The organism is Synechococcus sp. CS-1326 (genome assembly GCF_025128115.1).
Classification (GTDB): domain Bacteria; phylum Cyanobacteriota; class Cyanobacteriia; order PCC-6307; family Cyanobiaceae; genus Regnicoccus.
The window spans coordinates 54,849-108,955 of record NZ_JAHLYV010000030.1 but is presented as its reverse complement, the minus strand read 5'-3'; the positions used below and the strand labels follow the sequence as shown (position 1 = coordinate 108,955).

58 protein-coding genes and 1 pseudogene (2 of these 59 cut by a window edge) are annotated in these 54,107 nt (G+C 66.5%); 32 read left to right on the top strand and 27 right to left on the bottom strand.

Annotated features, from left to right (window positions below):
• Positions 1 to 254 carry the end of a phosphoadenylyl-sulfate reductase gene (locus KQ307_RS12200; RefSeq protein WP_259728106.1) on the top strand. It extends 523 nt beyond the left edge of the window, so the window shows 254 of its 777 coding nt (coding positions 524-777); the start codon falls outside the window, past its left edge; the stop codon is at positions 252 to 254.
• On the top strand, positions 255 to 992 hold the full coding sequence (locus tag KQ307_RS12195) for a type III pantothenate kinase (RefSeq protein ID WP_259728105.1): 738 nt from the start codon (positions 255 to 257) through the stop codon (positions 990 to 992).
• Here KQ307_RS12195 and bcp read toward each other — a convergent pair.
• Complete coding sequence (gene bcp / locus KQ307_RS12190) at positions 970 to 1,437, bottom strand: thioredoxin-dependent thiol peroxidase (RefSeq protein WP_259728104.1); 468 nt, start codon at positions 1,435 to 1,437, stop codon at positions 970 to 972. The genes KQ307_RS12195 and bcp overlap by 23 nt on opposite strands.
• Positions 1,438 to 1,501: 64 nt before the next feature.
• Here bcp and KQ307_RS12185 point away from each other — a divergent pair, with 64 nt between their 5' ends.
• Both KQ307_RS12185 and KQ307_RS12180 read left to right on the top strand, forming a co-directional pair.
• Entirely contained in the window at positions 1,502 to 2,014 is a 513-nt protein-coding gene (locus tag KQ307_RS12185) for a hypothetical protein (RefSeq protein WP_259702779.1), read from the top strand.
• Between the two features lie 124 nt (positions 2,015 to 2,138).
• Entirely contained in the window at positions 2,139 to 2,822 is a 684-nt protein-coding gene (locus KQ307_RS12180) for an alpha/beta hydrolase (RefSeq protein ID WP_259702780.1), read from the top strand.
• 112 nt (positions 2,823 to 2,934) lie between these two features.
• On the opposite strand, the gene KQ307_RS12175 is transcribed toward KQ307_RS12180, so the two are convergent.
• Complete coding sequence (locus KQ307_RS12175) at positions 2,935 to 5,187, bottom strand: AAA family ATPase (RefSeq protein WP_259728103.1); 2,253 nt, start codon at positions 5,185 to 5,187, stop codon at positions 2,935 to 2,937.
• Positions 5,188 to 5,310: 123 nt separating this feature from the next.
• Here KQ307_RS12175 and KQ307_RS12170 point away from each other — a divergent pair, with 123 nt between their 5' ends.
• From KQ307_RS12170 to KQ307_RS12145, 6 genes are all read left to right on the top strand, one after another.
• Complete coding sequence (locus KQ307_RS12170) at positions 5,311 to 6,417, top strand: efflux RND transporter periplasmic adaptor subunit (RefSeq protein WP_259728102.1); 1,107 nt, start codon at positions 5,311 to 5,313, stop codon at positions 6,415 to 6,417.
• A 10-nt stretch (positions 6,418 to 6,427) separates the two neighbouring features.
• On the top strand, positions 6,428 to 9,736 hold the full coding sequence (locus KQ307_RS12165; RefSeq protein ID WP_259728101.1) for an efflux RND transporter permease subunit: 3,309 nt from the start codon (positions 6,428 to 6,430) through the stop codon (positions 9,734 to 9,736).
• Complete coding sequence (locus KQ307_RS12160) at positions 9,736 to 10,017, top strand: hypothetical protein (RefSeq protein WP_259728100.1); 282 nt, start codon at positions 9,736 to 9,738, stop codon at positions 10,015 to 10,017. Before KQ307_RS12165 ends, KQ307_RS12160 begins: the two co-directional genes overlap by 1 nt.
• 87 nt (positions 10,018 to 10,104) lie before the next feature.
• Positions 10,105 to 11,244, top strand: a complete 1,140-nt coding sequence (locus KQ307_RS12155) for an efflux RND transporter periplasmic adaptor subunit (protein WP_259728099.1) — start codon at positions 10,105 to 10,107, stop codon at positions 11,242 to 11,244.
• Positions 11,241 to 14,516 carry an efflux RND transporter permease subunit gene (locus KQ307_RS12150; protein ID WP_259728098.1) on the top strand — a complete coding sequence of 1,092 codons (3,276 nt, stop codon included), beginning with the start codon at positions 11,241 to 11,243 and terminating at the stop codon, positions 14,514 to 14,516. Before KQ307_RS12155 ends, KQ307_RS12150 begins: the two co-directional genes overlap by 4 nt.
• Before the next feature lies 1 nt (position 14,517).
• A complete protein-coding gene (locus KQ307_RS12145; protein ID WP_259728097.1) occupies positions 14,518 to 14,808 on the top strand; it encodes a hypothetical protein in 291 nt (96 codons plus the stop codon).
• 15 nt (positions 14,809 to 14,823) lie between these two features.
• Here KQ307_RS12145 and KQ307_RS12140 read toward each other — a convergent pair whose 3' ends face one another.
• Positions 14,824 to 16,491: an alpha-D-glucose phosphate-specific phosphoglucomutase gene (locus KQ307_RS12140; protein WP_259728096.1), complete on the bottom strand. Its 1,668-nt coding sequence runs from the start codon at positions 16,489 to 16,491 to the stop codon at positions 14,824 to 14,826.
• Between the two features lie 115 nt (positions 16,492 to 16,606).
• On the opposite strand from KQ307_RS12140, the gene KQ307_RS12135 reads away from it, so the two are divergent.
• The gene (locus KQ307_RS12135; protein WP_259702789.1) at positions 16,607 to 16,981 is read left to right on the top strand and encodes a hypothetical protein; all 375 of its coding nucleotides are present in this window, start codon (positions 16,607 to 16,609) and stop codon (positions 16,979 to 16,981) included.
• Between the two features lie 15 nt (positions 16,982 to 16,996).
• Here the strand turns inward: KQ307_RS12135 and KQ307_RS12130 are convergent, their stop codons facing one another.
• The 7 genes from KQ307_RS12130 to KQ307_RS12100 all read right to left on the bottom strand — a co-directional run bounded on the left by KQ307_RS12130 (position 16,997) and on the right by KQ307_RS12100 (position 23,172).
• Positions 16,997 to 17,449, bottom strand: a complete 453-nt coding sequence (locus tag KQ307_RS12130; protein WP_259702790.1) for a hypothetical protein — start codon at positions 17,447 to 17,449, stop codon at positions 16,997 to 16,999.
• 38 nt (positions 17,450 to 17,487) lie between these two features.
• Positions 17,488 to 18,690, bottom strand: a complete 1,203-nt coding sequence (locus KQ307_RS12125; RefSeq protein WP_259728095.1) for an FAD-dependent oxidoreductase — start codon at positions 18,688 to 18,690, stop codon at positions 17,488 to 17,490.
• An 8-nt stretch (positions 18,691 to 18,698) separates the two neighbouring features.
• Positions 18,699 to 20,153 carry a phosphatidylserine/phosphatidylglycerophosphate/cardiolipin synthase family protein gene (locus KQ307_RS12120; protein WP_399241702.1) on the bottom strand — a complete coding sequence of 485 codons (1,455 nt, stop codon included), beginning with the start codon at positions 20,151 to 20,153 and terminating at the stop codon, positions 18,699 to 18,701.
• Between the two features lie 69 nt (positions 20,154 to 20,222).
• On the bottom strand, positions 20,223 to 20,396 hold the full coding sequence (locus KQ307_RS12115) for a hypothetical protein (RefSeq protein WP_259728094.1): 174 nt from the start codon (positions 20,394 to 20,396) through the stop codon (positions 20,223 to 20,225).
• 4 nt (positions 20,397 to 20,400) lie between these two features.
• A complete protein-coding gene (locus tag KQ307_RS12110; protein ID WP_259728093.1) occupies positions 20,401 to 21,513 on the bottom strand; it encodes a DUF4912 domain-containing protein in 1,113 nt (370 codons plus the stop codon).
• Positions 21,514 to 21,711: 198 nt separating this feature from the next.
• Positions 21,712 to 22,473: a phycobilisome rod-core linker polypeptide gene (locus KQ307_RS12105; RefSeq protein ID WP_259728092.1), complete on the bottom strand. Its 762-nt coding sequence runs from the start codon at positions 22,471 to 22,473 to the stop codon at positions 21,712 to 21,714.
• 96 nt (positions 22,474 to 22,569) lie between these two features.
• Positions 22,570 to 23,172 (bottom strand): phycobiliprotein lyase, encoded by a 603-nt coding sequence (locus KQ307_RS12100; RefSeq protein WP_259702794.1) that lies wholly within the window; start codon positions 23,170 to 23,172, stop codon positions 22,570 to 22,572.
• A 21-nt stretch (positions 23,173 to 23,193) separates the two neighbouring features.
• On the opposite strand from KQ307_RS12100, the gene KQ307_RS12095 reads away from it, so the two are divergent.
• A complete protein-coding gene (locus KQ307_RS12095) occupies positions 23,194 to 24,090 on the top strand; it encodes a DMT family transporter (RefSeq protein ID WP_259728091.1) in 897 nt (298 codons plus the stop codon).
• Here KQ307_RS12095 and KQ307_RS12090 read toward each other — a convergent pair.
• Together KQ307_RS12090 and sufR are read right to left on the bottom strand one after the other, a co-directional pair.
• Positions 24,074 to 24,439 carry a hypothetical protein gene (locus KQ307_RS12090; RefSeq protein ID WP_259728090.1) on the bottom strand — a complete coding sequence of 122 codons (366 nt, stop codon included), beginning with the start codon at positions 24,437 to 24,439 and terminating at the stop codon, positions 24,074 to 24,076. The two genes, KQ307_RS12095 and KQ307_RS12090, sit on opposite strands and share 17 nt — an antisense overlap.
• Positions 24,432 to 25,106, bottom strand: a complete 675-nt coding sequence (sufR, locus tag KQ307_RS12085) for an iron-sulfur cluster biosynthesis transcriptional regulator SufR (protein WP_259702797.1) — start codon at positions 25,104 to 25,106, stop codon at positions 24,432 to 24,434. The genes KQ307_RS12090 and sufR overlap by 8 nt, the downstream gene beginning before the upstream one ends.
• A 238-nt stretch (positions 25,107 to 25,344) precedes the next feature.
• Here sufR and KQ307_RS12080 point away from each other — a divergent pair, with 238 nt between their 5' ends.
• The 6 genes from KQ307_RS12080 to KQ307_RS12055 all read left to right on the top strand — a co-directional run bounded on the left by KQ307_RS12080 (position 25,345) and on the right by KQ307_RS12055 (position 31,154).
• Entirely contained in the window at positions 25,345 to 25,716 is a 372-nt protein-coding gene (locus KQ307_RS12080; RefSeq protein WP_259728089.1) for a ferredoxin-thioredoxin reductase catalytic domain-containing protein, read from the top strand.
• A gap of 5 nt (positions 25,717 to 25,721) precedes the next feature.
• Positions 25,722 to 27,164, top strand: coding sequence for a Fe-S cluster assembly protein SufB (sufB, locus tag KQ307_RS12075; RefSeq protein WP_259702799.1), 1,443 nt, complete (start codon positions 25,722 to 25,724; stop codon positions 27,162 to 27,164).
• 61 nt (positions 27,165 to 27,225) lie between these two features.
• A complete protein-coding gene (sufC, locus tag KQ307_RS12070; protein ID WP_259702800.1) occupies positions 27,226 to 28,014 on the top strand; it encodes a Fe-S cluster assembly ATPase SufC in 789 nt (262 codons plus the stop codon).
• Between the two features lie 2 nt (positions 28,015 to 28,016).
• Complete coding sequence (sufD, locus tag KQ307_RS12065; protein ID WP_399241712.1) at positions 28,017 to 29,291, top strand: Fe-S cluster assembly protein SufD; 1,275 nt, start codon at positions 28,017 to 28,019, stop codon at positions 29,289 to 29,291.
• A 6-nt stretch (positions 29,292 to 29,297) separates the two neighbouring features.
• The gene (locus KQ307_RS12060) at positions 29,298 to 30,629 is read left to right on the top strand and encodes a SufS family cysteine desulfurase (protein WP_259728087.1); all 1,332 of its coding nucleotides are present in this window, start codon (positions 29,298 to 29,300) and stop codon (positions 30,627 to 30,629) included.
• A gap of 12 nt (positions 30,630 to 30,641) precedes the next feature.
• Positions 30,642 to 31,154 (top strand): DUF1543 domain-containing protein, encoded by a 513-nt coding sequence (locus KQ307_RS12055; protein WP_259728086.1) that lies wholly within the window; start codon positions 30,642 to 30,644, stop codon positions 31,152 to 31,154.
• A 74-nt stretch (positions 31,155 to 31,228) separates the two neighbouring features.
• On the opposite strand, the gene psbA is transcribed toward KQ307_RS12055, so the two are convergent.
• The 3 genes from psbA to KQ307_RS12040 form a co-directional block, all read right to left on the bottom strand.
• A complete protein-coding gene (gene psbA, locus KQ307_RS12050; RefSeq protein WP_259728085.1) occupies positions 31,229 to 32,308 on the bottom strand; it encodes a photosystem II q(b) protein in 1,080 nt (359 codons plus the stop codon).
• A 181-nt stretch (positions 32,309 to 32,489) separates the two neighbouring features.
• Positions 32,490 to 33,131 (bottom strand): pentapeptide repeat-containing protein, encoded by a 642-nt coding sequence (locus tag KQ307_RS12045; protein ID WP_259728084.1) that lies wholly within the window; start codon positions 33,129 to 33,131, stop codon positions 32,490 to 32,492.
• Positions 33,132 to 33,437: a helix-turn-helix transcriptional regulator gene (locus tag KQ307_RS12040; RefSeq protein WP_259702806.1), complete on the bottom strand. Its 306-nt coding sequence runs from the start codon at positions 33,435 to 33,437 to the stop codon at positions 33,132 to 33,134. It lies immediately after the preceding gene.
• 187 nt (positions 33,438 to 33,624) lie between these two features.
• Here KQ307_RS12040 and KQ307_RS12035 point away from each other — a divergent pair, with 187 nt between their 5' ends.
• The 5 genes from KQ307_RS12035 (at position 33,625) to KQ307_RS12015 (ending at position 37,075) form a co-directional block, all read left to right on the top strand.
• On the top strand, positions 33,625 to 33,762 hold the full coding sequence (locus KQ307_RS12035) for a hypothetical protein (protein WP_259728083.1): 138 nt from the start codon (positions 33,625 to 33,627) through the stop codon (positions 33,760 to 33,762).
• Positions 33,759 to 34,799 (top strand): magnesium-protoporphyrin IX monomethyl ester (oxidative) cyclase, encoded by a 1,041-nt coding sequence (gene acsF / locus KQ307_RS12030; protein ID WP_259728082.1) that lies wholly within the window; start codon positions 33,759 to 33,761, stop codon positions 34,797 to 34,799. Before KQ307_RS12035 ends, acsF begins: the two co-directional genes overlap by 4 nt.
• A gap of 86 nt (positions 34,800 to 34,885) precedes the next feature.
• The gene (locus KQ307_RS12025; RefSeq protein ID WP_399241711.1) at positions 34,886 to 35,680 is read left to right on the top strand and encodes an acyl-CoA desaturase; all 795 of its coding nucleotides are present in this window, start codon (positions 34,886 to 34,888) and stop codon (positions 35,678 to 35,680) included.
• Complete coding sequence (locus KQ307_RS12020) at positions 35,677 to 36,408, top strand: hypothetical protein (protein ID WP_259728081.1); 732 nt, start codon at positions 35,677 to 35,679, stop codon at positions 36,406 to 36,408. The genes KQ307_RS12025 and KQ307_RS12020 overlap by 4 nt, the downstream gene beginning before the upstream one ends.
• A complete protein-coding gene (locus tag KQ307_RS12015; protein ID WP_259728080.1) occupies positions 36,395 to 37,075 on the top strand; it encodes a long-chain fatty aldehyde decarbonylase in 681 nt (226 codons plus the stop codon). The genes KQ307_RS12020 and KQ307_RS12015 overlap by 14 nt, the downstream gene beginning before the upstream one ends.
• A gap of 12 nt (positions 37,076 to 37,087) precedes the next feature.
• Here KQ307_RS12015 and KQ307_RS12010 read toward each other — a convergent pair whose 3' ends face one another.
• Positions 37,088 to 37,387, bottom strand: a complete 300-nt coding sequence (locus KQ307_RS12010) for a Mo-dependent nitrogenase C-terminal domain-containing protein (protein ID WP_259702812.1) — start codon at positions 37,385 to 37,387, stop codon at positions 37,088 to 37,090.
• Positions 37,388 to 37,623: 236 nt separating this feature from the next.
• Complete coding sequence (locus tag KQ307_RS12005) at positions 37,624 to 38,004, bottom strand: hypothetical protein (protein ID WP_259728079.1); 381 nt, start codon at positions 38,002 to 38,004, stop codon at positions 37,624 to 37,626.
• An 80-nt stretch (positions 38,005 to 38,084) separates the two neighbouring features.
• On the opposite strand from KQ307_RS12005, the gene KQ307_RS12000 reads away from it, so the two are divergent.
• Both KQ307_RS12000 and hemN read left to right on the top strand, forming a co-directional pair.
• On the top strand, positions 38,085 to 38,867 hold the full coding sequence (locus tag KQ307_RS12000) for a biliverdin-producing heme oxygenase (protein WP_259728078.1): 783 nt from the start codon (positions 38,085 to 38,087) through the stop codon (positions 38,865 to 38,867).
• 97 nt (positions 38,868 to 38,964) lie between these two features.
• Positions 38,965 to 40,383, top strand: a complete 1,419-nt coding sequence (gene hemN / locus KQ307_RS11995) for an oxygen-independent coproporphyrinogen III oxidase (RefSeq protein WP_259728077.1) — start codon at positions 38,965 to 38,967, stop codon at positions 40,381 to 40,383.
• Positions 40,384 to 40,419: 36 nt separating this feature from the next.
• On the opposite strand, the gene KQ307_RS11990 is transcribed toward hemN, so the two are convergent.
• The 6 genes from KQ307_RS11990 to prfB all read right to left on the bottom strand — a co-directional run bounded on the left by KQ307_RS11990 (position 40,420) and on the right by prfB (position 44,330).
• Complete coding sequence (locus tag KQ307_RS11990) at positions 40,420 to 41,142, bottom strand: MBL fold metallo-hydrolase (protein WP_399241709.1); 723 nt, start codon at positions 41,140 to 41,142, stop codon at positions 40,420 to 40,422.
• Positions 41,143 to 41,228: 86 nt separating this feature from the next.
• Complete coding sequence (locus tag KQ307_RS11985; protein WP_259702817.1) at positions 41,229 to 41,825, bottom strand: aminodeoxychorismate/anthranilate synthase component II; 597 nt, start codon at positions 41,823 to 41,825, stop codon at positions 41,229 to 41,231.
• Positions 41,826 to 41,848: 23 nt separating this feature from the next.
• Positions 41,849 to 42,259 carry a diacylglycerol kinase family protein gene (locus tag KQ307_RS11980; RefSeq protein ID WP_259702955.1) on the bottom strand — a complete coding sequence of 137 codons (411 nt, stop codon included), beginning with the start codon at positions 42,257 to 42,259 and terminating at the stop codon, positions 41,849 to 41,851.
• 109 nt (positions 42,260 to 42,368) lie between these two features.
• The gene (ybeY, locus tag KQ307_RS11975) at positions 42,369 to 42,911 is read right to left on the bottom strand and encodes an rRNA maturation RNase YbeY (RefSeq protein ID WP_259728075.1); all 543 of its coding nucleotides are present in this window, start codon (positions 42,909 to 42,911) and stop codon (positions 42,369 to 42,371) included.
• Positions 42,912 to 42,935: 24 nt separating this feature from the next.
• The gene (locus KQ307_RS11970) at positions 42,936 to 43,085 is read right to left on the bottom strand and encodes a DUF3285 domain-containing protein (RefSeq protein WP_259728122.1); all 150 of its coding nucleotides are present in this window, start codon (positions 43,083 to 43,085) and stop codon (positions 42,936 to 42,938) included.
• A 119-nt stretch (positions 43,086 to 43,204) separates the two neighbouring features.
• Positions 43,205 to 44,330, bottom strand: a protein-coding gene (gene prfB, locus KQ307_RS11965) for a peptide chain release factor 2 (protein WP_259702819.1) whose coding sequence is annotated in 2 segments (ribosomal slippage) — positions 43,205 to 44,254 and positions 44,256 to 44,330 — 1,125 coding nt in all. Because the reading frame shifts where the segments join, the coding sequence is not laid out codon by codon here.
• A 103-nt stretch (positions 44,331 to 44,433) separates the two neighbouring features.
• Between prfB and grxC the strand changes: the two genes are divergently transcribed.
• Positions 44,434 to 44,697: a glutaredoxin 3 gene (gene grxC, locus KQ307_RS11960; protein WP_259702820.1), complete on the top strand. Its 264-nt coding sequence runs from the start codon at positions 44,434 to 44,436 to the stop codon at positions 44,695 to 44,697.
• Positions 44,698 to 44,699: 2 nt separating this feature from the next.
• The gene (gene gshB / locus KQ307_RS11955) at positions 44,700 to 45,686 is read left to right on the top strand and encodes a glutathione synthase (protein ID WP_259728074.1); all 987 of its coding nucleotides are present in this window, start codon (positions 44,700 to 44,702) and stop codon (positions 45,684 to 45,686) included.
• On the opposite strand, the gene KQ307_RS11950 is transcribed toward gshB, so the two are convergent.
• A complete protein-coding gene (locus tag KQ307_RS11950) occupies positions 45,658 to 47,085 on the bottom strand; it encodes an isochorismate synthase MenF (RefSeq protein WP_259702822.1) in 1,428 nt (475 codons plus the stop codon). The two genes, gshB and KQ307_RS11950, sit on opposite strands and share 29 nt — an antisense overlap.
• Positions 47,086 to 47,159: 74 nt before the next feature.
• Between KQ307_RS11950 and menA the strand changes: the two genes are divergently transcribed.
• From menA to KQ307_RS11935, 3 genes are read left to right on the top strand one after another with little or no spacing between them, the layout of a single operon-like run.
• Entirely contained in the window at positions 47,160 to 48,134 is a 975-nt protein-coding gene (gene menA / locus KQ307_RS11945) for a 2-carboxy-1,4-naphthoquinone phytyltransferase (RefSeq protein ID WP_259728073.1), read from the top strand.
• On the top strand, positions 48,116 to 49,177 hold the full coding sequence (locus KQ307_RS11940; protein WP_259728072.1) for an o-succinylbenzoate synthase: 1,062 nt from the start codon (positions 48,116 to 48,118) through the stop codon (positions 49,175 to 49,177). Before menA ends, KQ307_RS11940 begins: the two co-directional genes overlap by 19 nt.
• 1 nt (position 49,178) lies before the next feature.
• Positions 49,179 to 50,435, top strand: a complete 1,257-nt coding sequence (locus KQ307_RS11935) for an AMP-binding protein (RefSeq protein WP_259728071.1) — start codon at positions 49,179 to 49,181, stop codon at positions 50,433 to 50,435.
• A gap of 48 nt (positions 50,436 to 50,483) precedes the next feature.
• Here KQ307_RS11935 and KQ307_RS11930 read toward each other — a convergent pair whose 3' ends face one another.
• Positions 50,484 to 50,957 carry a thioesterase family protein gene (locus KQ307_RS11930; protein WP_259728070.1) on the bottom strand — a complete coding sequence of 158 codons (474 nt, stop codon included), beginning with the start codon at positions 50,955 to 50,957 and terminating at the stop codon, positions 50,484 to 50,486.
• 227 nt (positions 50,958 to 51,184) lie between these two features.
• Here KQ307_RS11930 and KQ307_RS11925 point away from each other — a divergent pair, with 227 nt between their 5' ends.
• The gene (locus tag KQ307_RS11925) at positions 51,185 to 51,901 is read left to right on the top strand and encodes a hypothetical protein (protein ID WP_259728069.1); all 717 of its coding nucleotides are present in this window, start codon (positions 51,185 to 51,187) and stop codon (positions 51,899 to 51,901) included.
• A 201-nt stretch (positions 51,902 to 52,102) separates the two neighbouring features.
• Here KQ307_RS11925 and KQ307_RS11920 read toward each other — a convergent pair.
• A pseudogene (locus KQ307_RS11920) lies at positions 52,103 to 52,249 on the bottom strand (DUF2752 domain-containing protein); the annotation flags it as partial.
• A gap of 110 nt (positions 52,250 to 52,359) precedes the next feature.
• Positions 52,360 to 53,544, bottom strand: coding sequence for an NAD(P)H-quinone oxidoreductase subunit H (locus KQ307_RS11915; RefSeq protein ID WP_259702830.1), 1,185 nt, complete (start codon positions 53,542 to 53,544; stop codon positions 52,360 to 52,362).
• Positions 53,545 to 53,606: 62 nt separating this feature from the next.
• Between KQ307_RS11915 and rsmH the strand changes: the two genes are divergently transcribed.
• Positions 53,607 to 54,107: the 5' portion of a 16S rRNA (cytosine(1402)-N(4))-methyltransferase RsmH gene (gene rsmH, locus KQ307_RS11910; RefSeq protein WP_259728068.1), read on the top strand. It continues 399 nt past the right edge of the window; the window shows 501 of its 900 coding nt (coding positions 1-501); its start codon is at positions 53,607 to 53,609; the stop codon falls past the right edge of the window.

Sequence of the window (54,107 nt, the reverse complement as noted above, 5' to 3'; positions counted from 1 at the left end):
GCCGCTGGTCGTTGCGCCCCCTTCTCGCCTGGACAGCTCGTGATGTCTTCTATTACATGGAAGATCATTCCATCCCCCAGCACCCCCTGTTCGCCGAGGGTTATTCGAGTGTCGGCGACTGGCACTCCAGCGGCCCTGATGGAGCTGGGGGCGACCAGAGTGAGGGTGAGGAAGGCAACCGCAGCAGCCGTTTCGGCGGCCTCAAACAGGAGTGCGGCATCCATCTCCCCGGGGTCATGGGCGAGGGTATCTAGGTGGATGGCACCGGAGAGGCTGCTGGCCCGTTCTCCGGCCGTTGGCTGCTGATCGGCAACAGCCGTTGGCACTGGGGTGAGCCCCAGCAGACGGCCAGCCTGCGTTGCTGGCATACGGCGATGCCCGCCGCCGCATCCGTCATCGACCTGGGCCGCCTACGCTCCTGGGCCTGTGTTGGATCCTTGCCGCCATCGATTCAGCTCCCCCCCGAGCGACGACTGAGCCTGGATCAGATTCCCCTGAAAGCGATGCCTGTCTGGCTGGGGGTGGACCGGGCCCTGGCCGGCTGGCAGGCCTGGCACCGGCAGCAGGCAGGGGCCGGAGGCGCCGTGCTGGTGGCCGACGCCGGCACGGCGCTCAGCCTGACTCTTGTGGACGGGAGCGGGGCCTTTGCCGGGGGCCGGCTGATGGCCGGGCTCCGGCTTCAGCTCTCGGCGCTGGCATCGGCCACCGCCCAGTTGCCCAGCCTGACGCCTCCCGCTGCTTCGGCTGATCTCCAATCCTGGCCGGTGGCCACCGATGCGGCGATGATGACGGGCTGCCTCTGGGGGCTGACCGCTGCGATCGCCCAGGCGGTGGCGGCCGTGCCCGCTGATGCCCCAACCAGGCTCTGGCTCACTGGTGGTGACGCTGACCACCTGGCACCACTTCTGAGCCAGCTGGGAGAGCGGTTTGAGCTGGCGCCCCACCTCTGCCTTGAGGCACTGGCGGCACTCAGGCCAGCTGAAGATCGCTGAGGATCTGCTCGGCCATCTCTTCGGCCTTGACCTTCAGGTAGATCTGCTCCAGCAGCCCCTCGGGATCCACCACGAAGGTGTGGCGAAACATCCCCATCGACTCGCGACCCATGAATTTCTTCAGCCCATAGCTGCCGTAGTAAGCCGCAACGGGACAGGGGTCCGGGTCGCTGAGCAGGGTGAAGGGCAGGGTGTACTTGCTGATGAATTTGCCGTGGCTGCTGGCGCCGTCCTTGCTGATGCCGAGAACCTGGATGCCGAGCTGGCTGTAGCGGTCCCACTGGTCGCGGAAACCGCAGGCCTCCTTGGTGCAGCCGGGCGTGTCGTCTTTTGGATAGAAATAGATCACGACCCGCTGGCCGCGAAGCGAAGACAGGCTCACTGGAGTTCCGCTCTGGTCAGGGAGAGTGAAGTCCGGGGCGGGATCACCGATGCTCAGGGCCATGGAGATTGAGACTTGGCTGGGGCGAGCCTAAGAGGCTTATGGTCGCTGCTCACCCGTGCCACCCATGCCTGTTTCAGCGCGTCTGAGTCTGCTTGGGGTGCTCAGCGTGATCGGCGTGGCCGGCTTGGTGCAGTGGCCGATCAGACCCCTGATGCTCAGCCGCACGGGTGGCGCCACGGCCGAGCTGCTGGTTGCCCTTGAAACCCAGGAAGTTCTGCAGCACCAACGCCAGGAGGCCTCGGTGCTGCTCAACCGCTTTGTCGGTGCCGAGATCACCCGCTTTTTCTGGGGTGGGTTCAGCGGCTATCTCGACGTGCTCGGGATTGAAGAGCCCGATGGGATGAAGGCCCGGGTGAGCTTGGAGGATCAGGCGGTGCAGCTGTTGCTGAGTTCCCGGGGCGCTGCTGAAACCTACGTGGGCCGGGTGGAGGCGATCGATGGGGTCCCCCGCGGGGTGGTCTGCCGAGGAACCGGGACCCCAGGGGCGTTCCCGCTGCGCGGCTCGCGCCTGCAATGCCCACAGGGTTGGCGCTCTCTGCCGAATCTGAACAACCAGGCCAAGGCTATCGCTGGTTGAGTTTCCTGAAGATTTTCTCAGGAAGCGAAGGGTTTTGATGCGCTCAGATCCGAACAAACAGCTCGAGTTATTGGCAAATGCAACTCAAACGTCTATGTTTAAAAAGTTGTTGTAATCGTCAGCTGTGCTCAAGCGTTTTGCCGCCAGTCTTCTTGTGGGAGCCGCCGTTGCGGCTTCCGCGCTGCCCGCTGCCGCCGCCGTCGACAACGATCTGCCCGTTCGCTGGAACACCGGTGGCGCCGTCTGGTCGACCGGCTTCGACAAGTTCGGCACCTTCCTGGAATCCGGCGCCGTGACCGACCGTGGTCTGGCTGATGGGATCTCCCGCTCCGGCTGGACCGCCGATGAAATCCGCTCGGGCCTTTCCAAGACCTACACCGTCGACCTGGTCGGGGTCTCCCGGTTCCTCTACTCCGATGCCGGGGTGAAGTTCCTCAAGGATCAGACCCGCAGCTACTTCCCCTACTGGAGCATGACCACCTACGCGGTGCCAGCACTGCGCAGCGCAATCATTGCCGATGCGGCTGATGGAACGATCTCTTCGGCCGGGATCATGGCGGCCCTGCCCACCGATTTCCGCCTGGCTGACACCTGCAACACCTACGACGGCAAGCAGAACATCTGTGCGGAAGGCAAGTGCCAGGAGGGAACGGCTCAGTGCACTTCCCTGCTGTCCTGGTATGTCTTCCTGCCTGCCTGCATCCAGGCCAACCAGATGACCGACCCGGTCGCCCAAGTGCGCACGGCTCCTGCTCCTGCTCCCGCTCCTCAGCCCTTCACCCCCGAGCCGATCCGCGGCCTCTGGTGATCCGCCCAGGCTCATTCTGATCGGTCCTCCCCGGACCTGATCCAGACCCAAGCCCCGGTTTTCCCGGGGCTTTTTCATGTCAACCCAGCCCAGCCATCGAGTCGCCGAAACGTCATCGCAACGAGCCTTTGCGTCTGGCGATCAGCAGGCAGTGCACGATGCGTTGGGGCAGCTTCGCGTCGAGGCTGGCTTCAAAGCAGGTCCGCAGAGCCGTGATCTCGTCGTCTGAGAATCCCTGGTTGATGATCTTTCGATAGCTGGCTTCGGCTGCGAACCAGCGTTCCACCAGGCCGGGGCTGAGGGCCAGGGGCAAGCACTCCTGCCAGCCCTCCTCACTCACCCGCCAGCCGAGGCGCTCCAGTTCGCCACGGACTGCCGCCAGGGTCGAGGTGGCCGCCTGCTGCAGCCATGGCTGCTCCAGCGGCAGGCAGGCCTCCAGCCGTTGCTGGTTCTGGCTGGGTTCGGCAGCAGCCCGGTTCTGACTGCCCAGCCAGGCGAGCAGGCTTTCGGCGGGGCCGATCGAGGGAGCACTGAACAGCAGACGCAGTTCAGCGCTGTCGCTGCTCAGGGCGGTCAGGGTCTCCATCCAGCGCTGAACGACGGTGGGTCCGAGCCCCTGGAAGGGCTGGCGAGCAGCCAGCCACTCGAAGCGCTCGCCAGGGTCGAGCTGGGTGAGCAACAGCTCAGGCTGATCAGGTGAGATCAGCCTCAACCTCGGTTGGCGGAGGGCATCAAGCAGCTGCAGATGGGCCTGAAGCCGCTCCAGATCCTCGGGCTGGGCCACGCCGATCACCATCCCCCCCTCCGGTGTGGCTTCGAGCGGATCGATCGCCCAGAGCAGGGAGCGGGCCTCAAGGATCAGCACCCGGTCGTGACGTTGCCAGCCGGCGCCCTGCCAGAAACGCTGACGCAACTGGTCGAGCCGCTCTCCTTCGGCGGCCCCTTGCCGCTGCAGCCAAAGCTCCAGCTGGGGATCAGCTGGGCTGCTGCTGAGCAGTTCCCCTTGCCATGATCCCGGCGCGAGCATGGTTTCCGCCGCCGCAGCGAGCTGGGCAGCCCGGCGCTGCTGCACGCGTCCCTTCAGGCTGCCCTCCCAGCCCAGTCCTCCGGGCTGCCAGAACACCTGCCCCTGCAGGGCACCTGGCAGGTAGGTCTGGGCGACCCAGTGGTCGGCGTAGGCGTGGGGGTAGCGGTAGCCCTTGCCATCGCCGAAGGCCTGGCCATCGCGGTTGCCATCCCGCAGGGGGGATGGCACCGATTGGCTGGCGGCGCTCCGCACACTCTTGAGGGCATCGAAGAACCCCAGCACGCTGTTGCTCTTTTCAGTGGAGGCCAGGTAGAGCGCTGCCTGGGCCAGCGGGTACAGCCCTTCGGGCAGCCCCACCCGTTCGAAGGCGGCCGCGCAGGCCTCCACCACCACCACGGCCTGCGGGTCCGCCAGCCCCACGTCTTCGCCGGCGGCGATCAGCATGCGGCGGAAGATGAAGCGGGGGTTTTCGCCTGCCTCCACCATGCGGGCCAGCCAGAACAGGGCGGCATCGGGATCGGAGCCCCGCAGCGACTTGATGAAGGCGCTGATCGTGTCGAAGTGGGCATCGCCCTGCTTGTCGTAGAGCACGGCCCGCTGCTGGATCGACTCCTCGGCGATGGCGAGATCGATCGTGATGGCGCCGTTTGCATCAGGCTCCGTGGTTTCCACCGCCAGTTCCAGGGCATTGAGCAGGCAGCGGGCGTCACCGCCGGCTACGTCCAGCAGATGGGCGCTGGCGCGCTCCTCGATTTTGATCGGCCTCCCGCCGTAGCCATGTTCGGGATCCGCCAGGGCGCGCACCAGCAGCTGGCGCAGATCTGCCGGCTCGAGCGGCTGCAGGCGGAACAGGCGGGAACGGCTCACCAGCGCCTTGTTCACCTCGAAGAACGGGTTTTCGGTGGTGGCGCCGATCAGGGTGATCGTGCCGTTCTCCACCCAGGGCAGCAGGGCGTCCTGCTGGGCGGCGTTGAAGCGGTGCACCTCATCGATGAACAGGAAGCTGCGCAGACCGTGGCGACCCAGCCGTTCGCGGGCGGCCTCCACCTCGGCCCGCAACTCCTTCACCCCCGCCAGCACAGCGTTGAGGCTGGCGAAGTGGGAGCGGGTGGTCGCCGCGATGATGCGGGCGAGTGTGGTCTTCCCCACACCGGGCGGCCCGTGCAGGATCAGGTTGCCCACCCGGTCGGCGGTGATGGCCCGGCGCAGCAGGCGGCCCGGGCCCAGGATCGCCGCCTGGCCGACGAAATCATCGAGCCGGCGCGGCCGCATCCGATCGGCCAGCGGGGCGATCCGCTGGCGCTGGCGGGAGGCTTCGAAGTCGAACAGATCGCTCATGTCCTTTTATCCCGCCGACATGGGTGACACGCTGGCGGAATGGGTGACAATCCTGTGATCAGAGCGCATCGCCCCGCATTCTTGAGCCTTTCCAGCAGAATCCATCCAACAAGAGTCAACCGCTTGAGCGCTTCTCCCCGCTTCATGCCCCTGGGTACAGGTGCCTCGTTGGCGGCGGTGCTGCTGGTGGTCACCGGCTGTGGCGGCAGCCCGCCGCCGCCGCCCCAGCGCCAGGTGCAGGTGTCCACCCAGCCGGTGGCGCTCGGCCGCTTCAGCAACGACGTGGACACGATCAGCACCCTGGAGGCGATCGAGGAGGTGCAGCTCGCCGCCCAGACCGCCGGCCGCATCGAGCGCCTGCTGGTGCGACAGGGCGATGTGGTGCGGCAGGGTCAGCTTCTGCTGGTGCTCGACCAGGCCCAGGTGCGCGCCGATCTGGCCAGCCTGATCGCCCAGAGAGAAAAGGACAGGCTCAATTACGAACGTTTCGAGTTTCTGGTGCGCCAGGGTGCTGCCAGCGCCCTGCAACGCGACGAATTCCGGGCGCAGTACATCCAGTCACGCGAAGCGGTGGTGGCCCGTCAGGCCGACCTTGCCTTCAGCAACCTCACGGCTCCGATCAGCGGCGTGATCAGTGATCTGCAGGTGAAGCAGGGCGATGTGATCGCCGCCGGGGCCCCCTTCACCAAGGTGGTGCGCAACGATCGCCTGATGGCCCGCGTCGATGTGCCCGGCATCTTCACCGACCGGGTGCGGCCTGGCCTGCAGGTGGTGCTTCAGGAGCCCCTGGGCAATCGGGTGCTGGCCACCGGGGTGGTGAGCTCGGTGGACCCGGCCGTGAATCCCGGCACCCAGTCGCTGCTGCTGAAGGCGGAGTTCCCCAACCCCACCGGTGCCCTGCGCACGGGCCTGCGGCTGCGCACCCGGGTGCAACTGGCGGCTGGTGAGGTGCCCTCGGTGCCATTCGTGGCGGTCACCCAGTCGGCGGGTCAGAGCTTCGTCTTCGCAGTGGGGAGCTTGCAGGATCTTGAGCGCAACCCGGGCAAGGCGAATCTCGAAGCGCTCCGCCAGCTGCCGCCAGGCACCAGCTTCGCCCTTCAGGTGCCGGTCCAGCTGGGGGCCCTGCAGAGCAATCGCTATCCGGTGCTTAAAGGCGTGGATCTCAACAGTCGGGTGATCACCTCCAACCTGCTCACCCTGCGTCACGGCACGCCCGTGACGGTGCAGTAGGGAGCGCCGGATGTCTCCCTCCAACAACTTCATCGTCCGGCCGGTGCTCACCGTGGTGTGCAGCCTGCTGATCGTGTTCGCCGGTCTGATCGCCATCCCGCTGCTGCCGATCGAGAACCTGCCGGACATCGCCCCGCCCACCGTGCGGGTCACCTCCAGGTACAACGGCGCCGATGCCCTCAGCGTCGAGCAAGGGGTCACCGCCGTGCTGGAGCAGCAGATCAACGGTGTCCAGAACATGGAGTTCATCAGCTCCAACTCTTCCGCCGACGGCACCAGCGCCATCACGGTGTCGTTCGCCAGCGGCACCGATGGTGACATCAACCAGGTGAACGTGCAGAACCGGGTGGCCCTGGCCCAGCCCCAGTTGCCCGAAGAAGTGCGTCAGTCGGGGGTGGTGGTCAACCAGGCCTCCACCTCGATCCTGCTGGTGGCCAACTTCGTGAGCGAGGACCCGGCCAACCCCTTCAGCATCGAGACGATCAGCGGCCTGCTCGATCAGGGACTCACCGATGCGCTGCGCCGGGTGCGGGGGGTCGGAGACATCGCCTATTTCGGCAACCGCCAACTGGCGATCCGTCTCTGGCTTGACCCCGACCGGCTGGCCGCCAACAAGCTCACCTCCGCCGACGTGGTGGCCGCCCTCAGTTCCCAGAATCGCCTGGTGCCGGCCGGCCGGGTGGGCGGGGCGCCCGCGCCCGATGGCCAGCTGTTCACCTTCACGGTGCAGTTGCAGGGAAGGTTGCGCACCAGCCAGGAATTCGAGCGGTTGATTCTTAGCACCACCCCGGATGGGGGGCTGATCCGTCTGAGCGACGTGGGCCGGGTGGAACTGGGCGGTGAAAGCTTTGATGTGGGAGCCACCGACCTGCGTGGCGTCCCTTCGGTGGGCCTGGCGGTTTATCAGCTCAGCGGCAGCAATGCCCTGGAGGTGTCTGACGGGGTCAAGGAGGTGATCGACACCTTCGTGGCCACCCTGCCGCCTGGTATTCGCAAGGAGATCATCTATGACAACACCGACTTCATCAATGCTTCGATCGAGGGGGTGACGGGTTCCTTGCGGGACGCCGTTCTGCTGGTGGTGCTCATCCTCTTTCTGTTCCTGCAGGACTGGAAGGCCACCCTGGTTCCCGGTATCGCCATCCCCGTGGCCCTGGTGGGCACCTTCGCCTTCGTGAAGGCCTTCGGTTTCTCCCTCAACCAGCTCACCCTGTTCGGGCTGGTGCTGGCCACGGGCCTGGTGGTGGATGACGCCATCACCGTGATCGAGGACACCTCAACCAAAAAGAAGGAGGGGCTCTCGGCCGTGGCGGCCGCCAAGGCCACCATGAATGAACTGTTCGGTGCTGTGATCGCCACCTCCCTGGTGCTGTTTGCGGTGTTTCTGCCGGTGCTGTTCTTCCCGGGTGCCACCGGCACGATCTACCAGCAGTTCGCCGCCACGATCATCTTTTCGGTGGCGATCTCCACCTTCAACGCTCTCACGTTCTCGCCGATGCTCTCGGCCCTGCTGCTGGCCCGCGAGAGTCCACCCCCCACCCGCCGGGTCTACGCCATCTCCGGTGCGGTGATCGGCGCCATCTACGGACTCCTGGTGAGCGGAGGCTTTGCCAACCCCCTGCCGATTCTGCTGTTCGGCCTGCTCGGGCTCTTGCTCGGCTGGTTCACGCCCACCATCTTTGCGAGCTTCAACCGCTTCTACGCCGGCTTCGAGCAGCGCTACAGCGGTGCGCTCAGTTGGGTGCTGGGCCGCCGCAAGCTGGTGATGGCCCTTTTGCTGGGGGGGGTGGTGCTCACCGGCGTGGCCTTCAATGCCATCCCGTCGGGCTTCGTGCCGGTGGAGGATCAGGGCTATGCCATCGGCTTCGTGCAGGCTCCCGATGGAGTCTCGGTGCAGAGAACGAAACAGGTCAATGCCCAGGTGGCCGAAATCCTGCGCAGTGAAAAAGACATCACCGCGGCGGCGATCTTCAGCGGCGCCAGCCTCGATGGCAATGCCCCCAACCGTGGGCTGTTCTTTTTCGGCACCAAGAACTGGGACGACCGCGGAAATCAGAGCCAGTCGGTGAACGCGATCGTGGAGCGGCTGAACAGCAAGCTCACGGTCATCGACGGGGCCCGGGTGTTCGTGGTGGAGCCCCCCTCGATTCCCGGCTATGGCGCTTCGGGCGGCTTCGAGTTCCAGCTGCTTGATCAGAGCGGTGGCGCCCTCAACCTGCCCCAGTTCGCCGGGGTGGCAGGCCAGCTGATTGGCGAGGCCAACCAGGCACGGCCGGATGGCCGGCCCCTGTTCAGCCGCGTGTTCACCCAGTTCAGCGCCGAGTCACCCCAGCTGGCCGTCACGGTTGACCGTGACCGGCTCGCCACCCTCGGCCTCGACTACGGCCAGGCGATGCGGGTGTTCAGCTTCTATTTCGGTGGCGCCTACGTCAACGACACCTTCCAGGAGGGACGGGTGCGGCGGGTGTATGTCCAGGCGGACGGACCCTTCCGTGCCACCCCACAGCGGCTGAAGGCCATCTTCGTCACCAATGCCAAGGGTGAGTCGGTGCCGCTGGCCGAGGTGATCACGGTGGAGCCGGTCACCGGCCCTTCGATCATTCCCCGCTTCAACCTCTTCCGCTCGATCCGGGTGGAGGGCTCGGCGGCGCCGGGGCGCAGTTCGGGGCAGGCGATCAAGGGAATCCTGGGGCTGTTCAAGGGCCTTGATGTGCCCGGCATCGGCTACGACTGGACAGGCATCGCCCGGGAGGAGGTGAGCGCGGGGGCCCTGGCTGTGGTGATCTTCGCCCTCGGCATCCTGGTGGTTTATCTGGTGCTCGCGGCGCAGTACGAGAGCTACAGCGATCCGCTGATCATCCTGATGACGGTGCCCACCGCCATGCTCGGGGCGCTGATCTTCCTGGGGGCCCGTGGCTATGAGCTCAACATCTACGCCCAGGTGGGGCTGGTGATGCTGATCGGCCTGGCGGCCAAGAACGGCATCCTGATCGTGGATCTCGCCAACCAGCGCATGGCCGCCGGCGCCAGCGCCCTGGAAGCGGCAAAGGAGGCCTCCCGCTCTCGCCTGCGGCCGATCATCATGACGGCCATCTCCTCCCTGTTCGGCTTCCTGCCGCTGGTGCTGGCCGATGGGGCCGGCGCCCGCAGCCAGGCCTCCCTCGGCACGGTGGTGTTCGGCGGCCTGTTGGTGGCCACGGTGCTGTCCCTGCTGGTGGTGCCGGTGTTCTACGTGGTGGTCAAGCAGCTGGTGCCTCCGGCCACCGCTCCGCCCCCCGGCGCTGAAGCAGGGACCCCAATCGAGGGAGCCCCCCCCTGATGGCCGCTCAGGCACCACTGCGGGGGAGCAGGATTCTGCTTGCCGGGCTGATCGGAGCTGGTCTGGGGGCCTTCCTGGCCGTGATGCTGCATGCGGTGGTGACCCACACGCCGGTGGAGGTGAGCCCGCGCACCTTTGCCCTCTTCTTCGGGATCTTCTGTGCCTTCGGGGCCTTTGCCGGCCTCACCCTGGAGACGGTGCGCCAGCTGCAGGCCAGCAACCCCGATCCTGCCTACCACCAGACCTTTTCCCGAGGCAGACGTGACCCTGATCGGCCCTGATCGCCGCAGCAGCTCCCCACCTCAGCCAACTGGTGCCCTGGCAGACGTGGACACCGCTGCAGTTGTGCGCAAGCCTGGATCGCACTCGTGACCAGCCCGTTGCGGCAACCCATTCCCGTTCTGGCGGCCTCCTCCCTGCTGGCTCTGGTCTCCCTGGCTGCCTGTGCTCCGGCGCCCCCGCCTCAGCAGCCGCCTGCTGCCGTCAGGCTGGTGAATCCCCGTAGCGCACTGTTTTCCGATTCGGCCGACTACCAGAGCACGCTGGAGGCCATTCGCGAAGTGAGGCTGGCCGCCGAAATCGCTGGACGAATCGTGCTCATGCCGATGCAGGAGGGGCAGGCGGTGCAGCGCGGGCAACTGCTCTTCCGGCTCGACCAGGTGCAGCAGCAGGCAAGCACCGACTCCGACAGGGCGGAGGCGCGCAAGGATGTGATCAATGCGGAGCGTTATATTTTTCTGAATGATCAGGGCGCTGTATCCACCAAGGAGCGCGACTTCTACATCACCCAGGCGTTGCAGAGCCGCGACATGCTGAAATCTTCGCAGGCCACCCTGGGGTATAAAAATATTACGGCTCCGATCGCCGGACAGGTGGGCAGTATTCAGGCCAAGATCGGTGATGTGGTGCCGGCCGGAGGTGTCGTCACCAGCGTGGTGGACAATTCAATTCTCTGGGTAAGGTTGGATGTTCCCGGCAGCGATGCGGCTCGCGTCAGAGTGGGTCTACCGGTGTTGCTCAGAGCCCCGGATCGCCCGGAACTGAGTGCCAGGGGCGCTGTGAGTTTCGTGGCACCTTCGCTCGACAAGCAGCGCCAGACCCTGCTCGTCAAGGCCACCTTCGCCAATGGGAATGGCGCCCTGCGCAACAATCAGCGGGTCAACGCCACCTTGATCTATTCCCAGGAGAACCTGCTCTCCATCCCGGAGCAGGCGGTGCTGCTCCAGGCCGGCAAATCCTTCGTTTTTCTGGCCGTGAGCCCCCAGGAAGCCCGGCAGCGACTGGGCAGGGAGATTGAGCCGCCGCCGCCGCCGGACTCTCTTGTGGCTGTTCAGGTGCCGGTGAGTCTTGGCACCCTTCAGAACGGCGTTTTCCCGCTCAGGTCCGGCCTGCGATCCACCGATTCGGTCATTCTGGGCAACCTCGCCCAACTGCGCAGTGGCCTGGCCGTGCGGTCCTCCTCCCCGGGTTCGGTGCCTGCTGCCGTTTCCCCCGGGCCTGCCCGATGAGCCTGTCGGACACCTTCATCCGCCGCCCTGTGCTCAGCACGGTGTGCAGTGTGCTCATCCTGCTGGCCGGGGTGATCAGCCTGCCGCTGCTGCCGATCGAAAATCTGCCCAATATCGCCCCGCCCACGATCCAGGTGAACGCCAGCCTGCCCGGTGCCGACGCGCTCACGGTGGAGAGTGCCGTGACCGGCCCGCTCGAGGAGCAGATCAACGGCGCGCCTGGGATGGACTACATCACCTCCACCAGCACCGGTGAGGGCAGCAGCCAGATCAACGTCTATTTCAAGCCCGGCACCAATCCTGATATCGATCAGGTGAATGTGCTCAATCGGGTCCAGACCGCTACGCCGCAGCTGCCGCCACAGGTGAATGCCCAGGGGGTGACGGTTCAGCAGACCTCCGGCAGCTATCTTCTGGTGTACAACATCACGTCGAGTGAGGGGCAGTTCGACCGGAATTATCTCAATGGTCTACTGCAACTCAATCTTCTCTATCCGCTCACTCGCGCCGATGGGGTAGGTCAGGTCAATGTCTTCGGGGCCAGTGATCCGGCTTTCCGTTTATGGGTGGATCCACTGCGGCTCTCCCGTTTCAATCTTTCTGTCACCGATGTGGTGAATGCACTGAAAGCTCAGAACGTGGTGGTGGTTGCCGGCAGCATCGGTGGGCCGCCATCTCTGCCGAGCAACCGCTCCACATTTCCCATTCTGGTGAATGGCAATCTGGAAACAGTGGCTGAGTTTGAAAAGCTCATCCTTTCAAAGGGGCCCGATGGTGGGCTGATTCGTCTGGGTGATGTTGGCCGAGCTGAATACGCTTTTCAGAATTTTAATCAGGCGGCCATCAACGCCATCAGTGGCTATCCATCCGTCGGCTTTGGTGTGATCCAGCTGCCTGGCAGTAATGCGATCACCACGGCCAAGTCGGTGGATGAAGTGCTCACCCAGTTCCGTAACTCCCTGCCACCTGGCGTGCTGCTGGAGAAGGTGTTTGACCAGACTGACTTCATCAACGCTTCGATTGAAGGTGCCCTCGATGCCCTCCGCGATGCGGTGGTGCTGGTGCTGCTGATCATCTTCCTGTTTCTGCAGGACTGGAAGGCCACGGCTGTGCCGGCCCTCGCCCTGCCGATCGCCCTGCTGGGCGCAATGGTGTTCGTGAAGGCCTTCGGTTTTTCGATCAACGAGCTCACCCTGCTCGGCATCATCCTGGCCACCGGCCTGGTGGTGGATGACGCGATTGTGGTGGTGGAGGCCGTTTCGGCGCGGATCGAAGCGGGTGATCCGCCTTTTGTGGCCGCCTCCAATGCCATGAAGGAGCTCACCGGGGCGATCCTGGCCACGGCGCTGGTGCTGCTGGCTGTGTTCGTGCCGGTGGCCTTCTTCCCGGGAGCCACCGGGGTGATCTATCGCCAGTTCGCGCTGACGATCGTGTTCTCGATCATTGTTTCCACCTTCAACGCCATCACCGGCAAGCCGCTGCAATCAGCGCTGCTGCTGGGCGGCGGCAAGACCGAGCCCAGGGGCTGGCGCTGGACCGCGATCGGTGGGGCGTTCGGCGCCCTTTACGGCACCCTGGCCGGTGGCTGGATGCTGGCCCTGCTGCTCGGGGTGGTAGGTGCGGTGGTGGGCAGCTTCCTGATGCCCATCTTCACGGCGTTCAACAAGGCTTTCGAGCAGGTGGCCCGCGGCTATGCCGCCCTGCTCCAGCAGGTGATTCGGCTGAGGAAGCTTGTGGTGGTGGCGCTGCTGGGGGGGGTGCTTCTCACCGGCGTCGCCTTCGTGCTCATTCCCACCGGCTTCGTTCCCACCGAAGACCAGGGCTACGGCCTGGGCATCATCCAATTGCCGGCCCAGGCTTCGATCGAGGCCACCATGGCGGTGGCGGATGAAGCACGCAAGATCATCGCCAAGGAGCCGGATGTGGTGTCCGGGGAGCTGGTGGGCGGGGCCGGCTTCAACGGGGGCTCGTTGAACCAGGGCATCTTCTTTTTCGGCTTCAAGCCGATCGAGCAGCGAACCCGCCCCCAGCAATCGGCTAACGCGATCATCGCCCGGATGAACAAGGGCTTCGCCACGATCCCCGGCGCGATCGTGCTGGCCCAGCCTCCTGCTGCCGTGCCGGGCTTCGGTGCCCAGGGGGGGCTCTCCTTCCAGTTCAACGACCTCAGCAACGGTGGCTACAGCCCCACCGAACTGGCCGGCCTGGCGAAGGAACTGATCGCCAAGGCCCGCTCCACCGGCACCTTCGGCAACCTCTACACCCAGTTCGTCAGTGATGCCCCGGTATGGCGGCTGGATGTCGACCGCGACCGCATGGCCTCGCTCGACATCGATTACAGCGCCGCGATGGAGGCCCTGGGCACCCTCACCGGCGGCAGCTTCGTGAATCAGACCTACGAGCAGCAGCAATACCGCCAGGTGGTTGTGCAGGCCGATGCCAGCCATCGCGGCATGATTCAGGACCTGAACAATCTCAACATCAGCAACCGTGCCGGCGCGCTGGTGCCGCTCTCCAATGTGGTGAAGGCGCGCCTCGACAGCGCCCCGCCGATCATCAGCCACTTCGACCTCTACCGCTCCGTGCTGATCCAGGGGGTGGAAGCTGCCGGCAAGAGCAGCGGCCAGGCGATCGACACCATCGCCGCCGTGTTCCGTCGCTTCAATTTCGCCAACATCGGCTCGGCTTGGTCGGCCCTGACCCGCTCGGAGGTGCAGGCCGGCGCCCTGGCGATCCTGGTGTTCGCGCTCGGGATCGTGGTGGTGTATCTGGTGCTCTCCGCCCAGTACGGCAGCTACATCGATCCGCTGATCATTCTGATGACGGTGCCCCTGGCGATGCTCGGAGCGTTGATGTTCCTGGTGTTGCGCGGCCAGGTGAACAACGTGTATGCCCAGGTGGGCCTGGTCACCCTGATCGGCCTTGCGGCCAAGAACGGCATCCTGATCGTGGATCTGGCCAACCAGCGCATGGAGCAGGGAATGAGCGCCACCGAAGCGGCGATGGCCGCCGCCTGCTCCCGCCTGCGGCCGATCCTGATGACGGCGATGGCGGCCCTGGCGGGATTCTTCCCCCTGCTGGTGGCCTCAGGGGCCGGGGCCCTCAGCCAGCAGTCGCTGGGGGCGGTGATCTTCGGCGGGCTGCTGGTGGCCACCGGGCTCAGCCTGTTCGTGGTGCCGTCGTTCTATGTGCTGATGAAGCAGCTGGAAGCCACCTGGTTCCCGGCCAGCCAGGCCACCGAGCCGGTGCTGCCGGCAGGGCCGGCCGCCTGAGATGCCCCTGCCCCGGCCCGCCGGTTACATTCCGCGGCGCCAGTTGCGGGTCGATCGCCGCCGCGTCGTGCTGGCAGGAGCCATCAACGTCCTTGCGGCCCTGGTGCTGTTGACGCTCGCCCACCGGGTGTCTCGAACGCCCGGCGAGTTGCTGCCAGCGATTCATCCCCGCTTCTGGGTGGTGGTGGTGGGGATGGCAGGCTTCTGCGGCGTCTGGGGGGAAACGCTGCGCCAGATCAGCCTCACCCGCCGCGGCGAGCCAGGTGCCCCCCTCGATCAGCGGGGCGACTGAGCCAGGGCGAAGGTGTCAGGTGATCACCGTGGGCCGCTCCATGCCGGTGCGGCTGCGGATCTCGGCGAGTTGGTCGGCGGCGCTGATCAGATCCCCGAGCGCCTGCTGTGGATCCTGATCCAGGTTGCCGCCGGTGCCCACATAGCTCTCCAGGTAGAGGCGCAGGGTGGCCCCCTGGGTGCCCGTGCCGGAGAGGCGGAACACCACCCGGCTGCCGTCATCGAGCAGCAGGCGCAGACCCTGGCCGCTGGTGAGTGAGCCGTCCACCGGATCGACGTAGCTGAAGTCGTCGGCGGTGGTGATGCTGCGGCCGGCGAAGCTCGCCCCAACCAGGGAGGGCAGCATCCCCTTCAGGCGGTCGTAGAGGCCATGGGCCCGGTCGCTGGCGATCGCTTCGTAGTCGTGGCGGGAGTAATAGTGGCGGCCGTAGCGGCTCCAGTGGCTGGTCATCACTTCGGCCACCGAGCAGCGCCGCACCGCCAGAATCTGCAGCCAGAACAGCACGGCCCAGAGGCCATCTTTCTCGCGGATGTGGTCGCTGCCGGTGCCAAAGCTCTCCTCACCACAGAGCGTGATGCGGCCGGCATCAAGCAGGTTGCCGAAGAACTTCCAGCCCGTGGGCGTTTCGAAACAGGGAATGTCCAGATCCTTGGCTACCACATCCACAGCCGCGCTGGTGGGCATGGAGCGGGCCACTCCGGCGAGCCCGCCCACATAGCCGGGAGCCAGACCGGCATTGGCGGTGAGCACCGCCAGGCTGTCGCTGGGGTTCACGAAGCAGCGCTGGCCCAGGATCATGTTGCGGTCGCCGTCGCCGTCGCAGGCGGCCCCGAAGCGGAAGGCGTCTGAGCCCATCAGCAGCTCGGCCAGCTCATGGGCATAGGTGAGGTTGGGGTCGGGGTGGCCCCCACCGAAATCCTCCAGGGGGATGCCGTTGCGCACCGTGCCGGCCGGTGCCCCCAGCAGCCCCTCCAGCAGGCGGCTGGCGTAGGGACCGGTGACGGCATGCATGGCATCAAAGGCGATCGGAAAGTCGCCCCGCAGCATCTGGCTGATCGCGTCGAAATCGAACAGGCCCTGCAGCAGTGACACGTAGTCGTCGACTCCATCGATCACCTCGATGCTCAGCCCGCCCAGGGTGTAGGTGCCCGGCGCCTCCAGGGAGGGCGTCGCTGCGTCAACGATCCGGTAGCCCTCCAGCTGGGTGGTGGCGCTGTAGATCGCATCGGTGATCGATTCAGGCGCCGGCCCGCCATTGGCCCCATTCACCTTGACGCCGAAATCGCCCTCGGGGCCGCCGGGGTTGTGGCTGGCCGAGAGGATGATGCCGCCGATGGCCTGGTGCTTGCGGATCAGATTCGAGGCGGCGGGGGTGGAGAGGATCCCGCCGGTGGTGGTGATCAATCGGGCCACCCCATGGGCGGCGGCCATGCGTGTGATCACATCGATGGCGCGGCGATTGCCGTAGCGGCCGTCGCCGCCAAGGATCAGCGTGCCCCCCGCCACGCCGGGCACCACCCGGAACACCGCCTCCACGAAGCTCTCCAGGTAGTGGGGCTGCTCGAACTGTCGGCTGCTCTTGCGCAGGCCGGACGTGCCGGGTTTCTGGTCGGTGAAGGGGGCGCTCAGCTCCACATGATTCACTGCTTCGGCAGTGAGGCTGTCGGATGCGCTGCTGGCCATACCACCGAAGACGGGGAATCGCAGGCTAACCCTGCTGTTTGATCGGCACGGATTGGCTACGTTGAGACGGTGCGCTGAGCTGGAACAGATGCGGCTGCTGATGCTTTTCCATGCCATGGGCTCTCTTCTTCCGGCCAGTCTGCTGATTGCCGCCGCCGTTTCAGCCGCCCCCCCCGTCAACGCCGGGTCCGGGTCCGGCGGGCTCGCGGAGGCCGTTCAATCCACCCGCACAGCGGCGGAAGCTGTGCTGTCCCAATCCGGGACGGAGCACTGTCTGCGGGGCAAGCTGACCAACGCCCTGCTTGGCTTGTCGGCCAGTTGCGAGGCCCATGGCCAGCGCTCGGAACTCTGCGCGTTCACGGACCGGGTGGTCGTCACAACCGGATGGACGGTGGCGTTCATGGAAGCCACGTCCCGCCAGCTCCTGGAACTCTCGAGCCAGCCGCTCTCCAGCACCGGCAGCGGGGTGGTTGCCTCCCCCCGACCCTGATCCAGCGGCCGGGTCTCAGTTCCTGCTGGGGCCGATCCCAAATCCTGATCCGCCGCCCGGGCCGGAGGGACCCTGGCCTGCTGGCGGCTTGGTCGCCGGTCTGGCTTTTTCGCGGGCCTGGCAGCGACTGACCAACCGCTCTCCGGCCTGGTCGAGGGCATCGCGTCGTTCGAAGGAGTTGGCCGCCGCCGGCTGGGCTTTCTGGAGAATCTCCCAGACTCCGTCCTTGCAGAACGACGGCAGAAGCGGGTTGTCCATCAGGGGATTGGCCAGGGAGCGGGCACGGCTGCAATCAGCCTCCGCGTTGCTACGGGAACAGGCGAATGTGGCCAGCTGCACCTCCCGCAGGGTGCTGCTGCTCGGGTAGGTGGGCAGCTCCCTGGTCTGGGCCGCGGAGAAGCAGCCCAGGATCATCAGGCCGAACCAGGGGGCGAACAGCGGCAGGGCGACAAGGCGTATTCGACCCATGGATGATCCGATGGCACGGTATCCATCATCGCTGCCGCTCAGACGCCGAGGCGCACGGGTCCGAGCCCTTCGCGCAGACTGCGTTGTCGCGCGATCCAGGACCGTCTGATCCAGGGGCCGATCCAGGGGCTCAGCCTGGCGACCAGCTGGCGCAACTGGGGGCTGCGGGCCAGCAGCTCTCCCTGCCGCGCTTCAGCGCGTTGGAGTGCCTGGGCCTGGAGGATCTCCGGCTCCCGCTCGGCCTGGATGGCGGCGAAGGCCTGGTCGATGGATTGGGGCGTGGGATGGCTTCGCAGCAGGGGCACCAGGTGATTGGCCGCCACCACGGCATCCCGCAGGGCCATGTTGAGGCCCTGGGCCCGGATCGGGCTCATCGGATGGGCGGCGTCGCCGAGCAGCAGCAGACCGCTCCGATGCCACTGGGGCGCAAACCCCACCTGCACGGAAAGCTTCTGGGGTGCCTCGATCGCTGCGGCCTGGGCCCGGAAGTGGGTCGCCAGCCAGTCCGGAGAGAGCAGGGCGAAGGCTTCCGCCCAGGCGGAAGCACTCCGCTCGATCGATGCACCCTTGGTGAGCAGCCAGCCGAGCTGAAGTTCCCCGGCTGCGGTGCCGTGGAAAACACTGAAGCCGCCGCCCTCACCCAGCTGAACCATGAACAGGTTGTCGGCTTCGAAGCGCGGGTGAGCCGGCAGCCTGAACCAGAGCAGGTCGATCGGGCTCTCGCTTCGCTCCAGCACCAGCCCCGTCTTGCCACGCAGCAGCGAGGAACGCCCATCGGCGGCGATCACCAGGCTGGCGGCCAGGACCCGCCCGTCGGCGAGGCGCACCCCGGCCACCCGTTCCTTGTCCATCACCGGGGCCAGAACGCTCTGGCCCGGCAGCCAGCGGAAACCGCCACAAACTGTGGCTCTGGCGATCACGGCCTCCAGCAGAGCCGGCTGGGAGATCAGGGTGCAGGGTCGTTCGGAGCCGATCGGCTCGTCGACGCGGAACAGCTCCCGCCCGTTGACCCGGAAGGACCAGCCATCCAACGGGCGCACCGGGAGGGTGTCCAGCAACGGCGTCAGCCCGATCTGATCAAGTGCCTCGAGGCCTGAGGGCATCAGAGCCTCGCCGCGGAAACGACCGCCCGGATTCCTGGCGGCCTCGATCAGGGTGACGGACAGGCCGCGCTCGGCCAGCAGCAGAGCCAGGCAGGCGCCGGCAGGGCCGGCACCGACAATCACCACCGGCTGCCCCATCGGTGGCCTCAGCTTCGCTGCGCGGCGAGTGGCCGTTGGCTGCCGCTGCCGCAGGCCCGGCGCATCTTGTCCAGCTTGCGTTGCATCCTTGCGGTGATGCCCAGCTCCGCACTTTGCCACATTCGATCCATCTCCCGTGAGAAGTGGGCAGCCAGCGCCGGTGAATGCAGGATCAGCAGGGTTTCATCGTTGGCATGGGCCGCTGCCGGACTCCAGTTGAAGGAGCCCGTGATCACCTGGTGGGCATCGATCACCGCGATCTTGTGGTGCATCTTGTCGCCCCGCGCCAGCTGCGGAGTTCCCACCCCCTCGATCGGCTGCTGCCAGGGGGTGTTGCCTGCCTCCAGCTTGCAGAACCGATCGGGCAGGGCCACGCCGAGCAGGTCGAGAACCTCGGAGAAGGAGCGGCTGGCGAAACCTGGATCGGCCAGCAGGCGGATCCTGACGCCGCGCTGCTGCAGCTCGGCCAGCCGGTCGGCAAGGATCTGGGCGGAGAAGACGAACAGCCCCATGTCCAGGCTGGTCTGGGCCTGGGACATGCGCTCCGCCAGCAGGGACAGCCCATTGGCGGGATCGCGCCGTCGCTGGGGGGCGAACAACACCTCCACCCGGGTCGGCCCCACCATCACCGCCTGAACCGGGCCGGACTCCTTGCCGATGCCGAAGCGGCTGTCGGGGCTTCCGCCCGGACCATCGCCCCACATCCGCTCGAACTCGGCGTCGAACAGGGCGCTGAGCGCCGGGCTCTCGATGCGGAGCAGGTGATTGACATTGCCCAGGGTTCGCGAGTCACCGGCATCGCCATGAATGCAGGACGGCGTGAAGTTGGCTGAGCCGGTGACCAGCCAGCGGCCATCAACGACCAGAAACTTGTGGTGCATGAGGCCGCTGCCAGCGCTGCCGTCCGCCGTGTCATCGATCAGGGGCACCCCGCCCCGCTGCAGGATGGCCACCGCATCCCCGGCTCGCCGCTCATCGCTGCTGAGCAACCCATCGTGATTGCGATCGGCCAGGGCGGAGAGCTGGGTGTGGCGGAGGCGTTTGTGGGGGTTCAGCTCACTTGGATGCTGGAGGCTCCAGGGGGTGCTGTAGGTGTTCTCCAGCACGACCCGCACCTTGATTCCCGCCCGGTGCTTGGCCACCAGGGCCTCGGCCACCCTGGGCAGGGAGAGCTCCTGGACCGCCATCTGGATGTCGGTTTCGGCCCGCTGGATCGTCCCGAGCACCAGGGCCTCCAGATCGTCGCCGCTGCGCCGACGGCCGTTGATCGGGCTGTGGTAATGGTGGTCGCTGCGGTGGTTGAAGGCCACCTCCATGCCTGGCGGCAACGGCAGATCGGCTGGAGCCTGGCCGATGATCCGTGCTGTGGCGCTGCATCCGGCCAGGCCGAGGGCAAGGCCCATCAGGGCCGCAGTGCCAGCTGGGGCATGGCGGCCTGGGCGGGGCGAAGGGGATCGATTCAAGGGGGGAGCAGGGCTGGCTTCCCTCAGCGTTCCCCGTCGTCCGGGATTTGAACTCTCTCCCGACTCGGCTCAGGAGTGGCCGGGCATTTCGGCGGTGCGAAGCATCAACGTGAACCAGAGGCAACTGGCCACCACAGCAACTGCAACTCCAGCAGCGACGCTGAAGCGAACCATCAGGATCGGTACAAGGATCGGCAGGACCAGGCTCCCGGCCAGGGGGGTCAAGGCCACCAGGGCACGCATCAGCTCAGAACCATTCAGGGGAAGCCTGGCTGGCTGGATTGGTTCTGTCTTCCGGAGTGGTGCGACCGAACTGGAGGGTGATGTTGCGTTTCTGCTCGCCATCGGCGGCGATCGCCTCGATCGGGTAGATCTGCTCGCCATCGCGGAACGGCACCTGGATCCGGAAGGTTCCCTCGGCCGAGAGGGGGACGCTTTCGCTGCCGATCAACAGGGTGGCGGAAGGATCAGTTGATCCGTAGACGATCAATTCAGCGTCAGCGACCAGCCAGAAGGAGCGCTCGCGGGCAGGCACTCCACCGATCCCCGATTGATGGCGGCCACTGGCCCACACTCCGATACCTGAATCCGAGAGGCTGCGGTGGTCGGGACCGACCCCACGCTCACCGAGCTCATGAAAGGCTTCGGAACCCCTGCCGAAACGGATTCCGGGGCTCACGCCGCCCATGCTCTGCAGGGAGGCTTTCCGGTAGAGCCGTTCGTGCAGATCGTTGTATGGGGCGTCGACCGGACTGGGCAACGAGCCTGGGCTGGGGGGGGTTTCAAGCGAGAAGGGCACGAACTGATCGAGAATCTGTTCGCTTGGATGGAGAGCAGGGACGCGGGCGGCAGCAGAGAAACCCAGGGAAATCCAGCCTCCGCCCGCTTTGCGGCAGCCCAGCTCAACGCGGTAATCCCGATCACTCATCGGCACCGGCAGGTACCACTCAGTGGCATGGCTGTCGACCGGCACCTCCTGGAGGGTCTGGGAGTGGGCTGCACCGCCGCTGAGCCCTGTGACATCGGCCAACCGCAGGCAAAGCTGGCTGGCGCCTGAGCTGAAGGCCTGCTGGCGATCTGCGTCGGCGATTTCCCAGAACACATACGCCCACTGAGGATCGCGGGGGAGAAACACCACCTTGGTCTGGGCGGCTGGCCGGGGGGCTGGAGGAAGGCCTGCTTCCATCTCGGCAAGGCTCGCTACAGCAACAGTGGCCGTTGAGCCACCCGGCGGGCCAGCAGCCGGAGAATCGCCAGGCTGGTTGTCGGCGATCGCTTCGGTGAGCTCCTGCTTCGACTGGCGGCTGTAAAGGCCGACACCAAGACCGTTGGCAACCTGCCGGAGCTGCCTCAGGGTCATTTTCGCCAGAGAAGAAAATGCCTGAGTCACTCGCTACGCCTCTTTTTAATCACTCTGCAGGAGATTGCCAGAGAGGAACGCTCTTGGGTCCGGGGCGTCAGCAACCACTGACGCCTGAGAGGATGCCACAGAACATGAAAAAACGGCGGTGAGAATCCGCCGTTTTCAGGAAGGGCAAGGGTTTTCAGCGAGCCCTGCTCAGCGCCCGATGCTCCGGTAGGGCACCTTGGCGAGGTAGTCCATGCCGACACTGCCGGATGAGGCGGCACCGCTGCGGAGAGCAGGGAGCTGCCGGACCCAGGGCAGATAATCTTCGGGGAAGCCGCCTCGGCGCTGGCGAGCCCGAGCAGGCAGGGAACGGGTGCTGCCTGTGTAGATGATCTGGGGGAAGCCGAGCACGCCGCGGTGATAAGCCTCGTAGCGCGGCGAAGTGATGTTGAAGGGGGTTTCGCCCACCTCTCTCGATCCGACCACCCGGTTGCGGTGGAAAGGAACGGTGTCGTAGCCGAAGTTGTCCAGATACTCGGCGCTGTCGAGGATCTGGTCAACGGCCCCGGCGACACCCTTGGTCATGATCACGGCAGACCAGGCGATCTCCTCGGCCTTGCCGTAGACAGGCCGGCCGAGCAGCTTCTCCACCAGGTGGCGGGCGACCCGGTAGTTGTTGTTGAGGTTGTAGAAGCTGCGGGTGAAAGTGTCGGAAAGACAGAGAGCGCGGATGAAATCCCGCACGGTGATCTGTCCATCGCGCAATTGCGATTCGAGAATCCTGTCGCGGTCAACCTTGAAGGCGTGGAAGAAGATCTGTCGGTAGGCCGTTTCGATCACGAAGTTCTGGGCTTCCCGATCGATGGCCTTGTCGATGGACACCGTTTTTGGATCCTCGTCGGAACCGACGCGATACGGCTCCACGCGGGAGTTCTGGGTTGTCGGCGCGTACTTCAGAAGCGGGATAGCCACACGTGCATCGTCAACCGTCGCTGTGGATCGTAGAAGTAGGGCTCGGGTCAACCCAGGCGCCCCAGGCCAGGGCTCACAGTCCGTAATGATTGGCTCTCACCAGCCGAAGGCGGAAACCGCGTCGGCGGCCACTCCGTTGCCGGCTCCCTGGCCTGCCGGCGGGGTCCCATCCAGGCAACGGCTCTCCACACAGAACGAGGCGGTGTTCGAAAGCCCCTCCACGGTGCTGGTGCGCAGCCGCAGGTTCGGCGTGGGGAACCAGAAGCGCTCAAGCGAGTTCATCGTTTCGTAGCCCGTGGTGAGCAGCAGCCCGTCGCGGTCGTCCATCTGGAAGTGGCCGGCCACCGGGGCGGTTTCGGCGTAGCCCCGATCCCGCAGCAGCAGCCCCTGCCGGCCCAGAGCATCGGTAGGAATCAGGCCGAACACCGATTCGCCCTGATGGTCTTCCCCGGCCTTGTCCCAGGCCATCGAACCGCTCCAGCGCACCTGGCAGCCACCCACGAGTGCGGTCGGCTCCTGGCCATGCAGCACGGCGATCGCTGCCAGGCGTGGATCCTCGGCGGCCACTTCCACCACCTCGATCAGCGAGCCGCCGGCTTCCGCGCGGCGGTGCAGCAGGTGATGGCTGGTGCGCTGGGAGCGCCAGCGGCCGCAGCTGAGTCTGAAGAAGCTGATGGCATCGGCGATCGGAACACTCACGGCAGGGTCACGGCTGCAGCGATGATCGCAAGGCCCACACCCCTCCCGTCACTGGTGGCCTCCACGGGAGTCCTGGCCGCCCTGGCGGCGGCGCTCTGCTGGGCCCTGGCCAGCAGCCTGTGGCGGCGCCTGCCGACCTCCCTGTCGTCGGCCCAGTTGAATCTGCTCAAGAATCTGCTGGCCCTGGCTGTTCAGCTGCCGCTGGTGCTGCTGGGCCTCTGGCACGTCCAGCCCGGCGCCGTTGCCCTGCTGCTGGCCAGCGGCGTGGTCGGAATCGCCCTGGGGGACAGCTTTTATTTCGCCGCCCTGCGCCGGCTCGGCACCCGCCGCACCCTCACGATCGAGGCTGGCGGTCCTGTGGTGACGGTGTTGGGTGGGGCCCTGTTCCTCAGCGAGCTGCCTGCTCCCGAGCAGTGGCTGGGGGTGGGGCTGATCGGTCTGGCGGTGCTGGTGGTGGCGCGTCAGCAGCCGCCGGCAGCCCAGCGGCCCGGGGGGCAGCGACTGGGTCTGCTGCTGGCCCTTGCGGCCCTGCTCTGCGGCAGCGGCGGTGCGCTGCTCTCCCGAACCGCGCTGCTGGCTTCTGATCTGAGCCCCTTGCAATCGGCCACGTTGCGGTTGGCGGCGGCGACGCTGGTGATGGTGCCCCTGCTGCGGCACTGGCCACCCCAGGGGGCAGGTCCCCGTCTGGCCTGGCGCCGCTGGCCCCTGGTGCTGCTCGCCACCCTGCTCGGCACCACCTTCGGGATCCTGCTGCAGCAGACGGCGTTGCAGCACCTGCCGGCGGGGATGGCAGTGGCTCTGCTCTCCACTGCTCCGGTGATGGCCCTTCCCCTGGCCCATTGGGAGGGGGACAGCCCCGGCTGGACCGGTCTGGTGGCAGCTCTGCTCGCCATAGCTGGAGTCAGCCTGGTGGTGTGAGCCTTGTGCGGGCCTGGGCGTCAGCCCAGCGACACAGGTCGCTGAGATCCAGGGTCAGGGCCCCCTTCCCCAGCGAAGCGGCAATGCCTTCCAGCTGGCGGGCCGCCTTTTCGAGCTGCCGCCGGAAATCCTGCTGAAAAACAGGCTCCGCCTTGAGCTGGGGTTGCTCGGCCAGCCAGCTCTCCAGTTGCGGCCCGGAGGGAATCTCTCCCTGCGAGGGACCGGCGATCTGTTGCAGGGTGCGAAGGCTGTGGGCCAGCAGGCGCAGGTGGTGGCGCTCCAGGGAAGGAAGCAGGCTGGATTCCAGCAACACCATCTCCTGACTGCTGAGGGGCCCCGCCTCAGCCATCGCTTTCTCGGTCGACGGGACTGGCGGTGGCGGAGCGGGGGGTGAGGCGGAACCCGCAGGAATGCCCCCCTTCCAGCCGCCAGTGGACCCTCTCCACGCTGCAATCCGGGAAGGTGTGGCGGATCTGTTGCAACTCCTGATCGCAGATCTGGGGGAATTGATCGGCGAGCCTGGCGACGGAACAACGAAACTCCCGCATGCACCAGGAGCCACCCTCGGCCTCCCGGCTGCATTCGGACACGTAGCCCTCCTGGCGGCGCAGTTCCACCAGACGGCCGAGCCGCTCGGCCAGGCTGCCGGTGCCGATCAGGAGCCGATCCGATGCGCCCTTGACCACGGCCTGCTGCCGCAGCAGCCTGGTGAGCATGTCGGGGGGCAGGCTGGCGGCCATCGACTGCAGCAGGCCGAGGGCGAACTGTTCGCCACCATCGGGAAACTGATGGCGGCCAATGCTGGTCAGGCGCCAGTGATTGCTGGGCCGTCCAGGCCCTTCGGCGCTCGGGCTGGCTTCGACCAGGCCTTCTTCCTCGAGGCCGCGCAGGTGACGACGCATCGCCTGCACGGAAACAGCGAGCTGTTCGGAGAGATCCGCAGCCGTGGCCTCGCCCTGACGCAGCAGGAGTGTGAGGGCCGCCTCACGGGTTGGGGTCTGGGTGGTGGAACTCATCAGGGGGTGAGGATGGTCTGGCGAGACACGGTCCTGGCCACACCCTGCCACGCCTGGCGGGTGGCTGTGGGGCCGCTCGGTCAGGCCCCCAGCACCGACATCGGTGCCTTAGGCTGTCCAGATAACGAAACTACAGTGTTTCGTTATTTGCGGCCTGCCGGCATCACCGATTTTGACGGTTCTCCGGTGGCGCCGTCATCCTCACAATGGCAGCGGTTTCCTCTCCCCAGTTCAACCCATGTCCGATGCTCCCTCCGCTGCGGCGGCTCCATCCACCGAAAGCCTGGAGGTCATCCGGAAATTCGCCGAAACCTATGCCCAGCGCACAGGCACTTTTTTCTGCAGTGATCCAGGGGTGACGGCCGTGGTGCTTGAAGGTCTGGCCCGCCACAAGGAGCAACTGGGCGGTGCCCTCTGCCCTTGCCGCCACTACGAAGACAAGGAAGCTGAGGTTTCACAGGCCTTCTGGAACTGCCCCTGTGTTCCGATGCGCGAGCGCAAGGAATGTCACTGCATGCTCTTCCTCACCGAAGAAAATCCCTTCCGGGGTGATACCCAGAGCATCAGCCTCGATGAGATTCGCACCCACACCGCCGGTTCCACCCCCTGAGGCCCATGAGCACCACCTCCACTGTCAGTGATCTTGTCAGCAAGCCTTATCAATACGGCTTCGTTACCGATATTGAAACCGAGAAGATTGACAAGGGCCTCAGTGAAGATGTTGTGCGTCTGATTTCAGCCAAGAAGAACGAACCAGCTTTTTTGCTGGCATTTCGCCTCAAGGCTTTCAGGCAATGGCTGCGGATGGAGGAACCCCAGTGGGCTGCGGTGAACCACCCGGAAATCGATTATCAGAACATCATCTATTACGCCGCACCCAAGCAGCAGGAGAAGAAAGCCAGCCTCGATGAGGTGGATCCCAAGCTGCTCGAAACCTTCGAAAAGTTAGGGATTCCCCTGAGTGAGCAGAAGCGACTCAGCAATGTGGCGGTGGACGCAGTCTTCGACAGTGTTTCGATTGCCACCACCTATCGCGAAAAGCTGGCTGAGCACGGCGTGGTGTTCTGCTCGATCAGTGAAGCGGTGAAGGACCACCCCGAGTTGATCGAGCGCTATCTCGGCTCGGTTGTACCCGCCAGCGACAATTATTTCACGGCTCTCAATTCTGCTGTGTTCAGTGATGGCTCCTTTGTATTCATTCCAAAGGGTGTCGAATGCCCGATGGAACTTTCCACCTATTTTCGAATCAATTCTGGTGATACCGGACAATTTGAACGCACCTTGATCATTGCCGAAGAAGGGGCCTCGGTCAGTTATCTGGAGGGATGCACCGCCCCGATGTTCGACACCAACCAGCTCCATGCGGCCGTGGTGGAACTGGTGGCGCTCGATGATGCCTCAATCAAGTATTCAACTGTTCAGAACTGGTACGCCGGTGATGAATCCGGTAAGGGTGGAATCTACAATTTCGTGACCAAGCGCGGCCACTGTCGTGGCGATCGCAGCAAGATCAGCTGGACCCAGGTGGAAACCGGCTCGGCGATCACCTGGAAATATCCAAGCTGTGTTCTGCAGGGAGCAGACTCGGTCGGGGAATTTTATTCAGTTGCTCTCACGAACAATCGCCAACAGGCTGATACCGGCACCAAGATGATTCATGTGGGCCCCCGCACGCGCTCCACGATCGTGAGCAAGGGGATCAGCGCCGGCCATTCTTCCAACAGCTACCGAGGCCTTGTCCAGATCGGCCCGAAGGCCGTGGGAGCGAAGAATTACAGCCAGTGTGATTCGATGTTGATCGGTGATCAGGCCGCTGCCAACACCTATCCCTACATCCGCTCCCAACAGCCCGAGTCCACGGTTGAGCATGAAGCCAGCACCTGCCGGATCTCCGCCGACCAGCTTTTCTACCTCCAGAGTCGCGGTATCGGTTTCGAGGAGGCAGTATCGATGATGGTGAGTGGCTTCTGCCGCGATGTCTTCAACCAACTGCCGATGGAGTTCGCCGCCGAGGCCGACAAGTTGCTGGCACTGAAGCTTGAAGGCTCGGTGGGCTGAGCGTCCTGGATCTCCGTTTCTTTTTCTCTCTGAGTTTTTTCGTTCCTCTTCCCGTTTTCCTGTGATCCGCCCCGACGCCGACCTGCTGCTCGACATTGTTGATCTCCATGCCACGGTTGCCGACCAGCCGATTCTCAAAGGGGTGAATCTCAGCATCCGTGCCGGCGAGATCCACGCCGTCATGGGGCGCAACGGCAGTGGTAAGAGCACTCTCTCGAAGGTGCTCGCCGGCCATCCCGCCTACAGCGTCACTGCCGGCAGCGTTCGTTACCGGGGCAGCGATCTGCTGGATCTGGATCCGGAGCAACGGGCCCGCATCGGTCTGTTCCTCGGCTTTCAGTATCCGGTCGAAATTCCTGGTGTGAGCAATCTGGAGTTTCTGCGGGTGGCCACCAACGCCCGCCGTGGCGAGCTGGGCAAGGAGGAGCTCGACACCTTCGCTTTTGAGGATGTTGTTCGCGATCGCCTCAAGGTGGTTCAGATGGATGCCGCTTTTCTGGAGCGCAGTGTCAATGAGGGTTTCTCCGGTGGAGAGAAAAAGCGAAACGAAATTCTCCAGATGGCTCTGCTGGAGCCGGTGGTGGCGATCCTTGACGAAACCGATTCCGGTCTTGATATCGATGCTCTGCGGATCGTGGCCGGTGGCGTGAACCAGCTGGCCACGCCTGACAATGCCACCCTGTTGATCACCCACTATCAACGGCTGCTGGATGTGATCACCCCTGATTTCGTTCACGTGATGGCGGCGGGACGGATCCTGCGCACCGGTGGCAAGGAGCTGGCCCTGGAACTTGAAGAACGCGGTTACGACTGGGTGGACCAGGAGTTGGCCGTTCTCGAGGTGGCTTGATGGTGGTCTCATCCAGACTTGCGGACAGGGCCGTCGACGACGCCTGGGCCAGGCGCCTGCTGAGCCATCTGCCCGTCCCCAGCGGTGAGCTTGAGGCCGTCCAGGTGCGGGGGCGGGAGGCGCTGATCCGCCAGTCGCTCCCATCCCGCCACCAGGAAGATTGGCGATTCACCGACCTGACCCCTCTCAAAGCTCTCGATCCGCTCAGCCTCAACCCGCTCACAGCCGCGGTCGGCTCCTCCTTGCCGTCGGCTGGCTGGCCGGCGCCGGCGCCGGGAAGCCTGCGGCTCTGGCTCGATGGCCGCAGCGACCCTCTGGCCGGTCAGACCCTTCCCCCCGGGCTGAGTCGGCTCAGCTCCGACGAACTGCATCAGGCCCTGGGCCGCAGCCTGGCCGGCTGCGATTGCGAGCAGCACTGGCCGGTGGAGCTCAATCAGGCCACCGTCAGCCATTGCCTGGCCCTGCGGGTCAGCGGAGTGATCGCCGAAACGCTGGAGCTGGTCTGCGTGGCCGATGCCCAGCACACCCTTCGACCGGTGCGGGTGCTGCTGCTGCTCGAGGAGAAGGCCAGCCTGGAGGTGCTTCAGGTTCAGCTTGGCTCCGGGGCCAGCCTGAGCAGCCTGGTGGTGGAGGCCCAGCTCGGCAGGCAGGCCCACTTGCTCCATGGCCTGCTGGCCCTCGGCGAGGCGGAAGCCTGTTTTCTGGGGCACCTGGCGGTGGAGCAGGCCAGTGAAAGCCGGTTCCGCTCGGTCATGGCCAGCCGGGGTTGGGCTCTGTCACGCTTCGAGCCCCGCATCACCCAGCGCGATGGTGCAGCCCACACCGAGCTGAAGGCGCTGCAGCTGGCTGAGCGGGATCAGTTGGCCGATACCCACAGCCAGGTGAGGTTTCTCGGCCCGGATGGCGCTCTGGAGCAACTGCACAAGGCCATCGCCGCTGATCAGGGCCACAGTGTGTTCAACGGTGCCGTGGCTGTACCGCGGCAGGCCCAGCGCACCAATGCCAATCAGCTCAGTCGCAACCTGCTGCTCTCCGATCAGGCCCGCATCGACACCAAGCCGCAGCTGGAGATCGTTGCCGACGACGTGCGCTGCACCCACGGCGCCACCGTGAGCCGGCTGCAGGCCGATCAGCTCTTCTACCTTCAGAGTCGGGGCATCGACGCGGCGACGGCCTCCCGCCTGCTGAGGCGGGGCTTTTGCCAGGAGGTGTTGCGGGATTTTCCCGCTGCTGCCGCCGTCTGGAATCCCCTGCAACGCTTGATGGTGGAGGCTTGATCACCGATGACAACCGCTCTCCCCAGCCAGCCGCCCACGGCACCTCGGTTGGAGCAGTGCCTGGAGGCCGAGACCAGACGGCCCGCTGAGCCGGTGGGCTCCCTGGCCGCCCAGACCCGGCCGGATTTTCCCTTGCTCGCCCAGCAGGGATGCCTCGGTCAGCCGCTGATCTATCTCGATCACGCCGCCACCAGCCAGAAGCCCCGTCAGGTGCTGGAAGCCCTGCACACCTACTACAGCCGGGACAACGCCAACGTGCACCGCGGCGCCCACCAGCTCAGTGCCCGCGCCACCGACGCCTTCGAAGGGGCCCGCGCCAAGGCGGCCAGCTTCATCGGTGCCGCCACGCCGCGCGAGATCGTGTTCACCCGCAACGCCAGCGAGGCGATCAACCTCGTGGCCCGCAGCTGGGGTGATGCGGTCATCCGTCCTGGCGACGAGATCCTGCTTTCGGTGATGGAGCACCACAGCAATCTGGTTCCCTGGCAACTGCTGGCGGCCCGCACCGGGGCGGTGCTTCGCCATGTCGGTCTGAGTGAATCCGGAGAGCTCGATCTTGCCGACCTTGAAGCCAAGCTCGGCAAGCGCACCCGGTTGGTGAGCCTGGTTCAGATCAGCAACACCCTGGGTTGCCTCAATCCGATCGCGGCGGTGGCGAAGCTGGCCCACGACGCTGGCGCCCTGCTGCTGGTGGACGCCTGCCAGAGCCTGCCACATCTGCCGGTGAATGTGGCCCAGCTGGGCGCTGATTTTCTGGTGGGCTCCTCCCACAAGCTCTGTGGCCCCACCGGCATGGGCTTCCTCTGGGCCCGGGAAGCGTTGCTGGAGGCGATGCCGCCCTTTCTCGGTGGCGGTGAAATGATCCAGGACGTTTTTCTCGAGACCAGCACCTGGGCTGAACTCCCCCACAAGTTCGAGGCAGGCACCCCGGCGATCGGTGAGGCCGTCGGCATGGGCGCGGCGCTCGACTATCTCAGCGCCCTGGGCCTGGAGCGGATCCACGCCTGGGAGCAGCAACTCACTGGCCGCCTGTTCGAGCGTCTGCAGGCGATCGAAGGCCTGCGTCTGCTGGGCCCCAGTCCTGAGCAGCAGCCCGACCGTGGCGCCCTGGCGGCCTTCACCGTCGATGGACTCCATGCCAATGATCTGGCGGCACTGCTTGATGCCAGTGGCATCTGCATCCGCAGTGGTCATCACTGCACCCAGCCGCTTCATCGCCATTACGGCATCAGCGCTTCGGCCCGCGCCAGCCTCAGTTTCACCACCACGTTCGAGGAGATCGATCGCTTCGCCGATGAGCTGGAGAGCAGTGTGGCCTTCCTGCGGCAACACGCCTGAGGGTCACCGCAGGTGCGGCTGTTTCTGGTGGTTTTGGGCGGTCGCACGGCCGGTTGCAACATCGAGCTCCACGACGTGCGTTTTGTGGTGGGCGAGGCGATCGAGGCCACTTTCCCGGCCCTGCGGGAGCAGTGGTTCGGACGGCGCCGGGGCCTGCACCTCGACAGCTATGTGGCGGTGGAGCGGGCGGATGGCCACCGGGTGAGCCTCCGGCGGGAGCCCTTTGCGGGGTCCGAGCGGCTCTGGTTCGTGAACATGGGGGCCTATGACCCCAGGCAGATGGCGGAACTCCATGCCTTTGGCCTCATCGTGGCCGGCAGCCCCCGGGCCGCCAGGGCACGGGCGAAGCGTCAATGGCTGCTGGGGGCTGATCAGGCCCACACGGATGATCTTCGTGCCGTTGATGACTGCCTGGCCCTGGAGTCGGTGGCGGGCTGGCACCTGCATCTGAGTGCTGATTCCAGCGCCGCTGCGGAGCCTCTGGTGCCGGATTGGTACGGGTACCGGCTGATCGATCGCGCCTGAGAGGGGCCTGTTCAGGTTTTTCTGCTCAGGTTGCTGAGCGAAGCGGAATCGGCTGGATGAGCTTCAAAGGCTCACTAACCGATCACAGGTGTGCGCAACGCCACGGGGGTGCTGGCGGAGCTGGCCAGATCGAGCGGGAAGTTGTGAACGTTGCGCTCGTGCATCGCTTCGATGCCCAGGCCGCCGCGGTTGAGCACATCGGCCCAGGTGTTGATCACCCGACCCTGGTGATCCATCACCGAATGGTTGAAGTTGAGGCCGTTGAGGTTGAACGAGAAGCTGGCCACCGCCAGGGCCGCGAACCAGATCCCCACCACCGGCCAGGCAGCCAGCAGGAAGTGGAGGCTGCGGCTGTTGTTGAAGGAGGCGTACTGGAAGATCAGGCGACCGAAGTAGCCATGGGCGGCCACGATGTTGTAGGTCTCCTCTTCCTGGCCGAACTTGTAGCCGTTGTTCAGTGATTCGGTTTCGGTGCTCTCCCGCACCAGGGAGCTCGTTACCAGGGAACCATGCATCGCGGCGAACAGGGCGCCGCCGAACACACCGGTCACGCCGAGCATGTGGAAGGGGTGCATCAGCACATTGTGCTCTGCCTGCAGCACCAGCATGAAGTTGAAGGTGCCGGAGATGCCCAGCGGCATGCCGTCGGAGAAGGAGCCCTGGCCGACTGAATACACCAGCAGCACAGCGGTGGCGGCGGCTACCGGCGCGGAGTAGGCGACGGCGATCCAGGGGCGCATTCCCAGGCGATAGCTCAGCTCCCATTCACGTCCCATCCAGCAGAAGATGCCGATCAGGAAGTGAAAGATGATCAATTGATAGGGGCCGCCGTTGTAGAGCCATTCATCCAGGCTGGAAGCGGCCCAGATCGGGTAGAAGTGGAGGCCGATGGCATTGCTGGAGGGCACCACGGCTGCGGTGATGATGTTGTTGCCGTAGAGCAGGCCGCCGGAGACAGGTTCGCGGATGCCATCGATGTCGACGGGAGGAGCGCCGATGAAGGCGATCAGGAAGCAGGTCGTTGCCGCCAGCAGGGTGGGGATCATCAGCACGCCGAACCAGCCCACGTAGAGGCGGTTCTCGGTGCTGGTCACCCAACCTTTGAAGGCATCCCACGGGTTGCTCCTGGAGAGAGCGAGGGAACGAGTCGTCATGACAGGGAGAGCATGGAACGAGGGATCGGGGAAGGACGGAGCCGCTGGAACGATCAGCGAAATGTCTTGCCGCCTATCCCGATACAACGCTAACGGAATACAGGCTTAATGGGTTGTCCGGTTCGTAGGCAATTCTGCCCAAAGCTTGCCAGGCCAGCTTCGCTGCCCGTGAGCCTGAGTGTTAAGGGGAATTGAGCTGGGCGCCCTCCAGTTGGGCTCCCTCCAGCTGGGCCCCGTCGAGCTGGGTGTCGCGCAGGTCGCAACCACGCAGGTCGCTCTGGCGCAGATCGGCCTGGCGCAGGTCGGCCCCGTAGAGGCAGGCTCCGGTCAGTTTGGCTCCATGCAGCTGGGTGCCGCCGAAGCTGGCGAAGCTCAGATCGGCGCGACTGAAGTCGGCTCCTCCGAGGTCGGTGAGCTGGTCGAGGCCGGAGCGGAAGTCGGCTTCCACCAGGCAGGCTCCCTGCCAGTGGCTGCCGGCTGCCACCACGCCCCGGAGGCAACAGCGGTGCATCAGCGCGCCGCCGAAATCGGCCTGCTGCAGCCGAGAGCCGGAGAGGTCGGCCTCGTGCCAGAAGGACCAGGCAGCACGCACCCCGGAGAGGTCCGCACCCCAGACCAGGGCCCGCTGAAAGCGGCAGCCCGCCAGCAGGGCGCCGCTGAGGTTGGCGTGGCCGAAGCGGGATTCCTGAAACGAGCCACAGCTGAGGTCGCAGTCGGCAAGATTCAGACCGCCAACATCGATCCCATTCATCAAGAGGGCTGGGAAGGAGCGCTCACCCGCTGCCAGGGCCTGCCGCAGCTCGGCGAGAGAAGCCGTAGACACTCAGAGAATGGCAACGAGAGCGTCTAGCTGCTGGCGACGGGTGGCCAGCAGCAGCTTGTCGCCTTGCAGGATCAGCCGGAACACCCCTTTGTCGATCACCTCGTAGAACACCAGGCTGCCTTCGGGGCGCCGTCTCACCACTCCAGCGATCGTGAGGAGCTTCAGATGCTTGGAGACAAGCGCCTGGCTCAGCCCGGTGCGCTCCACCACGGCGGTGACGTTGAGAGCGCCGCCGCGCAGGGCATCAAGGACAGCCAGGCGGTTTGGCTCTGAGAAGACCTTGAAATAGTCGGCGAGGGCCTCCATGGGCAAGGGCGATCAGAATCGATGAAATCAGATGCCGATACTAACCTGCTATCGCGTTACAGAGATGGCATTGAGCAAAACGGATACCCTTCAACACCAGGCCGGACATCCGGATTGCAGCAGCAGCTACGTGGCGTCGTTGCCTGCTAACATCATGATGTCGTTATAGCGTTGATCAATGTTTCTGATGTCGGTGCCCTGCCCGCCGGTCGGGCCGACCTTTAAGGCGCCAGACCCAGGGCCGATCGAAGCCCTGCTCAGGCGGCTGATCGACGCCCGCGTCCATGCCGCCGGCCCTTCCTTCACCCTGAGCGCCCCCCGATGACCGCCACCATCAGCCAGTCGGCCGCCGCCACCCCCGCCGCCCCGCACCTGCGCGAAGACCTGCTCACGCCCCGCTTCTACACCACCGAGATCGACAAGGCCGCCCGCACCGACCTGGAGCAGCAGCGGCCCGCCTTCGAGGCGATGCTCGCCGAGATGGAGGCCGACCACAACCGCGACCACTTCGACCGCAAGGCCCCGCTCGACCGCCTGGGCGATCTGAGCCCCGACGCCAAGACCGCCTACGAGAGCTATCTGGTGCGCTCGTGCGTGTCGGAGTTCTCCGGCTTCCTGCTGTTCAAGGAGCTCTCCCGCCGCCTGTTTCAGGCCGAACGCCAGGAGCTGGGCCGGCTGTTCCAGCTGATGGCCCGCGACGAGGCCCGCCATGCCGGTTTCCTCAACCGGGCGCTGGTGGCGGAGGGCATCGAGCTCGATCTGCCCAAGCTGAGCACCAAGCGGCCGATCACCTGGTTCCCGCTCAGCTGGGTGCTGTATTCGGTGTTTCTGTCCGAGAAGATCGGCTACTGGCGTTACATCCTGATCGACCGGCACCTCAAGGCCCATCCCGACAACGCCTTCGCGCCGCTGTTCGATTTCTTCGAGCCCTGGTGCCAGGACGAGAACCGTCACGGCGACATCTTCAACCTGCTGATTCGCTGCTGGCCCGCTCTCAAACAGGGCCTGCGCGGCCGGCTGCTCAGCCGTTTCTTTCTCTGGTCGGTGTTTCTCACCCATAGCCTCACTGTGTGTGAGCGGGGCGATTTCTACCGCCTGCTGGGCATGGATCCACGTTGCTTCGATGCCGAGGTGATGCGCCAGACCAACCGCACCGCCCGCCGCGCCTTCCCCTGGGTGTTCGACCTCGAGCAGGGCCATTTCCTGGAGCTGCGCGATCAGCTGGTGAGCTGCTTCCAGCAGATCCAGGCGGCCAAGGCGGAGCGGGGCGCGCTGCTGCGGCAGCTGGGCCTGAAGCTGCGCTTTGCCGGGCTGCTGGTGCGTCAGTTCTGCCAGCCGATGGTGCCGGCGGAGGGGGGATGACCAGCGCGTCCGTTTCCCCTTCGATCCCGGCAGCCGTGCCTGTGATTCCAGCGGATCTGCCCACCAGCCTGGCCACGGTGGCCTTCATGGTGGCGATTCACGCCCTGGCGCTGGTGGCACTCCTGCCGGGCTTCTGGAGCCCCATGGCGGTGTTGGTGTTGGTTGTTCTCTACTGGCTCACCGCCTGCGTGGGCGTCACGCTGGGTTATCACCGTCTGCTGGCTCACCGCGCCTTTCGGGTGCCGGCCTGGCTGGAGGCCGTGATCATCACCTGCGGCACGCTGAGCTGTCAGCACGGCCCGATCGACTGGGCCGGTCTGCACCGTCACCATCATCTCCACTCCGACGACCCGGCTGATCACCACAACAGCCATCTGGGTTTCTGGTGGAGCCATTTCGGCTGGATGCTCAAGGACGTGCCCGCCAAGCGTCAGGTGGTGATGCTCACGCCGGATCTGCAGCGCAACCGTTACTACCGCTGGCTGAACCGGAACTTCCTGCTCCTGCAGGTGCCCCTGGCCGTTCTGCTCTGGTGGCTCGGAGAGGCAACCGGTGCCGGCGGACTGGCCCTGGTGCTGTGGGGGATCCCTCTGCGCCTGGTGCTGGTGTACCACGCCACCTGGATGGTGAATTCCGCCACTCACCGCTGGGGCTACGTGAGCTATCCCAGCGGTGATCAATCCCGTAACAACTGGTGGGTGGCCCTGCTCACGTTCGGTGAGGGCTGGCACAACAACCATCACGCCTTTCCCAGCAGTGCCCGGATGGGGTTCCGCTGGTGGGAAATCGATGTCACCTGGTGGCACATCCGCCTGCTGCATCGCCTGGGGCTGGCTGATCGCATCCGTCTCGCTTCACCGCTGCGGCCCTGTTCGCCATGACGGATGCCATCGCCGACATTCCGCGCCTGTTCATCGGCTACGACCCGCGCGAGCGGGTGGCGGTGAACGTGCTCGCCGATTCGTTGCAGGCCTGCTCCAGCCTGCCGCTGCTGATCGGCCAGCTGCGGCTCGATCAGCTGGCGGGGGTCTATCAGCGCAAGCGCGATCCACGCCAGAGCACCGAGTTCTCCTTCAGCCGCTTTCTGGTGCCCTGGCTGGCGGGTTACTGCGGCTGGGCCCTGTTCATCGACGCCGACATGCTCTGCCTGGCGGATCTCGCCGAGCTCTGGGCCCTGCGCGACGAGCGCTATGCGGTGCAGCTGGTGAAGCACCAGCACGTCTGCGCAGAGGGGCTGAAGTTCCAGGGGATGCCCCAGACGCCCTATGGCCGCAAGAACTGGTCGTCGGTGCTGCTGTTCAACTGCGCGCGCTGCACGACGCTCACGCCGGCTTACGTGAACACCGCCTCAGGCCTGGAGCTGCACCAGTTCCACTGGCTGGCGGATGGGGAGATCGGCGCCCTGCCGCCGGAATGGAACGTGCTGGTGGGGGTGCAGCCACTGCCGGCCACGCCGAAGATCCTGCACTACACCCTGGGCGGCCCCTGGTTCGACGACTGCCTGACCATGCCCGCCTCAGACCGCTGGCTGGCGGCCCGCGCCGCCATGAACGAGCCGCTGCTGGTTGATCCCGTTCCCGTCACCGGAGGCGCCCATGCCCGTTCCTGAACTCACCCCCGCTTACCGCGACGCCTACGGGCGCATCAACGGCCTCGTGATCGTGGGCGAGGGCCTGGCCGATCGCCACTTTCGCAAGCTGGCCCAGATGCTGCCTGAAGACGGCGAGGAGCTGCGGCGCCTGGCCGCGATGGAGGGCCGCCATGCCGTTGATTTCGTGGGTTGTGGCCGCCAGCTCGCTGTCCGCCCTGATCTGCCCCTGGCGCGGCGGCTGTTCGCGTCGCTGCACGGGCTCTTCGATGAGGCATTCAGCACCGCGGACTCGGTGGGGGCGCTGGTGATCCAGTGCCTGATCGTGGAAAGCTTCGCTGTGGCCGCCTACCGCTGCTACCTGCCGGTGGCTGATGCCTACGCCGCACCGATCACCGCGGCGGTGCTCGCCGATGAGGCCGAACACCTCGACTACGGCGAGCGTCAGCTGGCCGCCCGTTTTCCCGCTGTGGCGGCGTCGATCACCAGCTGGTGCGAGCGGGTGGTGCCGGTGGCGATGACGATGCTGCGGGAGGTCCACAGCGATCTGGAGGCGATCGGCATCGATCCCGCCGCGCTGGTGGGGGAATTCATGGGCTGCTTCGGCTCGGCTCTGGAGGCGGTCGGTTTCACCCCACGCCAGGCCAACCGCCTGGCAGCACGTCTGGCGGCGCTGGCCTGTCCCTGAGCTTGCCGTTGCTTAAGTGGGTTGGCGCCGGGCCTGCGGGCGGCGATGGTGCTGGGCCTCCAGGCGGCAGAGGGCGCGGAAGCGCAGCGCCATCAGCTGGTCGAACAGGGGGTTGATCCGGCAGAGCGGTGGGATGTGCAGCAGCCTGTGGCCGGCGATCACCACGTTGCGCTCGAATGGGCAGCGGGCCGGGATCAGTCGCACCAACAGGCGGGCAAGCAGCAGCGATCGCGGCCCGATGCCATCAAGCCAGTGGCGGAGCCGATCGATCAGAGCTCCAGGGCTGGTTCCCCGTAGAGGGCTGTGGGTCATGGGTGCAGCCCCAGGCAAGCGGGAGCAGAAAATGGTGGCTCTGTTGGTGTTCGGCGGGATCCGGCGCGAACCAGAAACACCTTCAACCTTCGAACGGCCCTGAGGGCCCGGCTGTCGCGCCGGACACCTCGGTGTGGAGGACCTGAAGGAGGCCCTGAACTGAGGGCAGCGAAAGAGAGGGCGCTGGGGTGCGGCCCAGAGAGTGCCCTGCACGGGTGGGGCCGATGCCTCGGGCGTCAGAGCGTCACCGCTGCCAGAGGCGCCCGCGGCGGCAGGCCTCCGGCCCGGTTGTGGAGCTGCTGGGGATCCAGCCGGGCGGAGCTCACCGTGCCGCCGAAGCGCAGCTGCAGCCAGGTGATCACGGCTGGATCGCCGGCCACCACTGCTTCCAGACCCGGAGCGAGCTCCGGGAGCAGTGCCGCCAGCAGTGCCGGCCGCAGGTGCCAGAGCTCCACGCTGGCCCCCTGGCGGTCGCGCCGCTCGGCGATCAGCTCCCGCAGCTGGCCGTCGTCGCTGAGCTGGCCGCTGGGAGCCAGCAGCATCGGCATCGGGTGGGTGGCGGCGGTCAGGGGGCTGGAGGGGGAGGTGGTCAGGGACTCGGAGGTGGTGGCAGCCATGGGCGCTGAACGTTGCAACGAAATCGCAACGACGGAAGAACGTCATAACGGTAGCGCGATACCGTTAGCTGGTTCAGCCCGTGCCCGGCCCCGCCCCGGTTGTCTTCACCATGACCACCACGCATCCCGCCGCTGTCCCCAGCCCGGGCCCCGCTTCGGTCTTCCACCTCGAATCCACCTCCCTGCCTGGACCCCTCTCAGGCCATGCCAGCCCCGCTGACCTGGTGGCCCGCCAGGGCTTCGGCCCGCGGGTGCGGCGTCTGCATGCCCGCATCGGCGCCGCCCACCACCAGGCCGAAGGCATGGCGTTCTCGCGTGCCCTGCTCGATGGTCAGGCCACGCCTCTGCAACTGGCGGCCCTGATCCGTGCCCTGGGTCCGGGCTACGCCCTGATCGAGCAGCGGGGCCCCGAGCTGGCCGCGGCGCTCGGGGCGATCGATTTCCCCTGGGCGGCCCTGGCCCGCAGCGCCGCCCTCGCCGCCGATGCGGCAGCCCTGGCGTCGGCCCCTGCCACCCCGAGCTCCGCCGCTGCCGCCCTCTGGCTCGCGCATCTGCAGGCCCTGGCCCAGCAGGCCCCGCACCGCTTCCTGGCCCATGTGTACGTGCGCTATGGCGGCGACCTCTCCGGCGGTCAGCAGCTGGCCCAACAAGCCAATGCCATCCTGGCGGCCCACGGTCTGCCGGCGGTGCGGTTCTGGGCCTTCGATCAGCCGCTGCCGCTGCTCAAGGCCGCCCTGCACGACGCCTTCGAGCAACTCGATCTGAGTGAGGCGGAAGAAGGCGACCTGCTGGATGAAGCGGTGGTGGCCTTTCAGGACACCCAGCGCCTGCTGGCCGAACTGGGCGATCTGGCCGCGGCCTGAGCGTCCCGCCAACCGCCTCGGCTTCCGCCAGCCCCGCCCCGCGTCACCCCCTCCCCGCATCACCCCCTCCCCCATCTCCTGCCCCTCCTGCCGTCCCATGCCCAGCACCGCGCCTGCCCGCCTCGACCCGCTGCAGCTGCTGCTGAAGCACGACAAGCCCGTGCCCCGCTACACCAGCTACCCCACCGCCATCAGCTTCCACCCCGCTGTGGGCCCCAGCGAGCTGGCGGCGGAGCTGGCCCGGCCCAGCAGCGAGCCCCTCTCTCTCTATGTGCACATCCCCTTCTGCCGCCATGCCTGCTGGTATTGCGGCTGCAACCGGATCACCACCCAGGCCGGCTCGAAGGTGGTGGGCCCTTACCTGCAGGCCCTGGGCCGGGAGCTGGAGCTGATCCAGCAGGCGGCCGGTCAGCGCCGCCGCCTCGCTCAGCTGCACTGGGGCGGCGGCACCCCCAACTACCTGAGCGTGGCGGAGCAGGCGGAGCTGTGGGCGCTGATCGCCCGCCACTTCGACTTGGACCCCAACCTGGAAGCCTCGATCGAGTTGAATCCGGAATTTCTCAGCCGCGCCGAGGTGCTGGGCCTGCGCCAGCTCGGCTTCAACCGCATCAGCTTCGGCATTCAGGACGCCGATCCTGACGTGCAGGCAGCGGTGAACCGGATCATGCCGCCCGATCAGCTGCGGCGGGCGATGGGCTGGATGCGGGAGGCGGGCTTCGAGAGCGTGAACGTGGATCTGATCTGCGGCCTGCCGCTGCAGACGCCGGCGCGCTTCGCCGCCACGATCGCCCTGGTGGAGGAGCTGCGGCCGGATCGGGTGTCGCTGTTCAGCTTCGCCTACCTGCCCGAGCAACTGCCGCTGCAGCGCAAGATCTCTGCTGAAGATCTGCCCAGCCAGCGCCAGCGGGTGCAGATGTTGCAGGGCGCCTATGACGCCTTCACCAGCGGTGGCTATGAGGCGATCGGCATGGACCACTTCGCCCTGGCCGACGACAGCCTGGCGGTGGCGGCCCGGGCCGGCCGCCTGCACCGCAATTTCCAGGGCTACACCACCGGTGGGGAGCTGGATCTGCTGGCGATCGGTGTCACGGCGATCAGCCAGTACCCCAGCCTGTTCAGCCAGAACCATCGCGATCTGAGGGCCTATCTGGCGGCGCTCGACGCCGGCCTGCTGCCGGTGGAGCGGGGGCTGGTGGTGCGGGATCCGGAGGAACGGCTGCGCCGCCGCATCATTCAGCGCTTGATGTGCGATTTTCGCGTTGATTTCGCTCGGCTTGGCGGCGACGCTGAGGCCGGCCACGACAGAGACAGCGAGGCCACGGTTGAGCCGCTGAACGGTCCGCTGCGCTTTGCCGCCGAGTGGGCCGATCTGCAGGCGCTGCAGGCCGATGGGCTGCTGCAGCTGGAGGCGAATGGCTTCCGCGTCAGCACGGAGGGACGCTGGTTGATCCGCACGATCGCGGCGGTGTTCGATCCGCGGCAACGGCTGCGGGCGAGCGGTTCCCGATTGATCTGAACGGATCTGGGCAATCCATTCAGCCTCGGCAGGTTTTCAGCGCATCACCTGGATCGTGGTGGCATCGCTCAGGGGGGCGGCCAGGCTGAGGGTGCGGCCAGGACGCTGCACGGGGGCGCCGGCCATGGCTTCGAGGAAGGGTTGAACGCTGCCCTGGTCGCATTGGGGCGGCAGCTTGCCACTCACGTACTGCACCGGGATCACCCGGCGCGGCTGAAGCTCACGCACCACGGCGGCGGCCTCGACGCCTGTGTACACCTTGGCTCCCCCACCGACCCCGATCACCAGCACATCGGGCCGGCCGAACAGCACCCGGTCTTCCGGGCGGAGTGTCGCTGCGGTGCCACCGAGATGGGCGAACTCAAGTCCGCCCTGTTTCCAACGCCATGCAGTGGCTTGCCCGAAGCGGCGGCCGCCGAAACGGTCATGGGGAATGGCAACGCCTTCCAGCTTCAAGCCGGCCACCCGGTACGACCCCGGTGTGACCAGCAGAGGGCCGCTGGCCACCGCTGCCCCCTCATCGGGGAGACGACTGCTGGCCAGGATCACATCAGCCTTGACCCTTGGCTCGGCCAGACCGGCTGCGCAGGCCACTGCTTTGAACGGATTCAGCAGCACCGTGGCGCCACCACCCTGGATCAGCAGCGCGCCATGGCCGTAGCTGGTGATCGTCACCCCACCGCTGGCCAGAGCCGGCCTGGGATCAGCCAGCCCCACAGCGGTGATCAGCGTGGCTGAGGCCCCGGTCAGCCCGACCATGAGCGCGAGCTTGGAGAAGGCCGGGGGCTTGGCGACGGAGGCCATGGGCGCTGCTGCGCCCGTTCGGCGCCTGGAGTGGCGCGAACCTAGCAACGGTCCGCCTGGGCCAGGAAATTGGCCAGCAACTGATGACCACACTCCGTGAGCACGCTCTCCGGGTGGAACTGGACCCCTTCCAGGAGGGGATGGTCACGATGACGCAGGCCCATGATCGTGCCATCTTCCAGCCAGGCGGTGATCTCCAGGCAGCTGGGCAGACTCTCCCGTTCGGCGATCAGGCTGTGATAGCGGGTTGCGGTGAGCGGGCTGGGCAACCCGGCGAACACCCCCTCACCGCCATGCAGCACCGGCGAGGTTTTGCCGTGCATCAGTTCCGCTGCCCGCACCACCCGGCCGCCGAACACCTGGGCCAGGCACTGGTGGCCGAGGCAGACGCCCAGAATCGGCACAGTCGGTCCGAGCTCCCGGATCACCTCAAGGCAGATTCCTGCCTGATCGGGGTCGCCGGGGCCTGGTGAAATCAGGATGGCGCCTGGATCCAGTGACCTGATCTGATCGAGGGAAAGCGCATCGTTGCGGACCACCTGCAGCTGGGCGGCCAGGGGATGCTGAGTGGCCAGTTCACCCAGGTACTGGACCAGGTTGAAGGTGAAGCTGTCGTAGTTGTCGAGAACAAGCAGCATTCATGGATTGGTGCGCTGGCCCATCAAAGGCCAAGCAGCAGCAGCAGGGGAGGAACCAGCAGCAGCAGAGCGATCACCACGGAAGCCAGGGCAGCCACCAGCACAGCGGCGGCGGCGCAATCCTTGGCAATCCGGGCCAGGGGATGGAAACGGCGGCCGATCGCCAGATCCACCACCGACTCGATCGCCGTATTGAGCAACTCGAGCACCAGTACGGCTGTGACCGTGAGCACCAGCACGGCCAGACGGTCGGGGCTCAGGTGCAACCAGAGCCCCAGGCTGAATGTGAGCGCACCCACCACCACATGGATGCGGAAATTGCGCTGGGTGAGAAACCCATGGGCCAAGCCCTGAAGGGCGTAGCGAAAGCTGAGCGGAAGATCGCCGGCCACCCGCCAGGCCCCACTGCGGCGGCCCCGGCCTCGCGGCTGCATGTCGTCGACGAGGGGGACCTGATGGGATGGAGAAAGCGATGTCACCGGACGAGCTTTCGAGCCTGGACCCGAGGCTACCGCCGATTCCCGGTCCTGACCCGTATGTCCGTCAGTGCGCACAGCTCAGCAGGTGCTCCTGGCGATCCAGCATTTCCCTGAGGCGGGCTTCGGTTGGATGATCCCAGCCGAGCAGGTGAAGCAGGCCATGGCTGGCCAGCCAGGCCAGCTCCCACTCCAGCGGCTGGCCAGCTCCTGCGGCCTGGCGGCTGGCTGTTTCCACGGAGATCACGATGTCGCCGAGCTCCAGCGGCTCCGGTTCGGCTTGCACAGGCCTCGGCATCGGCGGCGCTCCAACACCGGCGTCGTCCGCGGCGGCAAAGGCCAGCACGTCCGTTGGCCCCTCCATCTGGCGCCAGCGGCCATTCAGCTCGGCGATCCCGGCGTCGCCGCAGAGGCTCAGCCCCAGGCTGTAGCCAGGAGCCCGCAGCGCGGCCGGCAGGTCGGCTTCCAGCTCCCGCAGCCAACGGCCGAGCAGCCCCTCCCAGAGGGCTGCCCCGGCCAGGGGATCGCCATAGCTGGTGGCGCTGCCCAGCAGGGCCGGGTCCAGGCCCTCGTCCACCGAGAAGGCCAGATCGAGAGGGATCGGATTCATCTGGGCAGGCTCATCAGGGGCGGCTCATTGCGGCAGTGTGGGGCGCCCGAACCAGGCCAGCAGGAAGAGCAGCCCGCTGAAGCCGACGGCGGTGAGACCGAAGTGCAGCAGGCTCTGGCGCCCCTTGCGCACCATGTTGCGCATGGCCAGTTTCACGAAGCTGGGCGGCGGCACCGGCGCGGGCGCGGCGGGGCTGGCAGCAGGCGCGGCCGTACCGGCAGCGGGAGTGCTGCGGTCGTCCGTGGGGCTGCTGTCAGGCATCGGGGGCTTGGCCATCAGGGGATCCATGGGGCTCAGGCGGCCTCATCGGCGGCGATCTCCACACCCTGGCGCAGCAGCGCCTGGATGAAGGGATCGAGGTCGCCATCCATCACCCCCTGCACATCGGTGGTTTCCACGGCGGTGCGCAGATCCTTGACCATCTGATAAGGGTGGAACACGTAATTGCGGATCTGGTTGCCCCAGGCGGCTTCCACGATGTCGCCGCGGATGTCGGCGATCTCGGAGGCGCGCTGCTCTTGGGCGATCACCAGCAGCTTGGCCATCAGCAGCGCCATCGCCTTCTCCTTGTTCTGGAGCTGAGAGCGCTCCTGGGTGCAGCGCACCGCCAGGCCGGTGGGCACATGCAGGATGCGCACCGCCGTTTCCACCTTGTTGACGTTCTGGCCGCCGGCGCCGCCGGAGCGGGAGGTGGTGATCTCCAGGTCCTTGTCGGGGATGTCGAGCTTCACGTCTTCATCGAGCTTTGGCATCACCTCCACCCCCGCGAAGCTGGTCTGGCGCTTGTCGTTGGCGTTGAAGGGCGAAATCCGCACCAGCCGGTGGGTGCCCTTTTCGTTGCGCAGGTAGCCGTAGGCGTAGCGGCCGTCGATCTCGATCGTGCAGCTCTTGATGCCCGCTTCCTCCCCTTCCGAGAGCTCATCCACGCTCACCTTCATGCCGTGGTCTTCGGCCCAGCGCGTGTACATGCGCATCAGCATCAGCGCCCAGTCCTGGGCGTCGGTGCCGCCGGCGCCGGCGTTGATCGAGATCACGGCGCCCTCCTTGTCGTAGAGGCCGCTGAGCAGGCGCTCCAGTTCCCAGCGGTCCAGGTCCCCCTTGAGTTTCTGCAGGCCGTCATTGGCTTCGCCGAGCAGGTCTTCGTCGGGTTCGAGGCCGTAGAGCTCAAGGGTGGCCTGGCCATCATCGATCGCCTGCCGCCAGTGGCCCAGCTGCTCCAGCTGAGCTTTCACCTCATCGAGCTGGCGCATCTGCTTCTGGGCCTGCTGCTGGTCGTCCCAGAAGCCTGGCTGGGAGGCCAGCTGCTCCAGGTCCTGCTGGCGGGCGTTCAGGGCTGGTACGTCAAAGACAGTCCTGGGCATGGCCCAGGCGGTCGGTGAGCTCGGAGAGGTCGCGCTTGAAATCGGTGAGATCGAGCACCGTGCAGAGCAGAACAGGATGGAATCGACGCTACCAGTGGGTGCGCTGCCAGGTCACTCCTAGGATGACTCCACTGAAACGGGCAGGCGGAATGGCGGCCAACATGGCTGTGAAAGTTGAGATCTACACCTGGCGGTTCTGCCCCTTCTGCATCCGTGCCAAGGCCCTGCTCGACCGCAAGGGGGTGAACTACGAGGAGTACGCCATCGACGGCGACAATGCGGCGCGGGCGGCGATGGGCGAGCGAGCGGGGGGGCGCACCAGCGTTCCCCAGATCTTCATCGACAATCTCGCCATCGGCGGCTGTGATGAGCTCCACGGCCTGGAGCGCACCGGCCGCCTCGATCCCCTGTTGCAGGGTGCCTGACGGTGGCGGTCGGCTCCGCCGGGGTTCGCGAACCCCAGTTGTTCATCGTTGATCCGATCAGCCGGCTCCGGCCGTCCAAGGATTCCAGCGTGGCTTTGATGCAGGCCGCCCAGCGGGCCGGTCAGCAGGTGTGGGCCTGCACGCCGGCTGATCTGGCTGCCGCCGGCGCCGAGGCCCTGGTGCGCGCTCAGCCGATCAGCCTCGCCGCCATCCAGCCCACCGCCGATGGCTGGCAGGTGCCCGACCCCTGGCTGGAGCTCGGCGAGGCAACGGTCTTGCCGCTGCATCACTTCCCGCGGGTCTGGATGCGCAAGGACCCCCCGGTGGATGAGGCCTACCTCTATGCCACCCACCTGCTCGAGTTGGCCGAGCGACGGGGGGTGCGGGTCCTGAACCGCCCCGCTGCCCTGCGGGCCTGGAACGAAAAGCTGGGTTCGCTCCGGTTCAGCCATCTGATGGCCCCCACCCTGGTGGCCAGCAGCGTCGAGCAACTGGCGGCCTTCACGGCCCGCCACGGTGCCGTGGTGCTCAAGCCCCTGGGGGGACGGGCTGGCCAGGGAGTGGTGCGCACCGATGCCGCGGCGCCAGGCCTGGCGGCCCTGCTGGAGCTGGTCACCCAGCAGCAGCAGATGCCGGTGATGGTGCAGGCGTTCCTGCCGGCGGTCCGTGAGGGCGACAAGCGCATCCTGCTGGTGAACGGCGAGCCGATCGGGGCGATCAATCGCCGGCCGGCGGCCGGTGAGTTCCGCAGCAACCTGGCGGTGGGAGGTGAACCTGAGCGAACCGAACTGAGTGATCAGGAGCGGCGGATCTGCTCCGAGCTGGCGCCTGCCCTTCAGGCAGCGGGCCTGTTCTTCGTGGGCATCGATGTGATCGATGGACGCCTCAGTGAAATCAACGTGACCAGTCCCACCGGTGTGCGGGAGATCGAGCGGCTGGGTGGCATCCCCCTGGCTGATCTCACCATGGAGCGTTTACTGAAGGACTGAGTGGCAGGTTGAGCTGCTGTTGCAACACCCCCAGCTTCAGGGCCACCTCCTGGAGTTCCCGCTCCGGATGGGAGCCCCGCACCAGGCCCGCCCCGGCGGTGAGATCCAGTTGATCGCCGCACAGGCGTCCACTGCGGATCGCCACCCGCAGTTCGGCGTCACCGGCGCTGTCGATCCAGCCGATCGGGGCGGCGTAATGGCCCCGTTCGAACACTTCGAGGCTGCGCAGCCAGGCCATCGCCTCGCGCCGAGGCAGCCCCGCCACAGCAGGGGTGGGATGGAGGGCCGCGGCCAGGGCCAACGGTTGCTGCTCCCCCAGCATCGCTGTGATCGGCGTGTGCAGATGCACCAGCTGGCCGTGCCGCGCCAGCCGGGGATGGCGTGGACGGCGCGGCGCCAACCCCGCTTCCGCGAGCACCTGGGTGATGGTTTCCACCACCAGCTCGTGTTCGTGGCGATCTTTGCCTGAAGCGGTCAGCCCCTCAGCCGGTTCGCCGAGCGGTGCGGTGCCGGCGAGGGCATCGCTGCGGAGCTGGCCCTGGCGAACCGCCAGCAAGCGCTCCGGCGAGGCACCGATCAGGGCCTCGCCGGGCCGTTGCTGCCACAGAAAGCGGCAGCTGCCGGGCTGGTGCAGGCGCAGATGGCGGAGCAGTTCGAGCGGGTCGAGGGGGCGATCCAGCTGCAGCCGCTGGCGAACGGCCAGCACCAGCTTGCGCAGGGAACCGGCTTCGATCAGCTCCAGAGCCTGTTGCACCGCCTGGCGGTAGCCGGGTTCCCAGCGGGAGCGGCTGGCGATGCCTGGCCCCCGCTCAAGGGCGGATGGCAGGTCGGCAGGGTCGAGGGGTTGCTCGAGGGCACGGGCCTGCTCCCACAGTTCTTCCGCCACCGCACGGGCGGTGGTCGCCCCGCCGAGGGTGCGCTGCAACCGCAACCAGCAGTGGCGGCCCTGGCGGCTCAGTTGCCAGCGGGGCAGCACCGCCTGCACCCCGGCCACCCCGGCGCCGTCCTGGAGGCCCCGCTCCTGCAGGGGGCTGTCGAAAAAGGAGAAGGCCAGCAGAATCCGCGGCCGGGCCAGGGGCGGGCAGAACTGCGGCACCGACACCAGGCGGCTGAGACTCACGGCGCTGAAGCGCTGGGCCAGTTCGAAGCGTTTTGGCCCGCTCAGCTCCAGGCTGTGGGTGGTGCCGCAGGCGGCCAGGCACAGACCTGGAGCTCCATCCCAGAGGAAGCGGAAGCGCTGATCCGCCCCGAGCCGGGGCAACAGGGCCAGGGGATCGCCCCGTTGGACTCCGGCTGAATCACCCAGGGGCAGGGCGAGGCTCAGCACGCCTTCCTCTTCCAGCTGCCGGCCCCCCCGGGCGGCGGCGTCAAGAAGCTCGCTGAAGGAGGGGGAAACCATGCCGGTTGCCAGGCCCGGGGGGTGAAGGCTGCTCAAATGTATGGGGCCTTCTCCTGCCACCGCCCAAGCTGCCCATGTCAGGCCCCCAGGTCGTCGCAAGCCGTTACGCCCCGGCCGCTCCGGCTCGCCGTCAGCTGTGGAAGGCGGCGATCAAGTGGCCGATGTATTCGGTGGCGGTGATGCCGGTGCTGCTGGCGGCGGGCTGGCAGCTGGGCCAGGGCCAGCCGTTGCGCTGGGGCCAGCTGCTCGCCTTCCTGCTGGCGGCGGTGCTGCTGCTCGCCTGGGAGAACCTCGCCAACGATGTGTTCGATGCCGATACCGGCGTCGACCGGCTCGGCAAGCCCCACTCGGTGGTGAACCTCACCGGCCGCCGCGACCGGGTGGCGGTGCTGGCCCATGGCTGCCTGGTGCTGGGGTTGCTGCTGATCGCCCTGGTGGCGGCCCGCAGCAGCCCGGCGGTGCTGGCCTTGGTGCTGGCCTGCTGCGGCGTGGGCTACGCCTACCAGGGGCCGCCGCTGCGACTGGGTTACCTGGGGCTGGGGGAACCACTCTGCTGGCTGGCCTTCGGGCCGCTCGCCACCGCCGCCGCCCTGCTGGCGCTGGCGCCGGCCGGTGGGCCGGCCGGCCTGATTCCCTGGCGGCAGGCCTTGCTGCTGGGCAGCGGCCCCGCCGTGGCTACCAGCCTGGTGCTGTTCTGCTCCCACTTCCATCAGGTGGAGGAGGACGCGGCCCACGGCAAACGCTCGCCGGTGGTGCGGCTCGGCACCGGCGGTGGTGCCGCTCTGGTGCCCTGGTTCGTGGCACTCACCCTGGCGCTGCAGTGGGCGCCGGTGCTGCTGGGCCGCTGGCCGCTCACGGCCCTGCTGGGGGTGGTCGGCCTGCCGGCGGGTCGGTCCCTGATCCAGCTGCTGCGGGAGCACCACGCCGACCCGGAGCGGATCGGTGGCAGCAAATTCCTGGCCCTGAAGTTCCAGGCCTTCAACGGACTCGGTCTGGCCTGCGGCCTGGCGGTGGGGCCTTGGCTGGGTCGGTGGCTGGGTCGGTGGTGAGGCTGGTCTGGCGGCCCTTCCGGCTTGCGCTGACCAGGCCGCTCGTCACCGCCTGGGGAACGCTGGCTGAAAAGCGCGGCTGGCTGCTGCTGCTGGAGCTGGGCGAGGCGGATGGGGGTCTCGCTGCTGCTCCCGCTGCGCCGCCGGTTGCGGCTGGCTGGGGGGAGGCGGCGCCCCTGCCCTCCACGGCCGCCCTGGCTGAGCAGCGGTTGAGGGAGCTGGCCGCGGCGATCGAGGCCCTCGGCTGCACCATGCCCCGGCAGGCCCTGGAGGCCGCCCTGCCGGAGCTGGCCCCGGAGCTGGGCTTTGCGATCGGCATGGCCCTGGCGGAAGCCGATGGGCTGGTGGGTGCGGCCCCAGGGCTTTCTGGCCCGGCTGGCGGCTGGCGGGCGGCGCCTCCTTCGGCCATGCTCCTGCCGGCGGGAGAAGGGGCCCCGGCTGCTCTGGAGCAGGCGCTGGCGCGCTGGTGCCCCGCCGCGGACTTCCCGGCGCTGCCCTTCACCTGCAAGTGGAAGGTGGCGGCTGCCGCCGATGGGCTGGAGCGGCAGGTGCTTGAGGACCTGCTGGGGCGGCTGCCGGCCGGCAGCCGCCTGCGCCTCGATGCCAATGGCGGCTGGGATCGAGCCACCGCCTGGTGGTGGGCCGGCCGACTGGTGGATGAACCGCGCCTGCAGTGGCTGGAGCAGCCACTGGCGCCCGGGGATCAGGCCGGGCTGGAGCAGCTGGCGGCGCGGCTGCCGGTGGCGCTGGATGAATCGCTGCGGGAGCGGCCGCAGCAGCGCCGCCACTGGCGGGGCTGGCAGGTGCGGCGGCCGTCCCTGGAGGGCGACCCGCGGCCGCTGCTGGCCCAGCTGCAAGCCGGAGTTCCCAGGCTGATGCTCAGCACGGCCTTTGAAACCGGCATCGGCCGGCGCTGGCTCGATCACCTGGCGGCTCTGCAGGCCGAAGGCCCCACCCCGGCCGCCCCTGGCCTGGCCCCGGGCTGGGGGGCGGCCGGCCCCCTGGTCAGCCGCGACCCCGAGCTGGTGTGGGAGGCCGCCTGAGATGACGGCTTCGGTGCACTGGTGGGGAGGCGGTCCCGGCTCTGCTGATGCCACCCCAATCGAGCAGACCTTGGAGCTGGAGCGGCTCTGGAGCGAGGGAGCCGTGGTGGCTCTGGCCAGGCCCGAGGAGCGACCCGCCCTGGCGGGCGTCTTGCCCAGGTGTGGCGACCCTTGGCAGCCCTGGGGTCCAGGGGTGCTGATCGGCAGTGGCGGCAGCAGCGGCGAACGGCGTTGGTGCCTCCAGCCCCTCGACCACCTGCGCCAGTCGGCGGCGGCGAGCGCCACCTGGCTGCGCGCGATCGGGATCGATCCAGCCGGCACGATCCTGTTCAATCCCCTGCCGCTGCACCATGTCAGCGGCCTGCTGCCGCTGGTGCGCAGTCGCCAGTGGGGGGTGCCGCAGCAGGAGCTCTCCCCGGCGTTGATGCGCCATCCCCGCGAACTGGCCGCCCGGGTGATCCTGCCGACGGACCGTCAGGCCCTGCTCTCGCTGGTGCCCACCCAGCTGCAACGGCTGATGGCCGATCCCTTCGGTGTGGAGTGGCTGGCGGGCTTTGAGGTGATCTGGGTGGGAGGCGCGCCCCTGGCCGCTTCCCTGGCGGCGGCGGCCCGACAGGTGGGGATCCGGCTGGCGCCCTGCTACGGGGCCACGGAAACGGCGGCCATGGTGGCGGCCCTGGCCCCCCAGGCGTTTCTGGAGGGCCAGGAGGGGTGCGGTCAGGCCCTGGCCGATGTGGAGCTTCGCCTGGCTGCTGCCGGTGCCATCGAGGTGCGCACCGGCCGGCTCAGCCCCGGCTGGCTGAGGACGGATGGATCGGGGCTGCAACCGCTTGCCGGGCCAGGCGGCTGGTGGCGCAGCGGTGATCTGGGCCAGCTGGGTGGGGGCGGGCTGCAGATTTTCGGGCGAAGCGATGGTGCGATTCAGAGCGGCGGCGAGACCGTCTTCCCGGCCCGGCTGGAGCAGGAACTCAGGTCACGGTTGAACCGAGCCGGAATTGAGCTCAGCGAGCTGTTGTTGCTGCCGGTGGCCGATCCGGAGTGGGGGGAGCGGCTCGTGGCCCTCTTCCGGGCGCAGGACAACGGCGAGAGCGCGGTCCACCGACTGATGGAAGCGGCGCTGGCCCTGCCCCCGCCCCAGCGACCCTGGCGCTGGATCCCCTGCCCGGGACTGGAGCGCAATCCCCTGGGTAAATGGGAGCTGAATCGCTGGCGAGTCTGGCTGGATCAGCGTGACAACCAGGAGACCACCGCCCCTTGATCGGCCCCCTGAGCCGCTCTCTGGAGCGTGGCTGATCCGGGCTGATCCTCAGTCCACACCAGCCATCCCCCCCGTTGCAGCCTGGAGGCCCGATTGCTGCAGCCAGCGCTCGATTGCGGCCGGCATGGGGCAACGGCGCCGATTGCCGATGGCAATGGCCAGGTGTCGGGTGAGGCCCCGCGCCACTTCCTGACCCTCGCCGCTGCCGCGCAGAAAGGAATAGCCCACCTCGAAGCGTCCCGGATCGAGCTGCTGGGGAGTCAGCCGCACCAGAAGGCGATCACCACAGACGATCGGCCGCAGAAAATCGGCGCTGCAATGAATGATCGGCAGTGCCACAGCCACGCTGCCGGTCGGACTGGGGAACAGGTCGGCAGCGGGAATGCCGAATCGTTCCAGGCTTTCCTCATAGGCCTCGTGGCACCAGCGCAGCAGTTGGTGAAAGTGCATCACGCCAGCGGCATCGGTGTCGCCGAAGCGGACGGTGCGGTCCAGCACCAGCCAGGGAGTGACGTCGCTCAAGGTGTTTCCGGGCTCAAGAGGCCGCCTCAACGGATGAATGTTTGTGTCGAGGTTGGTGCTGATTAACCCATTCATCCAGGCGGAAACCTTCAGGCTTTCCATAATCTAGTCTGCCCCTTGCCCGGGCCCAGGCCGTCGTCGCTTGATCCAATCATTGTTGCGACAGGCGGGATCCATTTTTTTGAAGTTGATATTCAACCTATCTTGAGTTCTTGTTCAACCCATTCGTGACAGGAGCATTGGAAGAACGCACCGACCATCGCATCGAACCTGGCCAGCCCTCGATCAACAAAGCCTGGGCAGCCTTTCTGGCCCACTTCCCAGCCATCCTGTTGATCTGGGTGGTGTCGATCGCCGTCAGCGCCCTTGGCGCCTTGGTTTATTTCCTCGCCTCGATGCTGGGCCTTGCCGCGGCCGGTGGCGCCGAGACGGACAGCGCCGCAGCCATTGGCCTTTTGCTCGGACAGATCGGCCAGCTCCCTTTCTCGATTCTCTCCAGCCTGGTTGGTGTGCTGTTGATCGCCGTGCCGGCGATGCATTACGCCACCGGTGAGATCATCACCGTGCGGCAAGCCTTCAAAACCCTGCTCAGGCGGCCCTGGAGGTATCTGCTTGCAGGCTTTCTGTTCTCTTTCGCCATGGGAGTTGGGCTGGTTCTTTGCATCCTCCCCGGCATCGCCATCGCCCTGACCGGCCCGATCTACGTGAACAGGATCTTCAACACGGAGGCCCCCGTTCTGGAGGCCTTCTCGTCCTCGTTTCAGGTGGTCTACCGAAGCTCCGAGGGCCGCTCCTTCGCCGGTCTGCAGTTGCTCGTCTGGCTGATCGTCGTGGCGATCACCTTGTTCACCTGTGGCCTGGGGGCGCTGGTGGCTGTTCCGGTGAGCACCTTCTACGTGCAGAACGCCGCCTACGACAAAGGCCTGATCCGCCCCTCGTTCTGAACCGGCAGGAGGCTTCTTCCCAGGTGTTTCCTGGTTGGTTTAACCCGTGGCAAAAGCGTTGAGGCCAAGGCCGTAGGTGAGGACCAGCCGCGCCAGCCAGTAGGCCAGCAGCACGGCGGCAGCGAGCACGCCATGCCAGGTTTTCAGGCCCCTGGGCACGAGCCTTCGGGTGTGGATGGCCTGCGCCGACCAGACGATCAGCCCAACGGCGGCGATCGGTCCGAGGGCATGAAGCGACAGCGATTCAGCCAGGTCACCGCGCAGGCTGGCCGCGATGGATCGGGTGAGGAAGCAGGTGGGACAGGGAATGCCGCTGATCGCCCGAAAGGGGCAACTGAACCCCGGCAGAAGGGGGTGAAAAGCCTTCAGGCCCAGGTAACCGGTGAGCAGGGCAGGGGCCAGATAGCCAGAAGCCTGCAGCCTGCTCAGAAAAACAGACCGGTTCCGGCGAAGCCCTCTCAGCGGTCCACCGAACCCATGATCACATCGATCGAGCCGAGAATGGCCATGATGTCGGCCACCTTGGCGCCGGTGAGAATATGAGGGAGGATCTGCAGATTGTTGAAATCAGCGGCGCGGATCTTCCAGCGCCAGGGGGTCACGTCGTCGTTGCCGATGATGAAAACGCCGAGTTCGCCTTTGCCGGATTCCAGCCGAGCGTAGAGCTCTCCGCCGGGAATCTTGAAGGTGGGAGCCACTTTTTTGGCGATGTACTGAAAATCGAAACCGGATGATTCTCCGCCTTTGCCTTCCAGCATTCGGCGGGCCTCCAGATTTTCGGTGGGGCCACCGGGGATGGCTTTGGCGGCCTGCTTGAGGATCTTCAGCGACTGGCGCATCTCCTCGATCCGCACCCGGTAGCGGGCATAGCAATCCCCTTCGCTGGCGGTTGCCACGTCCCACTCGAAATCGTCGTAGCACTCGTAGTGATCCACTTTGCGCAGATCCCAGGGCACGCCGGAAGCCCGCAGCATCGGCCCCGAGAGGCTCCAGTTGATCGCCATTTCGCGGCTGATCACACCGAGACCCTGAATCCGCTTCTTGAAGATCGGGTTGTTGGTGATCAGTTTTTCGTATTCATCGATCTTCGGGCCGAAGTAGTCGCAGAAGTCGAGGCATTTCTCCAGCCAGCCGTAGGGAAGATCGGCCGCCACGCCACCGATGCGGAAATAGTTGTTGTTGATCAGCCGCTGACCGGTGGCCGCTTCCCAGAGGTCGTAGATCATCTCCCGTTCGCGAAAGATGTAGAAAAATGGCGTCTGGGCTCCCACATCCGCCAGAAAGGGGCCAAGCCAGAGCAGGTGGTTGGCGATGCGGTTGAGCTCCAGCATCAGCACCCGGATGTAGCTGGCCCGCTTCGGCACCGGGATGTCGGCCAGCCGCTCAGGGGCGTTCACCGTGATCGCCTCGTTGAACATGCCGGCGGCGTAGTCCCAGCGGCTCACGTAGGGCACGAACATCACGTTCGTGCGGTTTTCGGCGATCTTCTCCATGCCGCGGTGCAGGTAGCCGATCACCGGCTCGCAATCCACCACGTCCTCGCCGTCGAGGGTGACCACCAGCCGCAACACCCCGTGCATGGAAGGGTGGTGAGGCCCGAAGTTCACCACCATCGGCTCGGTGCGCGTTTCGAGCTGCGTCATGGCGCCGGGAGGGACAGGCGGAATCGTCGGATCTTAGGAAGGGATCGCTGCAACAAGGGCCTTTGCCGCCAGAGATCACGCCCGGTTTCCACCATCTGCCGGTGCTGGCCGAGCCGGTGCTGGCCGCTTTCGCGGCGTTGCCCGCCGGCTCCACCATGATTGATGCCACGGTGGGTGGGGGTGGCCACAGCGCCCTGCTGCTGGAGGCCCACCCCGATCTGCAGGTGATCGGCCTGGATCAGGACCCCACCGCCCTGGCCGCCGCCGCTTCGCGGCTGGCGCCGTTCGGGCCGCGGGTGCGCCTGATCGCCACCAATTTCGCTGCCTATGTGCCGGCTGCTCCCGTGCACGGGGTGCTGGCCGATCTGGGGGTGAGCAGCCCCCAGCTGGATGTGGCGGAGCGCGGCTTCAGCTTCCGCCTCGACGGGCCGCTCGACATGCGCATGAACAACGGCACGGGGGAGACCGCCGCTGAGCTGATTGACCGCCTCGAGGAAAAGGCCCTCGCCGATCTGATCTACTCCTACGGCGAGGAGCGGCTGTCGCGGCGCATCGCCCGCCGC

What these genes read in the sequence shown, in the direction of transcription:
- bcp (WP_259728104.1), bottom strand. Translation starts at nt 1,437, where the DNA reads ATGGCCCTGAGCATCGGTGATCCCGCCCCGGACTTCACTCTCCCTGAC.
- KQ307_RS12185 (WP_259702779.1), top strand. Translation starts at nt 1,502, where the DNA reads ATGCCTGTTTCAGCGCGTCTGAGTCTGCTTGGGGTGCTCAGCGTGATC.
- KQ307_RS12175 (WP_259728103.1), bottom strand. Translation starts at nt 5,187, where the DNA reads ATGAGCGATCTGTTCGACTTCGAAGCCTCCCGCCAGCGCCAGCGGATC.
- KQ307_RS12165 (WP_259728101.1), top strand. Translation starts at nt 6,428, where the DNA reads ATGTCTCCCTCCAACAACTTCATCGTCCGGCCGGTGCTCACCGTGGTG.
- KQ307_RS12160 (WP_259728100.1), top strand. Translation starts at nt 9,736, where the DNA reads ATGGCCGCTCAGGCACCACTGCGGGGGAGCAGGATTCTGCTTGCCGGG.
- KQ307_RS12150 (WP_259728098.1), top strand. Translation starts at nt 11,241, where the DNA reads ATGAGCCTGTCGGACACCTTCATCCGCCGCCCTGTGCTCAGCACGGTG.
- KQ307_RS12145 (WP_259728097.1), top strand. Translation starts at nt 14,518, where the DNA reads ATGCCCCTGCCCCGGCCCGCCGGTTACATTCCGCGGCGCCAGTTGCGG.
- KQ307_RS12140 (WP_259728096.1), bottom strand. Translation starts at nt 16,491, where the DNA reads ATGGCCAGCAGCGCATCCGACAGCCTCACTGCCGAAGCAGTGAATCAT.
- KQ307_RS12135 (WP_259702789.1), top strand. Translation starts at nt 16,607, where the DNA reads ATGGGCTCTCTTCTTCCGGCCAGTCTGCTGATTGCCGCCGCCGTTTCA.
- KQ307_RS12130 (WP_259702790.1), bottom strand. Translation starts at nt 17,449, where the DNA reads ATGGGTCGAATACGCCTTGTCGCCCTGCCGCTGTTCGCCCCCTGGTTC.
- KQ307_RS12125 (WP_259728095.1), bottom strand. Translation starts at nt 18,690, where the DNA reads ATGGGGCAGCCGGTGGTGATTGTCGGTGCCGGCCCTGCCGGCGCCTGC.
- KQ307_RS12115 (WP_259728094.1), bottom strand. Translation starts at nt 20,396, where the DNA reads ATGCGTGCCCTGGTGGCCTTGACCCCCCTGGCCGGGAGCCTGGTCCTG.
- KQ307_RS12110 (WP_259728093.1), bottom strand. Translation starts at nt 21,513, where the DNA reads ATGACCCTGAGGCAGCTCCGGCAGGTTGCCAACGGTCTTGGTGTCGGC.
- KQ307_RS12095 (WP_259728091.1), top strand. Translation starts at nt 23,194, where the DNA reads ATGATCGCAAGGCCCACACCCCTCCCGTCACTGGTGGCCTCCACGGGA.
- KQ307_RS12090 (WP_259728090.1), bottom strand. Translation starts at nt 24,439, where the DNA reads ATGGCTGAGGCGGGGCCCCTCAGCAGTCAGGAGATGGTGTTGCTGGAA.
- sufR (WP_259702797.1), bottom strand. Translation starts at nt 25,106, where the DNA reads ATGAGTTCCACCACCCAGACCCCAACCCGTGAGGCGGCCCTCACACTC.
- KQ307_RS12080 (WP_259728089.1), top strand. Translation starts at nt 25,345, where the DNA reads ATGTCCGATGCTCCCTCCGCTGCGGCGGCTCCATCCACCGAAAGCCTG.
- sufB (WP_259702799.1), top strand. Translation starts at nt 25,722, where the DNA reads ATGAGCACCACCTCCACTGTCAGTGATCTTGTCAGCAAGCCTTATCAA.
- KQ307_RS12060 (WP_259728087.1), top strand. Translation starts at nt 29,298, where the DNA reads ATGACAACCGCTCTCCCCAGCCAGCCGCCCACGGCACCTCGGTTGGAG.
- psbA (WP_259728085.1), bottom strand. Translation starts at nt 32,308, where the DNA reads ATGACGACTCGTTCCCTCGCTCTCTCCAGGAGCAACCCGTGGGATGCC.
- KQ307_RS12040 (WP_259702806.1), bottom strand. Translation starts at nt 33,437, where the DNA reads ATGGAGGCCCTCGCCGACTATTTCAAGGTCTTCTCAGAGCCAAACCGC.
- KQ307_RS12035 (WP_259728083.1), top strand. Translation starts at nt 33,625, where the DNA reads ATGTCGGTGCCCTGCCCGCCGGTCGGGCCGACCTTTAAGGCGCCAGAC.
- acsF (WP_259728082.1), top strand. Translation starts at nt 33,759, where the DNA reads ATGACCGCCACCATCAGCCAGTCGGCCGCCGCCACCCCCGCCGCCCCG.
- KQ307_RS12025 (WP_399241711.1), top strand. Translation starts at nt 34,886, where the DNA reads ATGGTGGCGATTCACGCCCTGGCGCTGGTGGCACTCCTGCCGGGCTTC.
- KQ307_RS12020 (WP_259728081.1), top strand. Translation starts at nt 35,677, where the DNA reads ATGACGGATGCCATCGCCGACATTCCGCGCCTGTTCATCGGCTACGAC.
- KQ307_RS12015 (WP_259728080.1), top strand. Translation starts at nt 36,395, where the DNA reads ATGCCCGTTCCTGAACTCACCCCCGCTTACCGCGACGCCTACGGGCGC.
- KQ307_RS12010 (WP_259702812.1), bottom strand. Translation starts at nt 37,387, where the DNA reads ATGACCCACAGCCCTCTACGGGGAACCAGCCCTGGAGCTCTGATCGAT.
- KQ307_RS12005 (WP_259728079.1), bottom strand. Translation starts at nt 38,004, where the DNA reads ATGGCTGCCACCACCTCCGAGTCCCTGACCACCTCCCCCTCCAGCCCC.
- hemN (WP_259728077.1), top strand. Translation starts at nt 38,965, where the DNA reads ATGCCCAGCACCGCGCCTGCCCGCCTCGACCCGCTGCAGCTGCTGCTG.
- KQ307_RS11990 (WP_399241709.1), bottom strand. Translation starts at nt 41,142, where the DNA reads ATGGTCGGGCTGACCGGGGCCTCAGCCACGCTGATCACCGCTGTGGGG.
- KQ307_RS11985 (WP_259702817.1), bottom strand. Translation starts at nt 41,825, where the DNA reads ATGCTGCTTGTTCTCGACAACTACGACAGCTTCACCTTCAACCTGGTC.
- KQ307_RS11980 (WP_259702955.1), bottom strand. Translation starts at nt 42,259, where the DNA reads ATGCAGCCGCGAGGCCGGGGCCGCCGCAGTGGGGCCTGGCGGGTGGCC.
- ybeY (WP_259728075.1), bottom strand. Translation starts at nt 42,911, where the DNA reads ATGAATCCGATCCCTCTCGATCTGGCCTTCTCGGTGGACGAGGGCCTG.
- grxC (WP_259702820.1), top strand. Translation starts at nt 44,434, where the DNA reads ATGGCTGTGAAAGTTGAGATCTACACCTGGCGGTTCTGCCCCTTCTGC.
- KQ307_RS11950 (WP_259702822.1), bottom strand. Translation starts at nt 47,085, where the DNA reads ATGGTTTCCCCCTCCTTCAGCGAGCTTCTTGACGCCGCCGCCCGGGGG.
- menA (WP_259728073.1), top strand. Translation starts at nt 47,160, where the DNA reads ATGTCAGGCCCCCAGGTCGTCGCAAGCCGTTACGCCCCGGCCGCTCCG.
- KQ307_RS11935 (WP_259728071.1), top strand. Translation starts at nt 49,179, where the DNA reads ATGACGGCTTCGGTGCACTGGTGGGGAGGCGGTCCCGGCTCTGCTGAT.
- KQ307_RS11915 (WP_259702830.1), bottom strand. Translation starts at nt 53,544, where the DNA reads ATGACGCAGCTCGAAACGCGCACCGAGCCGATGGTGGTGAACTTCGGG.